The sequence below is a fragment of the Photobacterium toruni genome (genome assembly GCF_024529955.1).
In the GTDB taxonomy this organism is placed as follows: Bacteria; Pseudomonadota; Gammaproteobacteria; order Enterobacterales; family Vibrionaceae; genus Photobacterium; species Photobacterium toruni.
Genome location: NZ_AP024854.1, coordinates 2941247 through 2998917, shown reverse-complemented (window position 1 = coordinate 2998917; position 57671 = coordinate 2941247). Strand labels below are relative to the sequence as shown.

Below are 57671 nucleotides of genomic sequence, written 5' to 3'. Positions count from 1 at the left end.
ACATTTTGCACGATTATTAATTCAAAATGCCGCCATAATGCTACTTGATGAGCCAACGGCCAGCCTTGATATTGGCCATGAATCACTATTACTTAATATTCTTCGGCATCATTGCCAGCAAGGAAAAAGTGCACTGATTGCTATCCATAATCTTAATACTGCGATTACATTTTGCGATCGCTTATTACTGCTTGAACACGGTCAACAAATTGCCTTTGATACTCCTCAAAAAGTGTTAACCCCCCATCAAATTACTCAACTTTATCATCACAATGTTCATGTTATTCAACACCCAGATAATCAAAAAATCATTATTTTGCCCCATCGACACAAGATCATTGAATGAACCCGATCAGTATTATGATCGGAATAATTAAAGATCATAAGCCTGTGCAAACAATAAGGGGATCATGTGGGTAAGATCATCATGGAAGATGAATGTTCTATTATTACCAATAATCATAAAGATCATATTACCCACTCTAAATATTCATTTTTTAGTAAAAATACCCACATTTTGTCCCTCTTTAATCCCCATCACTCGCTAGTGGATAAAAAAATCCCCTTTCAGTGAATAAAAACGCTCAGTTATGCCATAAAGGCTATCTTTATAGGGTTTGATCTCAGTACAATCTCATACAGGTATTCAGCGTTTCATCTCGATGATCCCATCAAACACTAATTTGAGGCTAATTATGTCAACTATTACCCTGATCACTGGTAGCACACTTGGTAGTGCTGAATATGTCGCCGATCATTTAGCGGATTTATTAACAGCACAAGGCCATCAAGCAAATATCACCAATCAACCTCAATTAGCACAACTAAACCAAGACACGATTTGGCTTATCATTTGTTCAACCCATGGTGCGGGAGATTATCCTGATAACTTTGTCGCCTTTGCTAATGCGCTTACCAGCCAAAAACCCACTCTTAATCATCTAAAATTTGCCGTTATCGGACTTGGAGACAGTAACTACGATACCTTCTGTGCCGCAGGCAAAAAAATTCAAGCACAATTACTCACCTTAGGTGCGACTCAACTTGGTGAACGGCTTGATATTGATGTTTCTATCACTCCAGTCCCTGAAGAGAGTGCTGAAATATGGTTTGAAGAGTGGCAACCGTTAATTAATGATTAAAAAACGGTCAATAGTTACTCAATGTGTAATCTTATTTAATGCTTTTATCTGTGGATAACTATAGATCTAAACGGTGATCAACCCATAGTTATCCATTTAATAACTTATAGCCCCCTAAGCCCCTGTGTATAAGTAGGCATTTTGATCCCAGCCTATCCTCTGGAAGATCCAAGCTACTCCACAACAAATGATCGTCCTTAAACGCATGATCATAAGGATCATTTAGCGGTTATCCACACGATCAGTGGATCCTAATAGTAGATCTAATAGAAGATCTCTTTAAAAAGATCTTATATATATTTAAACCATGTAAATCGGTGATCAAATGATCTTGATGAAAGATTCTCTCTTGCCTAGAAACAGGATAGAATGTTCGCCCTTTGCTCTAGTTAACACACTGGCTATTTAAATACCTGAGGAAGTTCCATGTTTTACCAGGAAAAATTTGATGTCATCGTTGTGGGTGGTGGTCATGCCGGTACAGAAGCGGCATTGGCAGCTGCCCGAATGGGACAGAAAACCTTACTATTGACCCATAATATCGATACGTTGGGCCAAATGTCGTGCAACCCAGCTATCGGCGGGATCGGGAAAGGACACCTGGTTAAAGAAGTTGATGCCCTTGGTGGCTTGATGGCACATGCTATCGATAAAGGCGGAATTCAATTCCGTACTCTCAACTCTTCCAAAGGCCCTGCAGTACGAGCAACACGTGCCCAAGCAGACCGTGCACTTTACAAAGCAGCAGTACGTAATGTATTGGAAAATCAACCTAATTTAATGATTTTCCAACAAGCTGTGACTGATTTAATTGTTGAGAACAATCGCGTAACAGGTGCTGTAACTGAAATGGGTTTAAAATTCCACGCGAAAGCTGTGGTATTAACCGTAGGTACATTCCTTGGCGGTAAAATTCATATTGGTTTAGAAAACTACAGCGGTGGTCGTACAGGTGATCCGGCATCAAATGCATTAGCTGCTCGTTTACGTGAATTACCATTACGCGTTGATCGCTTAAAGACCGGTACTCCGCCACGTATTGATGCGCGCAGTGTCGATTTTAGCGTGCTTGAAACTCAGCATGGTGATAATCCAACCCCAACATTTTCTTTTATGGGGAAACAATCGGATCATCCACGCCAAATTCCATGTTTTATCACTTACACTAACGAGCGTACGCATGAGGTTATTCGTAATAACCTTGATCGTAGCCCAATGTATGCTGGTGTGATTGAAGGTATTGGTCCTCGCTACTGTCCTTCTATTGAAGATAAAGTGATGCGTTTTGCCGATAAAAATAGTCACCAAATTTTCATTGAGCCTGAAGGCTTAACCACTAATGAACTGTATCCAAATGGTATTTCAACAAGCTTACCGTTTGATGTTCAAATGCAAATTGTGCGCTCAATGAAAGGTTTTGAGAATGCAACAATCATGCGTCCTGGTTATGCGATTGAATATGATTTCTTTGACCCGCGCGATCTTAAACAAACCTTTGAAAATAAATATATTGATGGATTGTTCTTTGCGGGCCAAATTAATGGCACGACCGGTTATGAAGAAGCAGCAGCACAAGGTCTAATGGCGGGTATGAACGCCGCTCTTCAAACGCAAGATAAAGAAGGTTGGTGCCCACGTCGCGATCAAGCTTACATGGGGGTATTGATTGACGATTTATCAACAATCGGTACCAAAGAACCTTACCGTATGTTTACTTCACGCGCAGAATATCGTTTGTTGTTACGTGAAGATAATGCGGATTTACGTCTAACACCAATGGGACGTGAATTAGGTCTTGTTGATGATGAACGTTGGGCGCGTTTCAATCAAAAACTAGAAAACATGGAACAAGAACGTCAGCGTTTAAAAGATATTTGGGTTAATCCAAATTCAGATCATATTGAGAATTTAAATAAGATCCTCAAGTCACCGATCGTACGTGAAGCGAATGGTGAAGATCTTCTTCGTCGTCCAGAAGTCACTTACGAACAATTAACGACAATTGAAACCTTTGCACCTGCACACGAAGACATTGAAGCGCGTGAGCAAGTTGAAATTCAGATTAAATACCAAGGTTATATTGATCGCCAACGTGATGAAGTTGAAAAGTCATTACGCCATGAGACCACTAAACTACCGTTTGATCTTGATTACAGTTTGGTGAAAGGTTTATCAAATGAAGTGGTGATTAAGCTTAATGATGCTAAACCTGAATCTGTCGGTATGGCATCTCGTATTTCAGGTATTACGCCTGCAGCAATTTCATTGCTATTGGTTTATTTGAAAAAACACGGTTTGCTTAAAAAAGGCGAATAAGGGCTAAATAATGAAACAACGTTTAATACAACTTATCGCTCAAACTGACCTACAGGTCACAGAACAACAACTCGATCAATTGATTGGTTATGTGCAACTGCTGGATAAGTGGAATAAAGCGTATAATTTAACGTCTGTGCGTGATCCAAATGAAATGCTAGTAAAACACATTATGGACAGTATTGTGGTGAGCCAATATTTAGACGGTGAGCGTTACATTGATGTTGGTACGGGTCCTGGTTTACCGGGTATTCCATTAGCAATAATGTGCCCAAATAAATCATTTACGTTACTTGATAGCTTAGGTAAACGAATTCGATTTATTCGCCAAGTGATCCATGAGCTAAAAATTACTAATGTCACCGCAGTCCAAAGTCGAGTTGAAGAATTTGATCCTGGCGAAGGTTTTGATGCGGTATTAAGTCGTGCTTTTGCTTCAATGTCAGACATGGTTAATTGGTGTCATCATTTACCTAAACCAGGTGGTCAATTTTTTGCACTTAAAGGTCAATATCACCAAGAGGAAGCCTCTGAGCTACCTGAGTGGTGTACTGTCGTTGAAGTTAAATCTTTGCAAGTACCTGAGCTCGATGGCGAACGTCATTTAGTTGTTTTAACGGCAAAAGATTAATTGTTGAGGTTTTTTTGTGGGAAGAATCATAGCTGTTGCAAATCAGAAGGGTGGTGTTGGTAAAACAACATCATGTGTTAATCTGGCTGCTTCATTGGCTGCGACGCAGCGTAAAGTATTAGTGATCGATCTTGATCCTCAAGGTAATGCTACCATGGCCAGTGGAGTCGACAAATATCAAGTCGAATCTTCAGCTTATGATCTTTTAGTTGACGAAACTCCATTTAATCAAGTTGTTATCAATGAAACCACCGGCGGCTATCACCTGATAGCTGCTAATGGTGATGTTACTGCCGCTGAAATTAAATTGATGGAAGTGTTTGCGCGTGAAACTCGATTGCGTAATGCGCTAGCCCCCGTGCGTGATAATTATGATTATATTTTTATCGATTGCCCGCCATCTTTAAACTTATTAACTATCAATGCGATGACAGCTGCCGACTCGGTACTAGTGCCGATGCAGTGTGAATACTTTGCTCTTGAAGGCTTAACCGCATTGATGGATACCATCAGTAAATTAACCGCAGTGGTTAATAGTGAGCTGAAAATTGAAGGTTTATTGCGGACGATGTTTGATCCCCGTAACCGACTGTCAAATGAAGTATCACAACAGCTTAAAAAACATTTCGGTGATAAAGTTTACCGAACTGTTATTCCACGTAATGTCCGTCTTGCTGAAGCACCAAGTCATGGTCGTCCAGCAATGTATTATGACAAATATTCCAGTGGTGCTAAGGCGTATTTAGCGCTCGCCGGCGAAATGATTCGTCGTGATGAATTAGCATTACAAGCCACTTCGGTTGAAGCGTAAGGTTTTCCATGAATTTCAATAAACGAGGCTTAGGCAAAGGCCTTGATGCCCTATTAGCCACCAGCAATGTTGCTCAAGCTAAAAAACAACAAAATGATGATAATGCATCACAACAAGCAGCAATGGATGGCGAATTACGCCAACTTGCTGTTACTGCTCTTCGATCTGGCCAATATCAGCCACGTAAAGCCATGGCGGCAGATGCGCTGACAGAATTAGCAGACTCAATTCGTGCTCAAGGTGTGATTCAGCCGATTGTTGTACGTCGCATTGATAGCCAAAATTATGAAATTATTGCTGGCGAACGTCGTTGGCAAGCAGCTCGTCAAGCTGGGTTACAGGTTGTTCCTTGTATTATTAAGAATGTTAATGATCGCGCGACAGTTGCGATTGCATTAATTGAAAATATTCAACGTGAAGATCTTAATGCAATTGAAGAAGCGCGGGCGTTAGAGCGTTTACAACATGAGTTTACATTAACCCATCAGCAAGTTGCAGATGCGGTAGGTAAATCTCGCGCTGCTGTTTCTAATTTATTACGTTTAAATCAATTGTCAGATGCAGTTAAACAATTGGTTGAAGAAAAACAGTTAGAAATGGGTCATGCAAGGGCTTTATTGGCCTTAGATGACCAACAACAGTTAGCTGCAGCACAAATTATTATCAATAAGTTGTTAACTGTACGTGAGGCTGAAAAGCTAGTTAAAACACTATTAAATCCAACTGAAACGCCAGCTAAGTTAGCACCACAACCACAGACTGTCGCATTACAGTTAAGTTTGAGTGAGCGTTTTGGTACCAAAGTAGCCGTTAACCAAAATAAAAATGGTAAAGGTAAAATTGTTATTAATTTTGAACAACAAGATAAATTAGTGCAAATTCTTGCATTGTTAGGTCACGAATTGTGATCTAGTCGAGTAATTTTCAATGTAAAAATTACTCGTAAGTTGTTAGGTTACTTTGTTGTAAAATATAAATATTCTTTTTGCTGCAATAAGATTGCATTCAATCTATTCAGTCGTATAATTTTCGCTGTATTTCCCTGCACTCATGTGTCGTGGAATGGACTCGAGGAACGAATACATGGTATCGGCGCTAGTGAAACCGGGACGCCAATTGGCAAAACGGTTGCTGTTACTACAATCTGGCGTCGTAGTAGCTACGGCATTAATGGCAGTCTTCGCTGTCAATGTTGACTGGGGAATCTCTGCACTTATCGGTGGCGGCATTTTTATCATTGCCAATACCGTATTTGCTATGTGTGCGTTTATGTATAGTGGTGCCAGGAAGGCACGATTAGTCATGGCGTCATTTTATGGCGGAGAAGTGCTCAAAATCCTCATCACAGTCATCCTTTTTGCCGCCGCTTACCTGTATAAAGGGGTGGAACTTGTTCCCCTCCAACTAACCTATTTGCTGGTCCTTGGTATTAATATTTTTGGACCGGTTTTATTCATTAACAACAACAAATAGGATCAGTTATGGCTGCGCCAGGTGAAGCGCTAACGCCGTCAAGTTACATCACTCACCACTTAACCAATTTATCGACAGATAAACTTGGCTTAGTGGGTGAAGGAAGTTTTTGGACGGTAAATATCGACAGCCTTATTTTTTCTGTCCTGACCGGATTATTCTTTTTATGGGTATTTCGTAAGGTAGCAAAACAGGCGTCATCAGGAGTTCCAAGTAAGTTACAATGTTTTGTGGAAATGGTGGTTGAATTCGTTGATACCAACGTGAAAGATACTTTCCATGGCCGCAATCCACTTGTTGCTCCGTTAGCACTAACTATTTTCTGTTGGATTTTACTGATGAACATCATGGACCTTGTGCCGATTGATTTTCTTCCGTATGCCGCACAAAGTATTGGGATCCCTTATTTAAAAGTGGTTCCAAGTGCTGACGTTAACATCACTATGGCAATGGCGTTAGGCGTATTCGCATTGATGATTTATTACAGCATCAAAGTGAAAGGTCTGCTCGGCTTTGCAAAAGAACTGGCTCTTCACCCGTTCAATCACCCAATTATGATTCCGTTTAACCTACTGCTTGAAGTGGTATCGCTGATTGCGAAGCCAATTTCATTAGGTATGCGTTTATTCGGTAACATGTTTGCTGGTGAGGTGGTGTTTATTCTTATCGCGGCGTTGATGCCGTGGTGGGCTCAATGGCTAGGCTCGGTACCGTGGGCTATTTTCCACATTCTGGTCATTACAATTCAAGCATTCGTATTTATGATGTTGACTATTGTGTATCTGTCTCAGGCACATGAAGACAATCATTAACGATTATTTGTAAATTTTAGATTTTTTATTGGCACTTTAGCCGACAACTATAAACTGGAGATAGTGATGGAAACTTTACTAAGCTTTTCTGCAATTGCCGTAGGTATCATTGTAGGTCTTGCTTCCCTTGGTACAGCGATCGGCTTCGCAATTCTTGGTGGTAAATTCCTTGAAGGCGCTGCACGTCAACCTGAAATGGCGCCAATGCTGCAAGTTAAGATGTTCATCATCGCAGGTCTATTGGACGCTGTTCCAATGATCGGTATCGTAATCGCGCTGCTATTCACATTCGCAAACCCATTTGTTGGCCAACTAGCTGGCTAATAAACCGCTGTGATCAGCCTTTTTTAAGAAGGCTGACTCCAGAGTAAATGGACCCTAGCAACCCTTTTTAAGGAGATGCGTTGTGAATATGAATGCAACTTTGCTGGGTCAGGCTATCGCTTTCTTCTTCTTTGTCGTGTTTTGCATGAAATATGTATGGCCGCCAATTATGGAAGCGATCGAAGAACGTCAGAAGAAAATTGCTGACGGTTTGGCAGCTGCAGATCGCGCTGCTAAAGACCTGAACCTTGCACAAGCTAATGCTTCTGATCAATTGAAAGAAGCGAAACGCGCCGCGAGTGAGCTGATTGAACAGGCAAATAAGCGTAAAGCTCAAATTGTCGATGACGCGAAAATTGAAGCCCAAGCTGAACGTGAGAAAATTCTTGCTCAAGGTATGGCTGAAATTGAAGCTGAACGTAATCGTGCTCGTGATGAGTTAAGAAAACAAGTTGCAACTCTAGCTGTGATTGGCGCTGAGAAGATCATTGGTCGCTCCATCGATATGGAAGCGCAAACTGATATTCTTAACGAACTCACTGCAGAACTGTAATTAAAGGGGCAAGCACATGTCGGATATGACTACTATCGCACGCCCCTACGCTAAAGCAGCATTTGACTTTGCGGTCGAGAAAGGCGAATTAGCACAGTGGGCAGAAATGCTAACTTTTGCTGGCGCTGTGGCAACTAATGACACTATGCAAGATATTCTTGATAGTGGTTATGCCGCTGACAAGCTCGCTGAAATTTTTGTTTCAGTGTGCGGTGAGCAACTCGACGAATTCGGCCATAACTTAATTAAAGTGATGGCTGTAAATGGACGCCTCAATGCGCTACCTGATGTCTGTGGTGAATTCATGCTAATGAAACATGAGCATGAAAAAACTATCGAAGCTATGGTGATCTCTGCCATCGCTCTTGATGAAAGCCAGTTAGATGCGATCAGCGCCAAACTTGAGCAGCGTTTAGCACGTAAAGTGATGTTGACCTGCAGTGTAGACGAGACCCTGATTGCTGGGGTTGTAATTAGAGCTGGAGACCTTGTTATCGATAACTCTGTACGGGGAAAATTGAACCGTCTGAGCGATACTTTGCTGTCTTGATTTGGGGAATTGGAGCATGCAACTTAATTCCACGGAAATTAGCGCACTGATCAAACAACGTATTGAAAACTTCAACGTTGTAAGTGAAGCGCGTAACGAAGGTACTATCGTTTCTGTAAGCGATGGTATTATTCGAATCCATGGCCTTGCTGACGTAATGCAAGGTGAAATGATTGAACTACCAGGCGGCCTGTTCGCTTTAGCACTTAACCTTGAGCGTGACTCTGTAGGTGCGGTAGTTATGGGCCCTTATGCTTCGCTACAAGAAGGCATGAAGGTAACGGGTACTGGTCGTATTCTTGAAGTACCTGTTGGCCCGGCACTGCTTGGGCGTGTTGTTAACACCCTAGGCCAGCCTATCGATGGTAAAGGTTCAATTGAAACAGAGACATTCTCTCCTGTTGAAGTAATTGCACCGGGCGTAATCGATCGTAAATCTGTTGATCAACCAGTACAAACTGGTTACAAAGCAGTCGATGCGATGATTCCTATCGGTCGTGGTCAGCGTGAGCTGATTATCGGTGACCGTCAAACGGGTAAAACCGCGATGGCTATCGATGCCATCATTAACCAGAAAGATTCTGGTATCTACTCTGTGTATGTGGCTATTGGCCAGAAAGCTTCAACGATTGCGAACGTGGTTCGTAAACTTGAAGAGCACGGCGCATTGGATAACACCATTGTTGTAGTGGCATCTGCTTCTGAAGCGGCTGCACTACAATACCTTGCACCTTACTCTGGTTGTGCAATGGGTGAATACTTCCGTGACCGTGGCGAAGATGCACTGATCGTATACGATGACTTGTCTAAACAAGCCGTTGCTTATCGTCAAATCTCACTATTGCTAAAACGCCCACCAGGTCGTGAAGCATTCCCTGGTGATGTTTTCTACCTTCACTCTCGTCTTCTTGAGCGTGCATCACGTGTTAGTGCGCACTACGTTGAGAAATTTACGAACGGTGAAGTGACAGGTAAAACCGGTTCTTTAACTGCGCTACCTATCATTGAAACGCAAGCTGGTGACGTATCGGCATTCGTACCGACTAACGTTATCTCTATCACCGATGGTCAAATCTTCCTACAAACAGAACTGTTTAACGCCGGTATTCGTCCAGCGGTTGATCCAGGTATTTCTGTATCGCGTGTAGGTGGTGCTGCCCAAACTAAAGTTATCAAGAAGCTTTCTGGTGGTATTCGTACTGCCCTAGCACAGTACCGTGAACTAGCAGCATTTGCTCAGTTCTCGTCAGACCTTGATGATGCAACTAAGAAGCAACTTGATCACGGCCAAAAAGTGACTGAGTTGATGAAGCAAAAGCAATACTCGCCAATGTCTGTATTTGAGCAAGCTATTGTTATTTTTGCTGCTGAAAAAGGTTACTTAGGCGATGTTGAACTTGCTAAGTTAGCTGATTTTGAAGCTGCGTTGCTTTCATTTGCCAAAGGTCAATTTGCTGAGTTAGTAGCTCAAATTGATAAAACGGGTGCTTACAACGATGAGATTGAAGCGCAGTTCTCGAAACTGCTGCAAGATTTCAAAGCGACCCAAACTTGGTAATTGGTTGGTGATCGCTTAGCGATCACCTTCTAACGGAGAGTGACGATGGCCAGCGCGAAAGAGATTCGTAATAAGATCGGCAGTGTTCAAAATACACAGAAGATCACCAAAGCGATGGAAATGGTGGCAGCTTCTAAAATGCGTAAAACGCAAGAAGCGATGGAGTCATCACGTCCATACGCACAAACTATGCGCAAAGTGATCGGTCACCTCGCCCTTGGTAGCCTTGAGTATAAACATCCTTATCTCGAAGAGCGTGAAGCCAAGCGCGTCGGTTACATCATTGTTTCTACTGATCGTGGTCTGTGTGGTGGTTTAAATATTAACTTATTTAAAAAAGCCATTAACGATGTGCAGACGTGGTCTGAAAAAGGTGCCGATGTTGATTTAGCCCTTATTGGTGCGAAAGCAACAGCCTTTTTTAACAACTACGGCGGTAACGTAACGGCTCAGGTTTCTGGCCTTGGTGATTCACCAACGGTTGATGAACTGATCGGTACAGTTGGCGTGATGTTAAAGAAATATGATGAAGGTCAATTAGATCGTTTGTATCTGGTCTACAACAAGTTTGTAAATACCATGGTGCAAGAACCGGTGATTGATCAATTGTTGCCTTTGCCTAAGTCAGAAGACGAAGAGATGCAGCGCAACCATTCTTGGGATTATATTTATGAGCCCGAGCCTAAACCATTACTTGATGCTTTATTGATTCGCTATGTTGAATCACAAGTGTATCAAGGGGTGGTTGAAAATCTTGCTAGTGAGCAAGCGGCACGAATGGTAGCGATGAAAGCTGCAACAGATAACGCAGGTGATCTTATCGATGACTTGCAACTTGTGTACAACAAAGCTCGTCAAGCGGCGATCACACAAGAATTATCAGAAATCGTTTCTGGTGCATCTGCTGTTTAAGGCAAAGAATTAATAAGTTTAGAGGATTAACGATGGCTACAGGTAAGATCGTCCAGATCATTGGTGCAGTAGTCGACGTAGAGTTTCCACAGAACTCTGTACCCAAAGTATATGATGCCCTTCATGTTGATGCGAAAGAAAAAGGTACGTTAGTACTGGAAGTTCAGCAGCAACTTGGTGGCGGTATTGTGCGTGGTATCGCAATGGGTACTTCTGATGGCTTACGTCGTGGTTTGTCTGTTGAAAATACAGGCCGCCCTATTGAAGTACCAGTGGGTACAGCGACTCTAGGACGTATCATGAACGTTCTAGGTCAACCCATTGATGAGTGTGGTGAAATCGGTGAGCAAGAGCGTTACGCTATTCACCGTCCAGCACCAAGCTACGAAGAACAATCCAATGCAACCGAACTGTTAGAAACTGGCGTTAAGGTTATCGACCTTATTTGTCCGTTTGCTAAGGGTGGTAAAATCGGTCTATTTGGTGGTGCGGGTGTAGGTAAGACCGTTAACATGATGGAGCTTATCAACAACATCGCCCTTCAACACTCCGGCCTATCAGTATTTGCTGGTGTGGGTGAGCGTACTCGTGAAGGTAACGATTTCTACTTTGAAATGCAGGAAGCTGGGGTTGTTAACCTTGAAAAACCTGAAGAATCAAAAGTAGCGATGGTTTACGGTCAGATGAACGAGCCACCAGGTAACCGTCTACGTGTTGCACTGACTGGTTTGACAATGGCTGAGCGTTTCCGTGACGAAGGTCGTGACGTACTGTTATTTATCGATAACATCTACCGTTACACCCTTGCGGGAACCGAGGTATCAGCACTATTGGGTCGTATGCCTTCTGCGGTAGGTTACCAGCCAACACTTGCTGAAGAGATGGGTGTGCTACAAGAACGTATCACATCAACTAAGTCAGGTTCTATTACATCAGTGCAGGCGGTATACGTACCTGCCGATGACTTGACTGACCCATCACCGGCAACAACCTTTGCTCACCTTGATGCAACAGTTGTTCTATCACGTCAAATCGCATCGCTAGGTCTATACCCTGCGATCGACCCATTGGATTCAACATCGCGTATGCTTGATCCATTGGTAGTAGGTCAAGAGCATTACGACGTTGCGCGTGGTGTTCAAAGTTTACTACAGCGGTATAAAGAGCTGAAAGATATCATCGCAATCCTTGGTATGGATGAGCTATCTGAAGAAGATAAGCAAGCTGTATCACGCGCGCGTAAGATCGAACGTTTCTTAACTCAGCCTTATCACGTAGCAGAAGTATTTACTGGTTCTCCTGGTATTTACGTATCACTTAAAGATACGTTACGTAGCTTTAAAGGTATTTTAGCTGGTGAATACGACGATATCCCTGAGCAGGCATTTATGTACTGTGGCGCGATTGAAGACGTATTAGAAAACGCCAAAAAACTGTAAGCTAATTAGGAGGCGATATGGCAGCGATAACCTTTCACCTGGATGTAGTCAGTGCTGAGAAACGTTTGTTTTCTGGCCGTGCTGAAAGTATTCAAGTAACAGGTAGCGAAGGTGAGCTTGGTATTCATGCCGGCCACACGCCGTTGTTGAGTGCGATTACTCCTGGTATGGTGCATATTATTAAGCAAGGCGGCCAAGAAGAGGTTATTTATCTTTCTGGCGGTATGCTTGAAGTACAACCAGGTATCGTAACTGTACTTGCTGACACTGCTATTCGTGGTATTGATTTAGATACGGCGAAAGCTGAAGAAGCAAAGCGCCAAGCTGAAGAGAGAATTCATAATCAGCATGGTGATATCGATTTTGCCCAAGCAGCCAGTGATCTAGCAAAAGCAATTGCTCAGCTACGCGTTATTGAATTGACCAAACGTACACGTTAGTCATTTTATTAGCGCATTATAAAAAGCGACCTCAGGGTCGCTTTTTTTATAAATATAATAAATTGACCTTATTTATTATGCATTTTTTAGTCATGTTTTTTTGATTAAAAGCCCTATTTACCTTAAACTTGCGTCTATCTACAGGTACAATAAAAAGATATAAATTTTATATGCATTGATAGGAATATTTCTCATGAGCTTTAGTGCTGTGATTCTTGCCGCGGGAAAAGGCACCCGTATGTACTCTAACTTACCTAAGGTTCTTCATACTCTTGCCGGTAAGCCGATGGTTAAACATGTTATCGATACCTGTAATGACATTGGCGCAAACAGTATTAACCTTGTTTATGGTCATGGTGGCGATACCATGCAGCAAGTGTTAGCCAAGGAAAATGTTAATTGGGTACTACAGGCTCAACAACTAGGTACTGGTCACGCAGTTAATCAAGCAGTACCAAACCTTGCTGATGATGAGAAAGCATTGATCCTATACGGTGATGTACCGTTAATTAGTGCACAAACGTTAGAGAATCTACTTGATGCTCAGCCTAGTGGTGGTATTGCATTGCTGACCGTGGTGCTGGATAACCCAACCGGTTATGGCCGTATTATGCGTCGTAATGGACCCGTAGTGGCGATCGTTGAAGAAAAAGATGCCACGGAAGAGCAAAAGCTGATTAAAGAAATTAATACTGGTGTAATGGTCGCTAATGGCGGTGATCTTAAGCGGTGGTTAGCATCGCTTAAGAATGAGAATGCGCAAGGTGAATATTACCTCACTGATATTATTGAGATTGCTCATAATGAAGGTCGTGCCGTTGAAGCGGTACACCCGGCATTAGCGATTGAAGTTGAAGGGGTCAATAACCGCGTGCAGCTGGCACGTTTAGAGCGAGCATTTCAAGCTATGCAGGCGGAGCGTTTACTTGAACAAGGTGTAATGCTACGTGATCCGGCGCGATTTGATTTACGCGGTTCGCTACAGTGCGGCACTGATGTTGAAATTGATGTGAACGTTATTATTGAAGGCAGTGTTAGCATTGGTGATAACGTTATTATCGGTGCTGGTTGTGTACTTAAAAACTGTGAGATTGATGATAACAGTATTATTAGCCCTTACAGTGTGATTGAAGGTGCTATTGTCGGTGAAACTTGTACGGTAGGTCCATTTGCCCGTCTGCGTCCTGGCACGGAATTAATGACTGGTGCTCATGTGGGTAATTTCGTTGAAATGAAGCAAGCACGGTTAGGTTTAGGTTCAAAAGCTGGTCATCTTAGCTATTTAGGCGATGCTGAAATTGGTGCTAATGTCAATATTGGTGCAGGTACGATCACCTGTAACTACGATGGTGCCAATAAGTTTAAAACTGAAATTGGTGATGATGTGTTTGTTGGTTCTGATACTCAGTTGATTGCTCCTGTTAAAGTAGCAAGCGGTGCAACTATTGGTGCTGGCTCAACCATTAACCGTAATATCGGTGAAGGTGAACTCGTGATCACTCGAACACCTGCTCGTACGATTAAAGGTTGGAAACGACCAACTAAAAAATAGCTTATTCTGTAACTGAAAATATGTCAGTTTAACGCTTTAAAAATGATTAAGCAGAGCCTAAGCTCTGCTTTTTTTATGGCTAATTTTTAGGCGTCATCCAACATTTTAGCACCAATAACATAATGTATTTATGGCATTATTTTGCAATGAAAATTATTTAAAGAGTCTTGCAGGATCCTTTTTAGTGGCGTTATACTAGTTTCAATTCGAAACTTATTGTGTTGTTTAACCTTCATGTCGAAACGTAATACTCAGCAACGTCGTCACGCTATTGCCGTTATGGTCAGTGAATTAGGCGAAGTTAGCGTTGATGTTTTAGCCCATCATTTTTCCACGTCAGAAGTTACTATTCGTAAAGATCTTGCGGCATTAGAGATCACCGGCTCCCTATTGCGCCGTTATGGTGGTGCGATTGCGATGCCAACTGAAATCGTCACAACAGAGCAAGCTGAACAAGTTTCAGTGTGTAAGTTAGCAATCGCACAAGCCGCTGCTAATCAAATTCGCGATCATCATCGAATTATTATTGATAGCGGTAGTACGACCGCGGCATTAATTCCGTTGTTGAGTAGCAAGCAAGGCTTAATTGTAATGACCAATGCCCTGCAAGTTGCTAATGCCCTTAATGAACTTGAAAACGAACCAACTTTATTGATGACGGGTGGTACGTGGGATCCTCATTCTGAATCATTTCAAGGTCAAGTCGCGGAATCTGTCTTACGTTCATATGATTTTGATCAGTTATTTATTGGTGCTGATGGCATTGATGTTGCGCGCGGTACCACAACCTTTAATGAGCTTATAGGGTTGAGCCGAGTGATGGCTGAGGTATCACGTGAAGTTGTCGTGATGGTTGAATCGAATAAGATTGGTCGCAAAATTCCGAACCTTGAATTGGCGTGGCAAGGTATCAGTACTTTGATCACTGATGATGGTTTAAGTGATAGCGATAAAGTCAGTATTGAACAACATGGGGTACGAGTGATTCGTGCCACCGTAAAAGCATAATCTCAAAATAACCAAACCAGCAGTAAAGGAATTATTATGTGTGGGATAGTGGGTGCAGTAGCACAACGTGATGTGGCTGAAATTCTTATTGAAGGTTTACGTCGTTTAGAATACCGCGGTTATGATTCTGCGGGAATTGCGATTGTGGATACAAATAATGAGCTTCAGCGTGTACGTCGATTAGGTAAAGTCCAAGAGTTAGCAGATGCCGTTGATAGTCAACCGTTAAGTGGCGGTACTGGTATTGCGCATACTCGTTGGGCGACCCATGGCGAACCTTCTGAAGCTAACGCTCACCCACATATTTCAGGGCAACATATTGCTTTAGTTCATAATGGTATTATTGAAAACCATCAAGCATTACGTGAATTATTGCTTGAGCGTGGCTATGTGTTTAGTTCGCAAACAGATACTGAAGTGATCGCTCATTTGGTGGATTGGGAATTACGCTCAGCAACGACACTGTTAGAAGCCGTTCAAAAAACTGTATTGCAGTTGCAAGGTGCATACGGCACTGTCGTTATGGATAGTCGTGATCCTGAGCGCGTGATCGTTGCGCGTTCTGGTAGCCCATTAGTGATTGGTCTTGGGGTTGGAGAGAATTTTATTGCCTCAGATCAATTGGCACTATTAAACGTCACTCGCCGTTTTATGTTTTTAGAAGAAGGTGATGTTGCTGAAGTAACCCGTCGTACTATTTCAGTTTTTGATGGCGATGGCCAAGCTGTTGAACGGGTTGTGAGTGAATCAACAGTAGAGCATGATGCTGCTGACAAAGGTCAATATCGGCACTATATGCAAAAAGAGATCTTTGAGCAGCCTAGTGCATTGATCAATACCATGGAAGGACGAATCAGCAATGATCATGTGATCATTGAAAGTATTGGTAGTGATGCAACAACGATCTTTGATCAAGTTAAACATATTCAGATCATTGCTTGTGGCACATCTTATAATGCTGGCATGGTGGCGCGGTATTGGTTTGAATCAATAGCGGGTGTTAGTTGTGATGTTGAGATTGCCTCAGAGTTTCGTTACCGCAAATTTGTTACTCAACCAAATAGTTTATTGATCACTCTGTCTCAATCAGGTGAAACAGCAGATACTCTTGCCGCATTGCGCTTAGCTAAACAAAAAGGCTACATGGCAGCAATGACGATTTGTAATGTTGCTGGTTCGTCATTGGTTCGTGAATCTGATTTAGCCTTTATGACCCGTGCTGGTGCTGAAATTGGAGTTGCATCAACCAAAGCATTTACCACTCAGTTAGTGGCATTATTGATGTTAGTGACAGCCGTTGGTAAACAACAAGGCAGCATTGATCGCATTCAAGAACAACAAATTGTTACTGCATTGCAGCAATTGCCGACCCAAATTGAAAAAGCATTAGCATTTGATAAACCGATTGAGGCGTTAGCTGAAGATTTTGCTGATAAACAACATGCATTATTTTTAGGTCGTGGTGAGTTTTATCCAATTGCTGTTGAAGCATCACTGAAACTAAAAGAAATTTCTTATATTCATGCTGAAGCTTATGCTGCAGGCGAGCTTAAACATGGCCCATTAGCATTAGTGGATGCCGAAATGCCCGTTATCGTAGTGGCACCAACGAATGATTTATTGGAAAAATTGAAGTCCAATATTGAAGAAGTTCGTGCTCGTGGTGGACTACTGTACGTCTTTGCTGATGACGAAGCTGGGTTTGAGGAATGTGAAGGTATGAAAATTATTACCATGCCAAAAGTTGATGAGATTATTGCCCCTATTTTCTATACGATTCCGATGCAATTATTATCCTATCATGTTGCTTTAATTAAAGGGACTGATGTCGATCAGCCTCGTAATCTAGCTAAAGCCGTAACTGTTGAATAATCGATGTGAGTGATCATTGATGTAATTACAAAGGTGCTATTGATAGCACCTTTTTTATTGGTGTAATGAATGAGTAACGTCTAGTTATTTTGGCATAAGTGACGTTTATTTTGCGAAATGGGAATAACGCTTTAAAAAATCACGAACTGCAATTCAAAATAAAAAAGAAACTGCTGATAAGTGGCTAATTGTCTGATTTATGCCTATCTAAACGCCAGAAAACTTGGCGTATCATCTGCAAGGATTGTCATTAATTTTAATAGTAATGATAGTTTTTAGGAGTAAATGATGGTTGAACATAAACAGCAGATGGCACTACGGATCAAAGAAGCACGAGAATGGAAAGGTTTAACTCAAGTCTATATGGCACAGCAATTGAAAGTGGCTCGCCAAACTTATTTAGATTTAGAAACGGGAAAAACAGAACCTAAGGTTCGCCTTTTAATGGAAATATCCACGCTAACAGAAAGACCATTAACATGGTTTATTTATGGCGATTTAGGTGTGGATATTATTGAGAGTGAATATAAACAAGAGATCGATAAATTAATTCAGTGTTTTAGTTGTCTGCCCCATTCTGCACGCCAAATTATTTTGCAACAAAGCATTCAATTAGCACAATTTATGACGGAATATACTCGTACAATCACCCATAGACATTGAGATATAAGAATAAAATAAAAAGCAGCCCTAAAGCTGCTTGATTAATTGAGGTTATTTAGGTGTTATTGAGCGAGAAAGAACTTATATGCTGCACTGTCTGTCTCATCATGCCAATGATAGCCCAATTTACGTAGATGACTGGTAAATGAGAGTAGGTCATGATCGGCTAGTTCAAAGCCACATAAGACGCGACCATAATCAGCACCATGATTACGATAATTAAATAAGCTGATATTCCATTGGCTACCTAACGTTGATAAAAATTTCGTCAGAGCACCAGGATATTCCGGAAACTCAAAGCTATATAAGCGTTCTTGTAATGGTTTCGATGGTCGCCCACCAATCATATAGCGCACATGAACTTTGGCCATCTCATCTTCAGATAAATCCATTACCGGATAACCACCTTGACGTAGATCGGTAATAATTTGGTCTAATTCTGATTGGCCTTGTAATAACCGTACCCCGACAAACACGTTTGCTAATTTATTATCGTTATAACGGTAGTTAAATTCTGTGACTGCTCGCCCTCCAATTAGATGACAAAAATCGAGAAAAGCACCTGGGCGTTCAGGGATCGTAACGGCCAATAATCCTTCTCGTTTCTCACCTAACTCGCACCGCTCTGAGACATAGCGTAACCCATGAAAATTGAGGTTAGCACCAGATAAAATAGCCGCTAAATGACGTTGCTGTAATTGGTGCTGTTCTGCATATTTTTTTAAACCAGCCAGTGATAATGCTCCTGAAGGCTCGGCAATCGCACGAGTATCTTCAAAGATATCTTTCACTGCAGCACAAATTTCATCACTGCTGACAGTGATCACATCATCAAGATATTGTTCGCATAAGCGAAAAGTTTCATTGCCAATCTGTTTAACCGCGACGCCATCGGCAAACATGCCGACTTGATCAAGAGTAACGGGGTGGCCGGCATCAATTGCTGCTTTTAAACAAGCTGAATCTTCGGCCTCAACACCAATAACTTTAATCTCAGGAAGCAGTTGTTTGAGTAAGACTGATACTCCCGCAGCTAAACCGCCACCGCCAACAGGAACAAAAACATAGTCTAAATGACCATTTTGTTGGACTAATTCAATCCCAATCGTACCTTGTCCTGCGATAATTGCCGGATGATCAAACGGAGGAATAAACGTATAGCTATGTTGTTGCGCCAGCATTTCAGCATGGATTTTGGCTTCATCAAAATTATTACCGTGAAGGATCACGTTACCACCAAAACCACGCACAGCATCAACTTTAATCGCTGGTGTCGTACGGGGCATAACAATCGTGGCATTGACCCCTAATTTTTGGCTTGATAAAGCTAACCCTTGCGCATGATTACCCGCAGAAGCTGCAATTACACCGGCTTGGCGTTGAGACTCGGTTAATTGAGTCATCATGTTGTAAGCACCGCGTAGTTTAAAAGAATGCACGGGTTGACGATCTTCTCGCTTGAGTTGAACATGGTTACCGATACGTTCACTAAGGCGAGTCATGCTTTGTAACGGTGTGATTTGCGCAACCTCATACACAGGAGCGCGTAAGATATTACGCAGATAATCAGCGCCACTCAGTAAATATTGATCGTTTACAGGGTTCACTTCGGCCATCAGATTATCCTTCTAACTTTGATGTATCGCGTACAGCACCTTTATCGGCACTGGTCGCAAGTAGCGCATAAGCTTTAAGTGCTAATGATACCTGTCGTATGCGATCAATTGGTTTCCAACCTCGTTGTTCGGTCTCAGCGCGGCGAGTGGCGAGCGTGGCATCATCAACCAGTAAGGTGATACTGCGGTTGGGAATATCAATTGTGATCATATCGCCATTATTGATTAAGCCAATCGTGCCACCACTGGCCGCCTCGGGTGATACATGCCCAATCGATAATCCAGATGTACCACCAGAGAAGCGACCATCAGTGATCAAGGCGCACTCTTTACCCAGCCCCATTGATTTTAAGTAGGTGGTTGGATACAACATTTCTTGCATACCCGGTCCCCCTTTGGGTCCTTCATAACGAATAACGACCACATCACCAGCTTTGACTGCGCCACCTAAAATACCCTCAACAGCGGTATCTTGGCTTTCAAACACCACCGCAGGTCCAGTAAAGGTTAAACAGCTTTCATCAACCCCTGCGGTTTTAACGATACAGCCATTCAAAGCCATATTGCCCGATAGCACTGCTAATCCGCCTTCATCACTAAACGCAAATTCTCGACTACGAATACAGCCATGTTGACGATCATCATCAAGGGTGTTCCAGCGGCAATGTTGGGAAAAAGCTTTGGTGGTACGAATACCCGCAGGACCGGCGCGGAAGAAGTCTTTTACAGCTGTTGATTGGGTTTGCATAATATCGTAATGACGTAAGCTTTCAGCAAAGGTCTCACTCAAAATATTATGGCATTGATTGTGGAATAAACCGGCGCGATCAAGTTCACCTAAAATGCCATAAACGCCACCAGCGCGATGCACATCTTCCATATGGTACTTAGGGGTTGAAGGGGCTACTTTACATAACTGCGGTACGCGGCGTGACATTTGGTCAATATCTGCCATGGTGAAATCAACCCCACCTTCTTGTGCTGCTGCTAATAAGTGCAATACGGTATTGCTTGATCCCCCCATCGCAATATCCAGCGCCATCGCATTTTCAAACGCGAGTTTATTGGCAATATTACGTGGTAATGCGTTGCTATCATTTTGTTCATAGTAACGTTTAGTTAATGCGACGATACGTTTACCCGCATTAATGAAGAGTTGCTCGCGATCAGCATGAGTGGCGAGCATAGAACCATTACCCGGCTGACTTAATCCAAGCGCTTCGGTTAAACAATTCATTGAGTTGGCGGTAAACATTCCAGAGCAAGATCCACAGGTTGGGCAGGCTGAACGTTCAATTTGCTCACTTTGCTTATCAGAAATTGCAGGATCTGCACCTTGAATCATGGCATCAACCAAATCGAGTTTGATTACTTGATCTGACAGTGTGGTTTTTCCAGCTTCCATTGGACCACCAGAAACAAAAATTACTGGAATGTTTAATCGCAACGATGCCATTAACATTCCTGGAGTGATTTTGTCACAGTTAGAAATACACACCATTGCATCAGCACAATGAGCATTAACCATGTATTCAACCGAATCGGCAATAAGTTCGCGTGAGGGCAGTGAATACAGCATTCCGCCGTGACCCATGGCAATGCCATCATCAACCGCAATAGTATTAAATTCTTTGGCAATACCGCCCGCTTGTTCTATTTGTTCGGCAACTAATTGCCCCAGATCTTTTAGGTGGACGTGACCGGGAACAAATTGAGTAAACGAGTTCACTACTGCAATAATCGGTTTACCAAAATCCTCATCTTTAACGCCAGTTGCACGCCATAAGGCACGTGCGCCTGCCATGTTTCGGCCGTGAGTGGTGGTTGCGGAACGGTAGTTAGGCATAACAATAAAATCCTTTTTCATTCAGCCATTATGGAAATAGCTGACGTCATTAATGAAGTTAATTTACGACGGGTTATTTGGTGGAGTATACGTAGTCTAACCACCCCCACTTATCGTCGGTTTCGCCGTTAAAGAGTCCAAAGTAATCCGTTTGTAGTTGCTGAGTGATTGGACCGCGCTTACCTGCACCAATAGTGATTTGATCAACACTGCGTACAGGAACGATTTCAGCGGCGGTGCCAGTCATGAAAATCTCATCAGCAAGATAAAGCGCTTCGCGGGCAATATTTTCTTCGCGTACTTCATAGCCACGTTCTTTGGCGAGCACCATAATCGTGTCACGGGTAATACCCGGTAAAATTGCACTGGTTGTTGGTGGTGTTGAAAGTACGCCATTACGAACGATAAAAATATTTTCACCAGCCCCTTCAGAAAGGTAACCATCGACACTTAACGCAATTCCTTCAGCGTAACCATGGCGACGAGCTTCACTGCCAACCAATAGTGATGATAAGTAGTTACCACCGGCTTTAGCTGCGGTTGGTATGGTATTTGGTGCTGCGCGGTTCCAGCTTGAAATCATCGCATCAACCCCATTTTCTAATGCTTCTTCACCAAGGTATGAGCCCCATGGAAAGGCGGCAACAATCAGATCCATGATGGTATTAACGGGTGGACAAACACCTAAACCAACGTTACCCACATAACCTAATGGACGAATATAGGCGGAATCAAGGTTGTTGACACGAATGGTTTCACGGCAGATTTCCATTAGCTCATCGCAGCTATAAGGGATCGGGAAACGATAAATTTTGGCTGAATTGAGTAATCGTTGCATGTGCTCGGGGTGGCGAAAAACTGCCGGACCGTTGGGCGTGTTGTAACAACGAATACCTTCAAAAACAGAGGTGCCATAGTGCATAGCATGGGTAAGAACGTGAACATTGGCTTGCTCCCAAGGTACGATATTACCGTTAAACCAAATATAATCAGCTGTGTTTGCCATGATGAGTTCCCTTCTTAAATTGTATCCAAATTGTCGATTTGCGAGGTGGTAACGGTAGTTACATCCCAGAGTTTTTCTATTTGATTGATCAGAATGCTAATTGGACGATCACTATCAACAATGATGGCTATCGTAGCGATATTGCTATGGTGATTTTGAGTGGCATCTACTTTTTTGATCACAAATCCACGGTGGCGAATAACCCGTAAAATACGCTCAAGTAATACCGGTTTATCGTTGGCTTTAATGTCGAGTAAATATCTTTCCATGATCAGGTGTTCTCCAACATATCTTGATTAGCGGCTCCTGGTGGCACTAATGGCCACACGTTTTGCTCTTCATCAATCAATACGTGCAGTAAATAAGCTGTTTTACTGGCTAGCATTTCAGCGAGTGCTGGTGCTACTTCTTCTTTGCGGGTGATGGTTTTGCCAGGAATATCAAATGCGCGTGCCAGCATCACAAAATCTGGATTATCATCCAAAATAGTCTCGCTATGGCGACCATCAAAAAACAGTGATTGCCATTGACGCACCATGCCTAAACGTTGGTTATTAATCAGTACTATTTTTACTGGAATCTGACGCCGTTTAAGGGTGCCTAGTTCTTGGATATTCATCATAAACGAGCCATCGCCCGAGATTAATATCGATTGAGAATCAGGACGCGCAACACTGGCTCCCATGGCGGCAGGTAAACCAAAGCCCATGGTGCCAAGCCCTGCTGAAGTGATGTAGTTTTGTGGCTCACGCGGTTGAATATGCTGCGCTGCCCACATTTGATGCTGGCCAACATCGGTTGATACTATGCTGCTATCAGGCATCATGTCAGACAGTTGTTTTAGCAATAATGGTGCATAAATTAATTCACCTGGGTGGTCATAGCGCCATTTGCCAATTTTGCGTAAATGTTCACTGTGGGTTAACCAACGACTGATATCTTGTCCAAGTTCAAGCTGTGGCAAAATAACATTGATGTCACCCCGTAAAGGTGCGTTAGCATGGCGGAGTTTGTTAAATTCTGCGGCATCAATATCAATGTGGATCACTTTGGCATGGGGCGCAAAAGTATCAAGTTTGCCGGTAACACGATCATCAAAGCGAGCACCAACAACAATTAATAAATCAGCTTCCTGAACGATAAGATTAGCGGCTTTAGTACCATGCATTCCTAGCATTCCAAGGTAATGTGGATCATGGCGGGCGACTGAACCTAAACCTTTAAGGGTGCTGACGGAAGGCATAGGGTTTAATGTCAGAAATTGACGTAAGGTTGTGGTTGCTTGTGCAATTTGTACTCCTCCCCCAACATATAAAACAGGTCGCTGACATTGAGCCAATAACTGTTGCGCGGTATTAATTGCAGTTGCTGAAGCTATAGGTAATGGGGGTGACGTTGCGGTAGTAAGTGTGGTTGTTGGCACTTTAGCTAACTGGACATCTTTAGCAATATCAACAATGACAGGGCCTGGACGGCCACTTTGAGCAACCACAAAGGCTTCGGCTAATGTTGATGCAAGCTCGTTAATATCGGTGACTAAATAACTGTGCTTGGTGCACGACAATGACATACCAATCACATCCATCTCTTGAAAAGCGTCAGTACCTATGTGTGAGCTTGCCACTTGGCCTGTGATCGCAACCAATGGTACCGAATCCATTAAGGCATCGGCTAATCCGGTCACTAAATTGGTAGCACCGGGTCCCGAGGTTGCCATACAGACCGCAACACTTTGAGTTGCTCGTGCCATGCCGATGGCTGCCATGGCTGCCCCTTGTTCATGACGACATAAAATATGCTCAACCCCGCCATCATAAAGCGCATCATAGATAGGCATGATTGCACCACCTGGATAGCCAAAGATGGTTGTTATTCCCTGCTGTTGCAGCGCTTGTACGACTAACTCTGCCCCTGTCATCGCTGCTCCCTATTGTGTTGTTAAAATGAAAATTGATCCTGATTTTGTCTTTAAAATTGACTGATTTAAAAAAGCCCCCGAACTTTACAGTGCGGGGGCTTTATTGTGTCTTGGTCGTATTAATACACGCCTACACATCCCCTGCGCGGTGAAATAATCACCACGACGACGTTAATAATGAGTGTTAGGAATGTTGCTATAGTGCGCATAATTGTCCAACTTTTATTGTTTAGTTGTTGCTATATGTAAGTGGTAACACAGATCTTCGTCACATGACAAGCAAAAAATTTGGTTTTATGGGTAAATTAGCAGCATTAATGGAGCTTTGGTGTAACGCCTTTAATCAATTTCATTAACCAAATGGTGTAAGTTGCCAGTCAATGGAGTCATCAATGACACTTGCTATTGTTCATAGTCGAGCTTGTGTGGGCGTGGAAGCCCCACCGGTAACAGTTGAGGTACATTTAAGTAATGGGATGCCAAGTTTCACGCTTGTTGGTTTGCCTGAAACAACAGTAAAAGAGGCTAAAGATCGTGTTCGAAGTGCAATTATCAATGCTCAATTTGAATTTCCATCGCGACGAATCACGGTCAATTTAGCCCCTGCTGATCTACCTAAAGAAGGAGGACGGTTTGATTTGCCTATCGCTCTGGGTATTTTAGCGGCTTCTGGGCAGATTCCGTCTGATCGACTAGCACAGCATGAGTTTATAGGCGAACTGGCATTGTCAGGAGATTTACGCCCCGTTAAAGGTGCATTACCCGCAGCATTGGCGGCATTAAATGCTAAGCGGTGTTTGATTGTGCCTGATAAAAATGGTGATCAAGTTGCGCTCGTGGCAGAAAAACAGCATAAATCAGCACCCAGTTTATTAGCAGTATGCGGGTTTTTATGTGGTCAACAACAGTTGCAATTACACCGTCAGCCGCGATCTAAAGCGCCATCGACAATAATTAATGAGCAGCGTGATATGCAAGATATTATTGGTCAACAACAAGGTAAGCGGGCTTTAGAAATTGCAGCGGCAGGCAGTCATAATTTATTATTATTAGGTCCGCCGGGTACTGGAAAAACCATGTTAGCCTCTCGATTACGGGATCTGTTGCCACCAATGACCCATCAAGAAGCGATTGAAACAGCGGCGGTTGCTTCTTTGACTCAACAATCATTACATCATGGAAATTGGCTTAATCGTCCCTTTCGAACACCACATCACTCCAGCTCTATGGCTGCTTTAGTAGGGGGTGGCTCGGTGCCGAAACCGGGTGAAATTTCACTCGCACACAATGGACTGTTATTTTTAGATGAAATGCCTGAATTTGAACGCAAAGTGTTAGATTCTTTGCGTGAGCCGTTAGAATCAGGGCAAATTGTCATTTCACGCGCTACTGCAAAAACGACTTTTCCAGCTCGTTTTCAATTAATCGGTGCATTAAACCCAAGTCCAACAGGTTATTACGAAGGCAATCAATCACGAACGAATCCCCAAGCTATTTTACGTTATTTAAGCCGTTTATCAGGACCTTTGTTAGACCGCTTTGATATGTCTTTAGAGATCCCTGCGTTACCTCGTGGAACACTAACCACGGGAGGTGATCGTGGTGAGCCAAGCTCAATAATTAAAGCGCGCGTCGATCAAGCACGTGAACGGATGTTAGCTCGTTGTGGCAAAGTGAATGCATTACTTTCTACTAGAGAATTAGATAAACACTGTGAATTATCGTTTAAAGATGCTGAATTTTTAGAGAATGCCTTACACCAACTAGGCTTGTCAGTGCGTGCCTATCACCGAATTATAAAGGTCGCGCGTACGATTGCTGATTTAGCTGAGCAGGATCAGATTCAGCGCCCACATTTAGCTGAAGCATTAGGGTATCGAGCGATGGATCGGTTATTGAAGCAACTGAATTGTCAGGTGATATAAATAAAAAAGAGGCTACCTAAAGCCTCTTTTTTGATGGTTATCATTGATGATTAAATGATGCTATTTCTTGAGTAAGAAGTTAACTAATTCAAAATATTCATCTGCTGATTTAATTTTTCCTGTTTTTACAAGGTACTTATTATTGACGATAACAGCAGGTACACCAGTTAAGCCTGCATCTTCAAAAGATTTATCAAAACGAGTTACCATGGAATTCACGGCGAAACTATTAAATGCGCCATCAAATTCCGCCGCAGGTACACCTTCATCTATGAAAATTTGACGTACTTCAGCTTCGTTTCGTGGTGGCTGATTAAGAGTGTGAATACGGTTAAACAGTACAGGAACCATTTTATCAGTAACATTTAATACGACTGCAGTTGCAAATGCCTTGCTCATCACTTTACCCATAGGGCCCCCCATAAATGACACGTGCATTTTCTGGAGTTTAACGTTATCTGGCAGTTTGGTTTTCAATTCACGCATCATCGGTTCAAATTGAAAACAGTGTGGGCAGTAAAGTGAAAAGTATTCAGTCACTATTGGTGTTGTTGATTGAGGTTGATCTAATACCTTATAGTAATCGCCTTCCGTAAATTTGGCTGCATGAACAGAAAAAGACAATAAAGCTGCACTGACTAGCGCAAGTAAGTTCTTCATCATTTGGGGTTCCTGATTATCCGTGTCGTTAGTTAGATATTAGCTGAGTATAGTGATTAATAGTGTTGTTTTATAGTCAATTACCATTGGGGCATAAGTTGCAATGGTGACTCATTAAGGGTAAATATTTGCTCTTTAAAGGCTAATACTTGACCTTCCCAATATTTTGCGTCGCCAAACCATGGAAAGGCTCGTGGAAATGCTGGATCTTGCCAGCGTTTTGCTAACCATGCCATATAGTGCACCATTCTTAATGCGCGTAAAGGTTCAATTAATTTAAGTTGGCGTGGGTCAAAATCGGCAAACTCATTATAGGCTTCAAGCAACGTATCAAGTTGGGCTAGTTGATCGTGTCGCTCGCCATTGAGCATCATCCATAAATCTTGGATTGCGGGGCCATTACGGGCATCATCTAGGTCGACAAACATTGGCCCATCTCGCCATAAAATATTTCCCGGATGGCAATCACCATGAAGGCGTAAAGCAGGCCAATCAGTGGACCAATGCGCCTCAATTTCAGCAATTAGGCGATCAAGATCGGCGAAAAATGTTTGCTTAAGATAGTCTGGAATAAAGTCGCTATTAGCCAAGACTTGGCGTGGTTGGTAAACATACTCTTCTAAACCTAATGTTGGGCGATGAACAAAAGGTTGGCGTTGACCAACTTGATGAATACGCCCTAAAAAGCGGCCAACCCACTCTAATTGATCAAAGTTATCAACTTCAAACTGTCGTCCACCGACACTTGGAAACAGTGCAAATCGATAACCATTATAATGATGTAATGTATTGCCATTAATGGCTATCGGTGCCGCAACCGGAATATCTTGTTGTTCAAGCTCCAACGTGAATTGATGTTCTTCGTCAATTTGCTGATCACTCCAACGAGCAGGACGATAGAATTTTGTTACATAACGCTGACCATCTTCAGCTTTAAATTGATAGACGCGATTTTCATAACTATTGAGTGCCAATAAACCGGACTCAGCATGTACTTCGATACTATCAAGTGCATCGAGTAGTACATCGGGGCTGAGATCTGCAAAACTAAAACTTTGATTTTCCATGACTGAATCCTGAATCTAGCTTGGAAGAGTGACTTAGCTTAACCGCGAATGAAATTAAAACAAATCAAACATTATGGCGATTATTTGTGAATCTGATTTTTGCACACAAAAAAAGCCAGTTACTAATAACTGGCTCTAAAAATAAGGTAATACGATTATTTAGTGATTATTCAATAATGCCGCGAGCACGTAAGATCGCCGTTTTAAAATCGGTTTCGCAATCTTTAGCAAGGCCGGGGATCATGGCATCTTTATCACTATTACGCATTTTTAAATGATAAATTAATACATCATCAGTTAATGATTCTAGTGGACCTTGGTATTGAGCTTCTGCTGCTAATTTTAGTAAGAATTCAACTAAGTTCAGATCAGGATCTTTTTTCCACTCTGGGTGTAGTAATTCAATCAGTTCATTAACGCGATGGGTTTTCATTGTTAACTCCGTAGCTTAGGCTGAATCAATCGTTATACGATTGTATTATCATTATGTTAGTACCGATAAATTATAACAAACCCTGCTAGGTTACAATGAATGTCTTATGCCAAAATAAAGCCAATAAAAAAGCAGCCTTGGCTGCTTAATATCAAAATTAACGGTGTTGCTGTTGGCTGAGGATCAGTTCAGGCGATATTTGTTGCTGATCTAATTGTGCATCTGCACAGGTTAAATGTATTTCAGTCGTTGGTGTTTTTTTTGCACTGACCTTAAACTGTGGTGCGTGGGAGCTAGCACGTAAACGTGATGGACTACGAGGGGTACTTGCATACCTGACGGGGGATGCTGGGCGCATATATCACCTATTGTCAGGCTCATCCATGGCCAAAAAATTAAAAATATATCTGAAGGGAAAATCCCTGCTGGGTAGAACCCATCCACCAGAATAGTGATTGGTTATTAATCAAATCGCGCAAAGGATAGCAACCGAATTATTAAAAGTCGAGCATAAAATAAGCAATAAAATGCTAATATTTAATTATTACATTGTTTCTATAGTAACTATTGCAATAATTGACCCCTTGATGCACCGTGTTCGAAATAAAGACTGTAGCAATGATAGGTATTACACCATTTTAGCGTTAGTTAGTAGTACAACAGAAGCCTTGGGAGAGGATCTATGGATCAGCAGCAGCAACGTATTGTTGCCAATCGTAACTTATCTTACCGATTAGCAGAGTCTATTGGTCGTCGAATATTAATTGGCGATCCGGCCCCTGGCTGTATTTTACCGGGTGAAGTTGAGTTAGGTGAAATGTATGGCGTAAGTCGTACTGCCGTACGTGAAGCCATAAAAATGTTGGCGGCTAAAGGCATGGTATTGCCTCGTCCTCGTATTGGTACTCGAATAATGCCAAAGAAAAATTGGAATTATCTTGATCAAGATTTATTGGCTTGGTTAGATTTTGATGCTGATTCTCAGCTGATTATTGAGTATCAAAAAGTACGCCTGACGCTAGAACCTGAAGCAGCCGCTTTAGCCGCGGTGCATGCGACGATTGAAGATCGACTTGAGTTCGAACAATTGATGTTGCAAATGTACGAGATGAAAGACAGTTTTGATCAGGAACGTTGGATTGAAATTGATACTCGGTTTCATCAATTAGTGTATTTTTCTTCTGGTAACCATTTTATTAGTCCCTTTGGAAATTTATTTAAAGCTGTATTTGAAAATTATTTTCGAGTAGTGACTCGTGAGGAAGTGATGAAGCTTGATGTCCATCAGCGGATTGTTGATGGTATTTTACAGCATGATTCGAATGCAGCTCGTCAAGCAACGTTAGAATTATTGCAATAATCTGTGAATATTATAATGGAGCCATATATGGCTCCTTTTTTTTATCTAAAGTAAAACTAAAATGACGAACAAAAGGTTGCTTAGTTTAAGCTTACAAGTGTAAGCTGAAAAAATAGCAGTTATTGAATTAAGTATCTTTTGGGGTGAATGAGCCATGAGTAATATGATCAAACAAGAGTTAGGTTATTCAACTGCGGAAGAAGTCGCAAATAGTATTAGTCACGGCCTTGGGTTGCTATTTTCAGTGTTTGGTTTGTATTTATTGCTAGATAAAGCCTTTGCATTGCAAGCAGATACCTTAAGTATTATCAGTTATATTGTTTATGGCGTGAGTATGATTCTATTGTACCTTGCCTCTACTTTGTACCATGCGATTCCTAGTACCACGGCTAAAAAGCCATTAAAAATCTTTGACCACTGTGCTATTTATTTATTAATTGCTGGCACCTATACCCCCTTTTTATTAATTGCTTTGCGCACCCCATTAGCGCTGGGATTGATGGCGATATTATGGGTATTAGCACTGCTGGGTATTGCGGCTAAAATTATTTTTATCCATCGTTTTAAAAAATTATCGCTATGGATGTATCTAGCGATGGGATGGGCATCTGTGATTGTCATTTACCAGTTAGCGATATCATTAGCGCCTGGTGGATTAGTCCTATTGGCATTAGGTGGCGTGATTTATTCACTTGGGGTGGTGTTTTACGTTAATAAACGTATTCCATATAACCATGCTATTTGGCATCTGTTTGTTTTAGGTGGGTCAATTTGTCATTTCTGTGCGATTTATTTTTATATCAAGCCACAGTGATCTACTAAAAAAGAGGCATAAAAAAAGAGAGCGTATATGCTCTCTTTTTGTTTTTTTAGCTGTTGTAAAAATGTTTTTAATCACGCCAAAAAGCGGGAGCAAAAACCACTAATACTGTTAAGATTTCTAAGCGCCCCATTAACATCCCTAAACTTAAAGTCCATTTTGATAAATCAGGTAAGCTAGCAAAATTACCAGTTGGACCAATAATGGATCCCATACCAGGACCGACGTTAGCCACTGCCGTTACTGCACCGGTAATACTGGTGATAGGATCTAAACCTTGTAACGCTAACACTGACGCAATCACAATGATGGTCATGATAAAGGTAAACACTAATGCTACCACTGAGCGGACGATGTCATCAGTTACAGGACGGCCGTTATAGCGTTGAATGAACAATGCTGATGGGTGAATAGATTGCATGATATGTTTACGTAATAACGCAAAGGCTATTTGAAAGCGGAAGATTTTAATACCGCCACTGGTTGATCCAGAACAAGCACCTACTAGTAATGTGAATGCAAAAATAATGGTCGGTAATGGTCCCCACGCGGTAAAGTCACCAAGACCAAAGCCCGTAGTCGTTACCACTGAAATGATATTAAAAAATGATAACCGCATTGCATCAAGGACGGAATAACCTTTATTAAAGATCAGACAAGCCGCAACAATTAAACTCGCCACGACCACAAACAAGGTGTATCCCTTTACTTGTGCATCACCAAATAAGGTGCGAGGGTGACGTTTTTTGAGTGCTTGAACAAACAGTAAGAATGGCAGTCCACCAGCAAACATAAAGAAGGTTGCTACCCATTGCGCACTGTGTGAAAAGTGATTCATTGAGCCATCAGAGGTGGAATAACCGCCAGTTGAAAGGGTTGTAAAAGCGTGATTGATCGCATCAAAGGTATTCATACCAGCGAACATAAAGGCAATGATACAGAGTACCGTTAATATCAAATAGACGTTGATGATATTTTTGGCGACACTTTTGGTGCGAGGCGAGCTCTTATCTGACCAATCTGACGATTCTGTTTGGAATAAGCGCATTCCACCGACATTAAGCATCGGTAAAATTGCCACTCCCATAACAATAAATCCGACGCCACCTAACCATTGCAAGGTGGAGCGCCACAGTAAAATACTTGGTGCCATTTGATCGAGACCACTTAATACTGTTGAGCCAGTAGTGGTGATACCTGACATGGTTTCAAAATACGCATCAGTAAAACTGATGTGATTTATAAACACAAATGGCAGTGCTGCAAAGGCACTGGCTACGGTCCATACCAGAGTCGTGATCAGGAACATATCCCGAACACTGAGTTTAAACTCATCTGTTTTGCCGTAAGACAGTAATAAAAATGCTACTGAGTGAGTGATAACCACTGCCGCAGCAAAATCCATGAAACCTTCGGTGCCAGTAAAAAAGGCAACTAAAGTCGGTACATACATAAACAAGGCTATTTTAGATAGCACAAGTCCGAGTACAAATAATATTGGACGTAAATTAACCATAAGTAGCTACAAAAAGAAGGGACTCGGTTGGAAAAGACGTTCAACGTCAGGAATATATTTCTTATCAACTAAGAACATAACGACGTGATCATTTTGCTCAATCATGGTGCGATCGTGCGCAATAAGTACTTCTTCTCCTCGAACAACAGCACCAATAGTGGTACCTGGAGGAAGTTTAATTTCACTAATAGTACGACCAACGACTTTTGAGGTGCTGGCATCACCATGAGCAATAGCCTCAATGGCTTCAGCAGCACCACGACGTAATGATGATACGTTAACGATATCAGCTTTACGGACATGGGTTAACAATGCTGAAATAGTCGCTTGTTGAGGTGAAATTGCAATATCAATGGTGCCACCTTGAACTAAATCGACATACGCACCCCGTTGGATCAATACCATTACTTTCTTTGCGCCTAAACGCTTAGCCAGCATTGCTGACATGATATTAGCTTCATCATCATTAGTAACTGCAATAAATACATCAATTTGTTCGATGTGCTCTTCACTGAGTAGTTCTTGATCTGAGGCATCACCACAAAAGACAATAGTATCTTGCAGCATTTCCGATAAATTTTCAGCCCGTTGCTGATTATGTTCGATGAGTTTAACACTGTAGTGTTGTTCTAAGCGTCGTGCTAAACCTGCACCGACATTACCACCGCCAACAATCATTAACCGTTTATAAGGTTTTTCTAATCGCTGCAATTCACTCATTACTGAGCGAATATGATTACTAGCAGCGACAAAAAATACTTCATCATCGGCTTCTATAATCGTGGTGCCTTGTGGACGAATAGGCTGACCTTGACGAAATATAGCAGCAACGCGAGTATCAATGTGCGGCATGTGTTCGCGGAGTGCCGATAATGCATTACCCACAAGAGGACCGCCGTAATAGGCTTTTACTGCCACTAAGCCAACTTTTTCTTCGGCAAAGCTAACCACTTGTAATGCACCGGGGTACTCGATTAACCGTTCAATGTAATCGGTAACCAATTCTTCGGGGGCAATTAAGTGATCAACTGGCACAGCATCAGATTGAAATAGTTGTTCTTTTTCGCGTAAATATTCAGGGGAACGAATACGAGCGACACGGTTAGGTGTATTAAATAATGAGAATGCGATTTGGCATGCGATCATGTTAGTTTCGTCAGAGTTGGTGACGGCAACTAACATATCAGCGTCTTGTGCGCCTGCATCTCGTAACGTTTGCGGGTGGCTTGCAAAGCCTTGTACAACTCGTAGGTCGTATTTATCTTGCAGCTCACGAAGACGTTCTGGGTTTTTATCAACGATGGTTATATCGTTATTCTCGCCAACAAGATTTTCAGCAAGCGTGCCGCCAACTTGTCCAGCACCGAGAATGATGATTTTCATAGCCTATGCCTGATGAGTAATGCCAACTAACAGTCACTGTGTCATAAATCGACAGTAAGTGGCGCATAAAAGAGACTAAAAAGCGGAACTTGATCTCAAGTTCCGCTTTCGTTAGTAATTTATCTTAGTTTGCTTTGGTTAATACCGCATAGTAAAAACCATCCATAGCTTCTTCGCCAGGTAAAATCTGACGTCCAGGGGATGCTGGATCGCTATCAATTAACGTTGCATCAGCAGTACGGCTTAAAAATGCTTTTACTTGATCACAGTTTTCTTGAGGTGTGATTGAGCAAGTTGCATAAACCAAAGTACCGCCGGGTTTTAATTGTAGCCACATCGCATCAAAAATCTCAGCTTGTAGTAGTGCTAATGCTGCAATATCTTCGCCACGACGTAACCATTTAATATCCGGATGACGACGAATAACCCCTGTTGCTGAACAAGGCGCATCTAATAAAATACGGTCAAATTTTTCGCCATGCCACCATTGCTCTGGGTAACGCGCATCAGCACATAATACTTGTGCCGTCAGGTTTAAACGCGCTAGGTTTTCATGAACACGTTTAAGACGATTCTCATCACAGTCAATTGCAACCACTTGTGCAGACGGTACGCGCTCCATGATGTGAACCGTTTTACCACCAGGGGCTGCACAACAATCAAGAATTAATTCACCAGCTTGTGGTTTTACATAATCAACAGCAAGTTGCGCTGCCGCATCTTGTACTGACACCCAGCCATCACTAAAGCCGGGTAATTTAGTGACATCACAGGGTGATATTAAGCGTAAAGCATCTGCTGCTTGTGGGTGTAATTCAGTGGCAATACCTTCAGCATCCAATAATGCGCGATAAGTGTCACGATCATGGTGGTGGCTGTTTACTCGTAGCCACATTGGTGCTTTGGTGTTATTGGCTTCGCAGATAGCAGCGTAGTTATCAGGATAACTGGCTTTAAGTAATTTTAATAACCAACTTGGATGACCATATTTACCTGCATCATGGCTTACGGCTTGCTCATCAAGGGCTTCTTTTTGGCGTTGGTAGCTGCGTAAAATGGCATTAATTAACCCACGTAGCTGGGGCTTTTTAAGGGTTTTTGTGGCATCGACTGTTTCGGCAACCGCAGCATGAGCAGGAATACGCATATACCCTAGTTGATATAAGCCAACTAAAATGAGGTGATGGAAAACCCGTTGTTTGCCGGTTAATGGTTTTTCCATTAATGCTTGAGTGATTGACTCTAATCGAGGTAGCCAGCGTAATACGCCGTAGCAGATTTCCTGCAATAAAGCGTGATCACGTTCTCTGATATTCTGTTGTGCTAACGGTAGCGCAGCAGACAATGACTGCCCTTGATCGACGACCTGATAAATTACTTTGGCCGCTGCGGCTCTTACATTCATAGCTGTTTCCTGAACGCCGTTGATGCTGGCGATACGTGGTTAATCTGAAAAAGAAAAGCCAGTGACTTAACCCTGGCCTTGGTATTTAAAGTTGGTTACCGACTTGAAACCATTCTCGACGCGAATTTAATAAATCTGCGGCTGACATGGCTTTTTTACCTGGTGGTTGTAGAGATAACAGACGCAAAGCGCCATTAGCTGTAGCGACTACAATACCGTGTTTATCAGCCGCTAAAATCGTACCCGGTAATTGGCCTTGGTTATCGCTCTCAACACTGGCTTGCCATACTTTGATCGTTTGCTCAGCGACAGTGAAGTGGCTCATCGGCCATGGATTGAAAGCACGTACACAGCGTTCAATGGCGACCGCATCCATGGTCCAATCAATTTGTGCCTCTTCTTTGCTTAATTTCTTGGCGTAGTTCGCTTGAGTATCATCTTGTTTGGTTGCAACAGCCGTGCCGTCTGCAATTGTTGTTAAACACTCAATTAATGCACTTGGGCCAAGATCCGCTAACTTTTCATACATGGTAGCACTGGTATCGGTAGCGGTAATGGGTAGCGTCGCGACCTGTAGCATGTCGCCGGTATCAAGACCGATATCCATTTGCATGATAGTGACACCTGTTTCGCTGTCACCTGCCCAAATTGAACGTTGAATCGGTGCAGCACCGCGCCAGCGTGGCAAAATAGAGCCGTGAACATTAATACAACCCAGTGGTGGTGTATCAAGTACTTCTTGAGGTAGTAATAAACCGTAAGCGACAACAACCATGATATCAGCTTCAATAGCAGCCAATTGTTGTTGAGCTTCAGGGTTACGCAATGAGGCTGGTTGGAATACGGGAATATCGTGTTCTAAGGCGATATTTTTAACTGGGCTTGCGGTGAGTTTTTTGCCGCGACCCGCTGGGCGATCGGGTTGGGTATAAACCGCTACAACCTGATGGTGTGAAGACAATAACGCCGCCAAATGACGGGCGGCGAAGTCAGGCGTACCTGCAAAAATAATGCGTAATGGTTTACTCAAGATAACCTCGAATGGTGAGTGTTGTTAGATAGAACGTTTCAATTTTTCTAATTTGCTTTTAATACGTTGACGCTTAAGTGGCGACAAGTAATCCACAAACAGTTTACCAGCAAGGTGATCTAATTCATGTTGGATACAGATAGCAAGTAGGTCATCTGCATCAAAAGTGATCTTATTACCGTCGCGATCTAATGCTGTGACCGTAATGGTTGCTGCGCGGGGTACAAACCCTCGTGCAGTGGGTACTGACAGACAGCCTTCTTCAATACCATCATCGCCATGCGCTGCGGTTATCTCAGGGTTGATCAGGACCATTGGTTGGTCACGTTGCTCTGAAATATCAATAACCACAATCTGTTGATGAATATCGACTTGGGTTGCTGCAAGGCCGATACCTTCTTCGTCATACATGGTTTCAAGCATGTCATCAATGATCTGCTGGATTTGTGGCGTGATCGCCGTAACGGGCTTGGCTACAGTACGTAGACGGTCATCGGGAAAGATTAAAACTGACAATAGCGACATAAGGGCTCGAATTCGTTAACGGTTACTAGAAAGATACAGCGTTGTTGGTCTAATTCTAGTCATTTTAGCTCTCAAAGAACAGTACCGAATGCGAGTGGTGATAGTTAACCCAAATTATAGCAGCGAAATGAAGACCTCTTTCTGTTAAAAATTTAATGTTAGCTGTTCGCAAAGTTAAAGCATTGTTGATGCAACAGTGATTATTAAATCGTGACATAAGCCGAAAAGCGTTGGGCGGTGATAGCTAAAGAGTCGACATATCAAATGGCTAATGCCAACCTCTGCCAATATGAGTGATTAGTTTATTATCGCTAGGTCGCAACTTGTGCAATCGAAGGAATGGGTCACATGAGGCAATGGGTTATTATCGTTAGTTTTATTCTTTTCATACCGTCGTTGTTTGCCGCGCCACAACCACAACTAAAAAATAGTCATCCTGAAATTTATGTGGTTAAAAAAGGCGATACCTTATGGGATATTTCTGCTGTATTTTTGAATAATCCATGGTCATGGCCACAGTTATGGCAAAAAAATAGTTATATTAAAAATCCGCATTTAATTTATCCAGGAGATCAATTACACCTTATTTGGGTGAACGGCAAACCGCAGTTAAGTCTTAAAAAGCAGCTTAAATTATCACCAAAAATGCATGTGGTGCGCCAGCCTATAACTTCGTTGCCCGGCTATTTAATGGTAGCGTATGTCGCTCAAGATAAATTGATCAGTGCTAAAGCGATAACAACCCAACCACAAATTCTTGGTAGCAGTGAAGAGCGCGGTTATCTGTCTGTTGGGGATATATTGTGGGCTGATCAGTCATTGGTTCCAACTAGCCAGTGGCGCGTATACCGTTTAGAGCAAAAATTTGATCGTGATGATAATCAAGATGAAGTAACTGGCTCTGCAATTAAAGCTACAATTTCCACGTTGAAAGAGATTGCTGATGTTAGCGTTATTGCGAGTGATGGTGTTACTAGTCAACTTAAAGTCGATAATTTTCAACAGGAAATTATTCCAAATGATATTTTATTACCTTTATTAGGCAGTGAAAATCAAGCTGATTTATCATTTTCACCCACGACTCCCCCTGCGACGTTATCTGCAACCGTATTAGGCCAAATTAGTGGTTACAGTTATATTTCGAATTATGATGTAGTGGTATTAGATCGTGGTCATCTTGACGGCATGGTTGCTGGGCAGGTGTTTGAGTTATTTAAACCTGGTGCACAAGTTCAAGGTAAAAAAGGCCAATATCATTATCAAACCAGTACCTTATTAACTGATAGTACTCAGCTAGGAACTGTCGCCGTGGCGCAAGCGATGGTATTACGTCCTTATGAATATTTTAGCTTAGCTGTGGTGCTTAATAATCAGCGACCGTTTAAACCCGGAGTGATCGCTCAAGCTCCTTATCTGTAGTTGTTATGACTGAAACTGAACTTATTGCATGGTTACAACTTGCGGCTGTCCCCTCATTGGGTGGCAGCCGTATTCAACGCCTACTAACGCATATCACACCGCCACAGCTTACTGCGATGACAACTGAACAGCTGCAGCAATGTGGGTTGACGGCAAAACAAATACAGGCTTTTTTGCACCCTAATCAATCTCGATTGCAACATACTCTGCAATGGCAGCAAGTCTCGCAACAGCATATTTTGACCCTCGCTTCACCGTATTATCCGCATTTATTAAAGCAGATCGCGTCACCGCCACCGATATTATTTGTGCGGGGTGATATAGCCTGTTTGGGGGCTCCACAAATTGCCGTGATCGGTAGCCGTTCTGCATCGATTGATGGCCGAGAATCAGCCTTTCATTTTTCAAAAGCATTAGCGGCTAATAATTACGTGGTGACCAGTGGCTTGGCTCTGGGGATTGACGGTCAGGCACATCAAGGTGCGTTGCAAGCTGGAGGGTTAACCATTGCGGTGTTAGGTTCTGGGCTTGATCAGATTTATCCAGCACGACATCGGTCATTGGCTGCCAGTATTGCAGAACAAGGTGCATTAGTATCAGAATTTTGGCCGCAAGAGCAACCTCGTCCGCAAAATTTTCCGCGTCGAAATCGTGTCATTAGTGGTTTATCTGCCGGTGTATTAGTGATTGAGGCGGCTCAAAAAAGTGGTTCTCTAATTACTGCTCGTTATGCTTTAGAACAAGGACGAGAAGTTTTTGCACTGCCAGGTTCTATTCATAATCCTGCCAGTCGTGGTTGTAATGCGCTGATTAAATCAGGTGCTAAACTGGTAGAAAGTCCTGCTGATATTTATGAAGAGGTAGGAAGCCTGACAGAATGTGCAATAAACCATCAAATAGGCGTGCCTTTAGCAACGAAGGAAAATGAAGAATTGCCATTTCCTGCGCTGTTGGCTAACGTAGGCACCGAAGCAACACCCGTAGATGTCGTTGCTGAACGCTGTAAACAACCCATCCACCAAATTTTACCGCAATTATTAGAATTAGAACTGTCTGGTTGGGTGACTGCAGTGCCCGGTGGTTATATCAGAACGAGGAGGGGCTAGTTATGATGGATATCCTTATGTATCTATTTGAAACCTATATTCAAAGTGAAGCTGAATTGTTAGTCGATCAAGACGAACTCTCTGAAGAGCTTTTACGAGCAGGTTTTCATAAAGATGATATTTATAAGTCATTAGAGTGGCTTGAAAAACTGGCAGCTTTACAAGAAACAGAACACACACCATATGTTAACCATAGCGCAATAACATCAATGCGCATCTATACCAACAATGAAATGTTGCGGATGGACACAGCTTGTCGTGGTTTTTTGCTTTATCTTGAGCAAATTGACGTTCTCAATGCTGATACTCGAGAAATGGTGATTGATCGCGTAATGGAACTCGATACTCAAGAATTTATATTAGATGATCTAAAGTGGATTATTTTAATGGTGTTATTTAATGCTCCCGGTAATGAAGCCGCTTATGATCAGGTCGAAGAATTATTATATGGCGCTGAAGATGGGGGGTTACATTAATAATGACGACTGATCGTACGCCACTATTTTCAGCCCATGAACAAGCGTTACAACAGCAATCATGCCCGCAATGCGGGGCTGATTTAGTGATGCGTTTTGGTAAGCATGGTCCATTTCTAGGTTGTGAACATTATCCTAAGTGCGATTATATTCAACCGCTTAAGCAAAATGATGGTCATATTGTTAAACAACTAGATATGCCCTGTCCTGAATGTGCGCAACCATTAGTATTACGCCAAGGTCGTTATGGAATGTTTATCGGGTGCTCTGCATACCCGGACTGTCATTACCTCGCATCACCAGAAAAAAAACCACAACAAACTGATATTGATTGTCCTGAGTGTCATCAAGGGCACTTAGTTGAGCGTAAGTCACGCTATGGCAAATTGTTTTATGCGTGTGATAAATACCCACAATGCCGCTTTGCTGTTAACAATAAGCCGATTGTTGGCGTTTGTCAGTTGTGTGGTTTTGGATTATTGATAGAAAAGAAATTAGCGAGCGGTATTAAATTACAATGTGCTGATCGCCAGTGTAATGCTTATCAGAATGCTGAAAAGTAGTGGTTACATTAAACAATATCCAATAAGCCTGCATGACGATGCAGGCTTATTTATCATTGCTATTTAGCGAGGTAAGGTCGGAAAATCTTGTGCTGGTAATAACTGTCCTAACAACATTAATTGATATTGCAGTTGTTCGGGCGTCGCTGCGCAAATATTGATATGCCCCATTTTACGTCCCGCTTGTTTTTCTTTGCCGTACCAATGCACATGACAATGTTCTAACGCCAATACTGTTTGAGGCACGCTATCTTGTCCTAAAATATTGAGCATTGCGCTTGAACGAATAAGCTCAGTACCACCTAATGGTAAGTTGCATACTGCACGAAGATGGTTCTCAAATTGGCATGTCTCTGCGCCTTGTTGAGTCCAATGACCTGAATTATGAACGCGAGGTGCAATTTCATTGACCAATAGTTCACCATTAACCTCAAAAAACTCTAAAGCTAACACACCAATATAATTGAGTTGTTCAGCAACTGCGGCAAACATTAGCTGTGCTTGTCGTTGCTGTGTGGGGTCGCCAACAATGACGGTAGAAAGGCTGAGTACGCCATTAGTGTGTACATTTTCACTGAGGGCATAGGTTTTAACCTCACCGATAGCATTACGAACACCAATTAGAGACACTTCGCGATCAAAATCTATCCATTTTTCAGCCACAATCGCTTGATTATCACTTGCCGCAATACACAGCGCCATTTCGCGCCATACTGATTCAATTTGATCGTGAGTTTTTAAGCGCCATTGACCTTTGCCATCATAACCACCTAAAGCACTTTTTAGCACCATAGGTAGGCCTAGGGTCGTGATCGCGGTATCGAGATCTGCACGAGTATTAATAATGTAATAGGGCGCATTGGCAACATTGGCATGATCTAATAACACTTTTTCGATACGACGATCGCCACCGGCCTTTATTGCATCTGAATGAGGCTTAAATTTACCGCTCGCAACGCAGAGCGATAAAATATCGGTAGGTATATGTTCAAATTCAGCGGTGATCACATCGGCAGCAGCAATGGCTTCAATCAGCGAGAGTGATTGGTGTTGTTGAGTCAGTGGGTGTACAACATTACTATTAACAACATCATAGGCGATGACGTTAATATTCAATGGTGCACCAGCTAATGCCATCATTCGTGCTAGTTGCCCCGCACCCAGAACTAAGACTTGATTCATTATGCATCCTCTGCAGGATTAGGATTATCAAGTACGGTATCTGTTTGTTGTTGGCGGAATGCTTCTACTGCCGCTAAAACTTCAGGGTTATGCGTTGCAATGATTTGAGCGGCTAATAAACCAGCATTGGCGGCACCTGCTTCACCAATTGCGAGCGTACCAACGGCAATTCCTTTTGGCATTTGCACTATTGATAATAGTGAGTCCATACCTTTTAAAGCGCGAGATTGCACGGGTACACCGAGTACTGGCAAACTGGTAAATGCAGCAGTCATGCCAGGTAAATGCGCCGCCCCGCCCGCACCTGCAATAATGACACTAATACCACGACTACGTGCTGTTTCAGCATAATCAGCCAACAGATGAGGAGTACGGTGGGCTGAAACCACTTTAGTTTCATAAGCAACATTAAAACGCGTTAACATTTCTGCGGCATGTTGCATGGTTGGCCAATCAGATTTAGATCCCATGATAATTCCAACTTTCATTCCAATCTCCTATAGGTAATGAACAACTAAAGTGCAAGTTGCGTCATTATACGGTGATTTAGTGCAAAGGGAAACGTTTGCGTTGGTAAAGTTACGCTATGATTAACCTTCAATGGTGTTGTTAGGCGTGTGTCGGTATGATGATTACCATAACTAAAAATAAAATATCAGCAGAATAAAAAGTAGAGGAATTTGTGACAAATATTACACAAGTGGTTACAGCCCTAAAGCAAGGTCAAGTCATTGCTTATCCAACAGAAGCTGTATTTGGCGTTGGTTGTGATCCTGATAATCAACAGGCAGTTAATAAACTACTGGCATTAAAACAACGTCCAGTAGAGAAAGGTTTGATCTTAATTGCCGCTGATTATGAGCAGTTATTGCCATATATCGACGATAGCCAATTAACCGAGCATCAGAAGCAAGCGGTGTTAGCTTCATGGCCGGGGCCTGTTACTTGGGTTATGCCAACCAAAGCTAATGTGCCTGCTTTTTTAACGGGTCAATTTTCTACCATTGCCGTTCGTGTTACTGCCCATCCATTAGTTCAACAACTTTGTCGTCAGTTTGGTAAGCCGATAACCTCAACCAGTGCTAATTTAACTGGGCTAGAACCGGGTCGTACCGTAGCTGATGTAGAACAACAACTGGGGAATAAATTGGCTGCGATATTAAATGGTGAGACGGGAGGACGTAATAATCCTTCTGAAATTCGTGATGCCCAAACAGGTAATATTTTCCGTCAGGGGTAATGAATGATTGATCGTAACCAGATAGCTCTCAATAAGACTGCCGTAAAAACTTTTTTGCTTCATCTTCAAGATACTATTTGTCAGGCTTTGGCACAACAAGATGACGGTGCTGAGTTTGAGCAAGATCAATGGCAACGTGAGCAAGGTGGCGGTGGTCGTAGCCGAGTATTGCGTAATGGTACAGTGTTTGAGCAAGCAGGAGTTAACTTTTCTCATGTGTATGGTGATGAGATGCCGGCTTCTGCAACAGCTCACCGTCCAGAGCTTGCGGGACGACGTTTTGAGGCGATGGGGGTGTCGTTAGTGATCCACCCTAATAACCCTTATGTACCGACATCTCATGCTAATGTACGGTTTTTTATCGCAGAAAAAGACGGTGAAGCGCCTGTGTGGTGGTTCGGTGGTGGATTTGATTTAACCCCTTTTTATCCATTTGATGATGATTGCCGCCATTGGCACGATACAGCAAAAGCGATCTGTGCACCGTTTGGTGATGATATTTATACACAGCATAAAGCATGGTGTGATAAGTACTTTTTTCTTCCTCATCGTGATGAAACTCGAGGTATTGGTGGGTTGTTTTTTGATGATCTTAACCAATGGGGCTTTGATAAATGCTTTGCTTACACTCAAGCGGTCGGTAATGGTTTTATTGATGCCTATATACCGATAGTGGCTCAGCGACATCAATTACCCTATGGCGAGCGCGAACGTGAATTTCAGCTGTATCGTCGTGGACGCTATGTTGAATTTAACTTAGTTTATGATCGCGGCACGTTATTTGGCTTGCAAAGCGGGGGGCGTACTGAATCTATTTTAATGTCGATGCCACCTTTAGCGCGCTGGGAATATTGTTATCAACCACAACCAGATTCTGCAGAAGCACGTTTGAGTCGTGATTATCTCTATCCTCGTGAATGGTAAATCACAGCAGCAATGTTTGGCAGTTGTTTCATCCAGTGGTAGGGTCGATATATCGGCCCTTTTATTTGAGTAATGGACTATGGATAAATATATCGTGGTGGGTAATCCCATCAACCACAGCAAATCCCCTTTCATTCATACCCTTTTTGCGCGCCAAACTTGCCAGAATATGGAATACCTTAGCCAATTAGTAGCCCTTGATGGTTTCGTTGCGGCAATGGACACTTTTTTTAGCGGTGGTGGTAAAGGTTGCAATATTACGGTGCCATTTAAAGAGCAAGCCTTTGAGTATGCAACTCAACTGACGCAACGAGCTCAATTAGCGGGGGCAGTAAATACGCTAAAATGCCTCGATGATGGTGGTATATTAGGTGATAACACCGATGGCGAAGGCTTGGTGCAAGATTTATTGCAGCAACATGTCTCCCTTAAAAATAAGCGTATTTTATTAATTGGTGCAGGTGGTGCTGCACGAGGAGTGATTCTGCCTTTATTAGCTCAGCAACCACAAACACTCATTATAAGTAATCGCACATTAACCAAAGCGCAACAACTTGCCGCTTTATTTGCAGAATATGGTGATATTAAAGCTCTCGCTTTTGATGCTTTGGGTGAACAGTGTTTTGATGTAATTATTAATTCAACATCAGCGAGTTTGAGTGGTAATGTTCCCGCGGTGCCAGCATCAGTTATTGGTCAGCATACTTGCTGTTATGACATGGTTTACGGTTCCAGTATCACCCCATTTAATCAATGGGCTCAACAACACAATGCCAGCAAAACTATTGATGGTCTTGGAATGCTAGTCGGACAAGCAGCAGAGAGTTTTATGCTATGGCGGGGATTACGTCCAGGAGCTAAACAAGTACAACGTGAATTAAGACGACTTTTACAAGAGTAAAAATTAGATGAACCAAAATATATTATTCGCTGATATTCAAACTTGGCACTCAGATCAGCAAGCGATTCACTTTGTAGCGCAACAAGGTGGCGCTTTGATCAATTGTTGGTTGTCATTATCATGGTTACAACAACAAAGTGGGCAAACATTATCGACACCAGAAACTATTATTGCTACTTTTATTGAATATCGATTTGATATTGAAGATATCGCTGAAGCAATGATTGATAATGAAGACTTCAATGATAGTGGTGATATTGTTATTAAAGAATAGTATCGTCATGATCAGGTGACATTATCCGTTAAGATATTCATCTTTTAAGCGTACATAATTAGTTGCTGATTGAGTTAAAGATATTAATTCTTGTTCTGTTAAAGGACGGATTTGTTTAGCGGGGCTTCCTATATAGAGGAAGCCAGAACAAAGCCGTTTCTTTGGTGGTACCAAACTCCCGGCTCCAATAATGACATCATGTTCAATAATAGCCCCATCTAAAATAATGGTTCCCATACCAACTAAAACACGATCTTCAATTTGGCAACCATGCAACATCGCTTTATGACCAACGGTAACATCATTACCGATAATAAGTGGATAACCTTCTGGGTTTGTTGTGCTAGTTCGACTAACGTGGAGAATGGAACCGTCTTGAATATTACTGCGTTGACCTATTTCAATATAATTGACATCCCCCCTGGCAACAACCAATGGCCATAAACTGCTATTTGCGCCGATAAAAATCTTACCAATAACGATAGCTGTAGTATCTATTATAGACATTATTTGCTAACTGCGGCGTATGATTTTGATAATGGCGAAGAGTAAATGTCATAACAATGCCTAAATAGTCGAAATAATAGTTTTACAATAGCGAATATTTCGTGTGATTAACAATCAAAAAAGTAGTGGTTGATCGTTATTTGGACGTTCGGGCAAATATGACAAATTTATTGCAATTTAGCCCTTGCTAATGTGATCGAACTCTCTATACTACGACCTCACTGACACGGAGCAAGCCATTGGCTAGCAACGAAATCAGGATGTTCTTTAACAATTTGACCATGCAATCTGTGTGGGCACTCACTGAAGAGTTAAGTCGAAAGATTTATCAATAAACTGAGTGACCAATACAAAATAGCCCAATCTATTTATAGAGAAGATTATTTTGGCACAGTTATTTAATTATCATTCTTTGAATGATAAAAAGCTTTAAAATTACATTCTTTATTTATAAAGAATTGGTATTTAAAGTCAGTATTTATTGAGCCGTCTCGAAAGAGACAACAAAACTTTAATTGAAGAGTTTGATCATGGCTCAGATTGAACGCTGGCGGCAGGCCTAACACATGCAAGTCGAGCGGTAACAGAAAAGAAGCTTGCTTCTTTTGCTGACGAGCGGCGGACGGGTGAGTAATGCCTGGGAATATGCCCTGATGTGGGGGATAACTATTGGAAACGATAGCTAATACCGCATAATCTCTTCGGAGCAAAGAGGGGGACCTTTGGGCCTCTCGCGTCAGGATTAGCCCAGGTGGGATTAGCTAGTTGGTGGGGTAATGGCTCACCAAGGCGACGATCCCTAGCTGGTCTGAGAGGATGATCAGCCACACTGGAACTGAGACACGGTCCAGACTCCTACGGGAGGCAGCAGTGGGGAATATTGCACAATGGGGGAAACCCTGATGCAGCCATGCCGCGTGTATGAAGAAGGCCTTCGGGTTGTAAAGTACTTTCAGTTGTGAGGAAGGCAGTTAAGTTAATAGCTTAGTTGTTTGACGTTAGCAACAGAAGAAGCACCGGCTAACTCCGTGCCAGCAGCCGCGGTAATACGGAGGGTGCGAGCGTTAATCGGAATTACTGGGCGTAAAGCGCATGCAGGCGGTCTGTTAAGCAAGATGTGAAAGCCCGGGGCTCAACCTCGGAACAGCATTTTGAACTGGCAGACTAGAGTCTTGTAGAGGGGGGTAGAATTTCAGGTGTAGCGGTGAAATGCGTAGAGATCTGAAGGAATACCGGTGGCGAAGGCGGCCCCCTGGACAAAGACTGACGCTCAGATGCGAAAGCGTGGGGAGCAAACAGGATTAGATACCCTGGTAGTCCACGCCGTAAACGATGTCTACTTGAAGGTTGTGGCCTTGAGCCGTGGCTTTCGGAGCTAACGCGTTAAGTAGACCGCCTGGGGAGTACGGTCGCAAGATTAAAACTCAAATGAATTGACGGGGGCCCGCACAAGCGGTGGAGCATGTGGTTTAATTCGATGCAACGCGAAGAACCTTACCTACTCTTGACATCCAGAGAATTCGCTAGAGATAGCTTAGTGCCTTCGGGAACTCTGAGACAGGTGCTGCATGGCTGTCGTCAGCTCGTGTTGTGAAATGTTGGGTTAAGTCCCGCAACGAGCGCAACCCTTATCCTTGTTTGCCAGCACGTAATGGTGGGAACTCCAGGGAGACTGCCGGTGATAAACCGGAGGAAGGTGGGGACGACGTCAAGTCATCATGGCCCTTACGAGTAGGGCTACACACGTGCTACAATGGCGTATACAGAGGGCTGCAAACTAGCGATAGTGAGCGAATCCCACAAAGTACGTCGTAGTCCGGATTGGAGTCTGCAACTCGACTCCATGAAGTCGGAATCGCTAGTAATCGTGAATCAGAATGTCACGGTGAATACGTTCCCGGGCCTTGTACACACCGCCCGTCACACCATGGGAGTGGGCTGCACCAGAAGTAGATAGCTTAACCTTCGGGAGGGCGTTTACCACGGTGTGGTTCATGACTGGGGTGAAGTCGTAACAAGGTAGCCCTAGGGGAACCTGGGGCTGGATCACCTCCTTACCTAAAGACTTATCTGTTTTATGCAGTGTCCACACAAATTGCTTGGTCGAACTAAAAGAACAGTACGAAAGTGCTAATGAATGCTATCGCATTGATTAACGCTTTTTTGCGTTATGCTCTTTAACAATCTGGAAAGCTGACTAGTAAATTTAATCGAAAGATTAATTTTAAAAAATGTTTTTATTTTCGAATAAAAACGAGTTCTCAAAACAACACACATTCAAGTGTCTTGTATCGAGTCCGGCGAAAAACCAATGTTTAATATTTTCTTGATCGGATTATTAAACACAAACCTTGGTTGTTTGAACATGCAAGACCTCTTGGGGTTGTATGGTTAAGTGACTAAGCGTACACGGTGGATGCCTTGGCAGTCAGAGGCGATGAAGGACGTATTAACTTGCGATAAGCCCAGATTAGGCAGTAAAAGCCACTTGAGTCTGGGATTTCCGAATGGGGAAACCCACTAGCATAAGCTAGTATCATTAACTGAATACATAGGTTAATGAAGCGAACCGGGGGAACTGAAACATCTAAGTACCCCGAGGAAGAGAAATCAACCGAGATTCCGGTAGTAGCGGCGAGCGAAACCGGATTAGCCCTTAAGTTAGTTCAGCGTTAGGTGAAGGTTCTGGAAAGTACCGCGATACAGGGTGATAGCCCCGTAACCAACAACGCTTTATTAGTGAAATCGAGTAGGACGGGACACGTGATATCCTGTTTGAACATGGGGGGACCATCCTCCAAGGCTAAATACTCCTGACTGACCGATAGTGAACCAGTACCGTGAGGGAAAGGCGAAAAGAACCCCTGTGAGGGGAGTGAAATAGAACCTGAAACCGTGTACGTACAAGCAGTAGGAGCCCACTTGTTGGGTGACTGCGTACCTTTTGTATAATGGGTCAGCGACTTAATTTTAGTAGCAAGGTTAACCGTTTAGGGGAGCCGTAGGGAAACCGAGTCTTAACTGGGCGAATTAGTTGCTAGGATTAGACCCGAAACCGAGTGATCTAGCCATGGGCAGGTTGAAGGTGAGGTAACACTTACTGGAGGACCGAACCGACTAATGTTGAAAAATTAGCGGATGACTTGTGGCTAGGGGTGAAAGGCCAATCAAACTCGGAGATAGCTGGTTCTCCCCGAAAGCTATTTAGGTAGCGCCTCGGACGAATACTACTGGGGGTAGAGCACTGTTAAGGCTAGGGGGTCATCCCGACTTACCAACCCTTTGCAAACTCCGAATACCAGTAAGTAATATCCGGGAGACACACGGCGGGTGCTAACGTCCGTCGTGAAGAGGGAAACAACCCAGACCGCCAGCTAAGGTCCCAAAGTTATAGCTAAGTGGGAAACGATGTGGGAAGGCTCAGACAGCCAGGATGTTGGCTTAGAAGCAGCCATCATTTAAAGAAAGCGTAATAGCTCACTGGTCGAGTCGGCCTGCGCGGAAGATTTAACGGGGCTAAGCTATACACCGAAGCTGCGGCAATGTGAACTTGTTCACATTGGGTAGGGGAGCGTTCTGTAAGCCGTTGAAGGTGCATTGTAAAGTGTGCTGGAGGTATCAGAAGTGCGAATGCTGACATGAGTAACGATAAAGGGAGTGAAAAACTCCCTCGCCGGAAGATCAAGGGTTCCTGTCCAACGTTAATCGGGGCAGGGTAAGTCGACCCCTAAGGCGAGGCCGAAAGGCGTAGTCGATGGGAAACGGGTTAATATTCCCGTACTTCTTATAATTGCGATGGAGGGACGGAGAAGGCTAGGTGAGCCTGGCGACGGTTGTCCAGGTCCAAGTATGTAGGCTGATGGTTTAGGCAAATCCGGACCATCTTAAGGCTGAGATACGATGTCGAGCTACTACGGTAGTGAAGTCATTGATGCCATGCTTCCGGGAAAAGCTTCTAAGCTTCAGATTATAAGAAATCGTACCCCAAACCGACACAGGTGATCAGGTAGAGAATACCAAGGCGCTTGAGAGAACTCGGGTGAAGGAACTAGGCAAAATGGTACCGTAACTTCGGGAGAAGGTACGCTCCTAGCGGTGATGAGACTTGCTCTCTAAGCTGCCGGGAGTCGCAGATACCAGGTGGCTGCAACTGTTTATTAAAAACACAGCACTGTGCAAAATCGAAAGATGACGTATACGGTGTGACGCCTGCCCGGTGCCGGAAGGTTAATTGATGGGGTTAGACTTCGGTCGAAGCTCTTGATCGAAGCCCCGGTAAACGGCGGCCGTAACTATAACGGTCCTAAGGTAGCGAAATTCCTTGTCGGGTAAGTTCCGACCTGCACGAATGGCGTAATGATGGCCACGCTGTCTCCACCCGAGACTCAGTGAAATTGAAATCGCAGTGAAGATGCTGTGTACCCGCGGCTAGACGGAAAGACCCCGTGAACCTTTACTATAGCTTGGCACTGAACATTGACCCTACATGTGTAGGATAGGTGGGAGACGTTGAAGCAACCGCGCCAGTGGTTGTGGAGTCAATCTTGAAATACCACCCTTGTATGCTTGATGTTCTAACGTCGACCCCTTATCGGGGTTACGGACAGTGCCTGGTGGGTAGTTTGACTGGGGCGGTCTCCTCCCAAAGAGTAACGGAGGAGCACGAAGGTGGGCTAATCACGGTCGGACATCGTGAGGTTAGTGCAATGGCATAAGCCCGCTTGACTGCGAGAATGACAATTCGAGCAGGTGCGAAAGCAGGTCATAGTGATCCGGTGGTTCTGAATGGAAGGGCCATCGCTCAACGGATAAAAGGTACTCCGGGGATAACAGGCTGATACCGCCCAAGAGTTCATATCGACGGCGGTGTTTGGCACCTCGATGTCGGCTCATCACATCCTGGGGCTGAAGTCGGTCCCAAGGGTATGGCTGTTCGCCATTTAAAGTGGTACGCGAGCTGGGTTTAGAACGTCGTGAGACAGTTCGGTCCCTATCTGCCGTGGGCGTTGGATGATTGAGAGGGGCTGCTCCTAGTACGAGAGGACCGGAGTGGACGAACCGCTGGTGTTCGGGTTGTATCGCCAGATGCATTGCCCGGTAGCTAAGTTCGGAATCGATAACCGCTGAAAGCATCTAAGCGGGAAGCGAGCCTCAAGATGAGTCATCCCTAGACCTTTAAGGTCTCTAAAGGGTTGTTGAAGACTACAACGTTGATAGGTCAGGTGTGTAAGTGCTGCGAGGCATTGAGCTAACTGATACTAATTGCCCGTGAGGCTTAACCATACAACACCCAAGGGGTTTTTCTTCTCAAAAGAGAAGAGACGGACTCTACAAACGCTTGAATGCGTGTTGAGAACAACTAGTTAGATTTTCCCAGATTGCTATTTATTGCCATAAGGCAATAAATAAAACAGAATTTGCTTGGCGACCATAGCGTTATGGACCCACCTGATCCCATGCCGAACTCAGTAGTGAAACGTAATAGCGCCGATGGTAGTGTGGGGTCTCCCCATGTGAGAGTAGGACATCGCCAGGCTTCAAATTATGAGAGCCCGTTCAATGAACGGGCTTTTATTTCGCTTCCACTGATTGAAAGGTGAGCGACGTCAATAGAAAGTTTTTACTTTTTAATCAACTGATAAAAAAGAATAAAATTTTGTCTTGACTGAATATCAGAAAAGCGTATTATACGCCACCTGACTTGCTGAAGCGTAACGCGCTAAGGCATTGATAGTCAACGTTCTTTAACAATTTGACCATGCAATCTGTGTGGGCACTCACTGAAGAGTTAAGTCGAAAGATTTATCAATAAACTGAGTGACCAATACAAAATAGCCCAATCTATTTATAGAGAAGATTATTTTGGCACAGTTATTTAATTATCATTCTTTGAATGATAAAAAGCTTTAATTTACTACGGTATTTAAAGTCAGTATTTATTGAGCCGTCTCGAAAGAGACAACAAAACTTTAATTGAAGAGTTTGATCATGGCTCAGATTGAACGCTGGCGGCAGGCCTAACACATGCAAGTCGAGCGGTAACAGATTGATAGCTTGCTATCAATGCTGACGAGCGGCGGACGGGTGAGTAATGCCTGGGAATATACCCTGATGTGGGGGATAACTATTGGAAACGATAGCTAATACCGCATAATCTCTTCGGAGCAAAGAGGGGGACCTTCGGGCCTCTCGCGTCAGGATTAGCCCAGGTGGGATTAGCTAGTTGGTGGGGTAATGGCTCACCAAGGCGACGATCCCTAGCTGGTCTGAGAGGATGATCAGCCACACTGGAACTGAGACACGGTCCAGACTCCTACGGGAGGCAGCAGTGGGGAATATTGCACAATGGGGGAAACCCTGATGCAGCCATGCCGCGTGTATGAAGAAGGCCTTCGGGTTGTAAAGTACTTTCAGTTGTGAGGAAGGCAGTTAAGTTAATAGCTTAGCTGTTTGACGTTAGCAACAGAAGAAGCACCGGCTAACTCCGTGCCAGCAGCCGCGGTAATACGGAGGGTGCGAGCGTTAATCGGAATTACTGGGCGTAAAGCGCATGCAGGCGGTCTGTTAAGCAAGATGTGAAAGCCCGGGGCTCAACCTCGGAACAGCATTTTGAACTGGCAGACTAGAGTCTTGTAGAGGGGGGTAGAATTTCAGGTGTAGCGGTGAAATGCGTAGAGATCTGAAGGAATACCGGTGGCGAAGGCGGCCCCCTGGACAAAGACTGACGCTCAGATGCGAAAGCGTGGGGAGCAAACAGGATTAGATACCCTGGTAGTCCACGCCGTAAACGATGTCTACTTGAAGGTTGTGGCCTTGAGCCGTGGCTTTCGGAGCTAACGCGTTAAGTAGACCGCCTGGGGAGTACGGTCGCAAGATTAAAACTCAAATGAATTGACGGGGGCCCGCACAAGCGGTGGAGCATGTGGTTTAATTCGATGCAACGCGAAGAACCTTACCTACTCTTGACATCCAGAGAATTCGCTAGAGATAGCTTAGTGCCTTCGGGAACTCTGAGACAGGTGCTGCATGGCTGTCGTCAGCTCGTGTTGTGAAATGTTGGGTTAAGTCCCGCAACGAGCGCAACCCTTATCCTTGTTTGCCAGCACGTAATGGTGGGAACTCCAGGGAGACTGCCGGTGATAAACCGGAGGAAGGTGGGGACGACGTCAAGTCATCATGGCCCTTACGAGTAGGGCTACACACGTGCTACAATGGCGTATACAGAGGGCTGCAAACTAGCGATAGTGAGCGAATCCCACAAAGTACGTCGTAGTCCGGATTGGAGTCTGCAACTCGACTCCATGAAGTCGGAATCGCTAGTAATCGTGAATCAGAATGTCACGGTGAATACGTTCCCGGGCCTTGTACACACCGCCCGTCACACCATGGGAGTGGGCTGCACCAGAAGTAGATAGCTTAACCTTCGGGAGGGCGTTTACCACGGTGTGGTTCATGACTGGGGTGAAGTCGTAACAAGGTAGCCCTAGGGGAACCTGGGGCTGGATCACCTCCTTACCTAAAGACTTATCTGTTTTATGCAGTGTCCACACAAATTGCTTGGTCGAACTAAAAGAACAGTACGAAAGTGCTAATGAATGCTATCGCATTGATTAACGCTTTTTTGCGTTATGCTCTTTAACAATCTGGAAAGCTGACTAGTAAATTTAATCGAAAGATTAATTTTAAAAAATGTTTTTATTTTCGAATAAAAACGAGTTCTCAAAACAACACACATTCAAGTGTCTTGTATCGAGTCCGGCGAAAAACCAATGTTTAATATTTTCTTGATCGGATTATTAAACACAAACCTTGGTTGTTTGAACATACAAGACCTCTTGGGGTTGTATGGTTAAGTGACTAAGCGTACACGGTGGATGCCTTGGCAGTCAGAGGCGATGAAGGACGTATTAACTTGCGATAAGCCCAGATTAGGCAGTAAAAGCCACTTGAGTCTGGGATTTCCGAATGGGGAAACCCACTAGCATAAGCTAGTATCATTAACTGAATACATAGGTTAATGAAGCGAACCGGGGGAACTGAAACATCTAAGTACCCCGAGGAAGAGAAATCAACCGAGATTCCGGTAGTAGCGGCGAGCGAAACCGGATTAGCCCTTAAGTTAGTTCAGCGTTAGGTGAAGGTTCTGGAAAGTACCGCGATACAGGGTGATAGCCCCGTAACCAACAACGCTTTATTAGTGAAATCGAGTAGGACGGGACACGTGATATCCTGTTTGAACATGGGGGGACCATCCTCCAAGGCTAAATACTCCTGACTGACCGATAGTGAACCAGTACCGTGAGGGAAAGGCGAAAAGAACCCCTGTGAGGGGAGTGAAATAGAACCTGAAACCGTGTACGTACAAGCAGTAGGAGCCCACTTGTTGGGTGACTGCGTACCTTTTGTATAATGGGTCAGCGACTTAATTTTAGTAGCAAGGTTAACCGTTTAGGGGAGCCGTAGGGAAACCGAGTCTTAACTGGGCGAATTAGTTGCTAGGATTAGACCCGAAACCGAGTGATCTAGCCATGGGCAGGTTGAAGGTGAGGTAACACTTACTGGAGGACCGAACCGACTAATGTTGAAAAATTAGCGGATGACTTGTGGCTAGGGGTGAAAGGCCAATCAAACTCGGAGATAGCTGGTTCTCCCCGAAAGCTATTTAGGTAGCGCCTCGGACGAATACTACTGGGGGTAGAGCACTGTTAAGGCTAGGGGGTCATCCCGACTTACCAACCCTTTGCAAACTCCGAATACCAGTAAGTAATATCCGGGAGACACACGGCGGGTGCTAACGTCCGTCGTGAAGAGGGAAACAACCCAGACCGCCAGCTAAGGTCCCAAAGTTATAGCTAAGTGGGAAACGATGTGGGAAGGCTCAGACAGCCAGGATGTTGGCTTAGAAGCAGCCATCATTTAAAGAAAGCGTAATAGCTCACTGGTCGAGTCGGCCTGCGCGGAAGATTTAACGGGGCTAAGCTATACACCGAAGCTGCGGCAATGTGAACTTGTTCACATTGGGTAGGGGAGCGTTCTGTAAGCCGTTGAAGGTGCATTGTAAAGTGTGCTGGAGGTATCAGAAGTGCGAATGCTGACATGAGTAACGATAAAGGGAGTGAAAAACTCCCTCGCCGGAAGATCAAGGGTTCCTGTCCAACGTTAATCGGGGCAGGGTAAGTCGACCCCTAAGGCGAGGCCGAAAGGCGTAGTCGATGGGAAACGGGTTAATATTCCCGTACTTCTTATAATTGCGATGGAGGGACGGAGAAGGCTAGGTGAGCCTGGCGACGGTTGTCCAGGTCCAAGTATGTAGGCTGATGGTTTAGGCAAATCCGGACCATCTTAAGGCTGAGATACGATGTCGAGCTACTACGGTAGTGAAGTCATTGATGCCATGCTTCCGGGAAAAGCTTCTAAGCTTCAGATTATAAGAAATCGTACCCCAAACCGACACAGGTGATCAGGTAGAGAATACCAAGGCGCTTGAGAGAACTCGGGTGAAGGAACTAGGCAAAATGGTACCGTAACTTCGGGAGAAGGTACGCTCCTAGCGGTGATGAGACTTGCTCTCTAAGCTGCCGGGAGTCGCAGATACCAGGTGGCTGCAACTGTTTATTAAAAACACAGCACTGTGCAAAATCGAAAGATGACGTATACGGTGTGACGCCTGCCCGGTGCCGGAAGGTTAATTGATGGGGTTAGACTTCGGTCGAAGCTCTTGATCGAAGCCCCGGTAAACGGCGGCCGTAACTATAACGGTCCTAAGGTAGCGAAATTCCTTGTCGGGTAAGTTCCGACCTGCACGAATGGCGTAATGATGGCCACGCTGTCTCCACCCGAGACTCAGTGAAATTGAAATCGCAGTGAAGATGCTGTGTACCCGCGGCTAGACGGAAAGACCCCGTGAACCTTTACTATAGCTTGGCACTGAACATTGACCCTACATGTGTAGGATAGGTGGGAGACGTTGAAGCAACCGCGCCAGTGGTTGTGGAGTCAATCTTGAAATACCACCCTTGTATGCTTGATGTTCTAACGTCGACCCCTTATCGGGGTTACGGACAGTGCCTGGTGGGTAGTTTGACTGGGGCGGTCTCCTCCCAAAGAGTAACGGAGGAGCACGAAGGTGGGCTAATCACGGTCGGACATCGTGAGGTTAGTGCAATGGCATAAGCCCGCTTGACTGCGAGAATGACAATTCGAGCAGGTGCGAAAGCAGGTCATAGTGATCCGGTGGTTCTGAATGGAAGGGCCATCGCTCAACGGATAAAAGGTACTCCGGGGATAACAGGCTGATACCGCCCAAGAGTTCATATCGACGGCGGTGTTTGGCACCTCGATGTCGGCTCATCACATCCTGGGGCTGAAGTCGGTCCCAAGGGTATGGCTGTTCGCCATTTAAAGTGGTACGCGAGCTGGGTTTAGAACGTCGTGAGACAGTTCGGTCCCTATCTGCCGTGGGCGTTGGATGATTGAGAGGGGCTGCTCCTAGTACGAGAGGACCGGAGTGGACGAACCGCTGGTGTTCGGGTTGTATCGCCAGATGCATTGCCCGGTAGCTAAGTTCGGAATCGATAACCGCTGAAAGCATCTAAGCGGGAAGCGAGCCTCAAGATGAGTCATCCCTAGACCTTTAAGGTCTCTAAAGGGTTGTTGAAGACTACAACGTTGATAGGTCAGGTGTGTAAGTGCTGCGAGGCATTGAGCTAACTGATACTAATTGCCCGTGAGGCTTAACCATACAACACCCAAGGGGTTTTTCTTCTCAAAAGAGAAGAGACGGACTCTACAAACGCTTGAATGCGTGTTGAGAACAACTAGTTAGATTTTCCCAGATTGCTATTTATTGCCATAAGGCAATAAATAAAACAGAATTTGCTTGGCGACCATAGCGTTATGGACCCACCTGATCCCATGCCGAACTCAGTAGTGAAACGTAATAGCGCCGATGGTAGTGTGGGGTCTCCCCATGTGAGAGTAGGACATCGCCAGGCTTCAAATTATGAGAGCCCGTTCAATGAACGGGCTTTTATTTCGCTTCCACTGATTGAAAGGTGAGCGACGTCAATAGAAAGTTTTTACTTTTTAATCAACTGATAAAAAAGAATAAAATTTTGTCTTGACTGAATATCAGAAAAGCGTATTATACGCCACCTGACTTGCTGAAGCGTAACGCGCTAAGGCATTGATAGTCAACGTTCTTTAACAATTTGACCATGCAATCTGTGTGGGCACTCACTGAAGAGTTAAGTCGAAAGATTTATCAATAAACTGAGTGACCAATACAAAATAGCCTAATCTATTTATAGAGAAGATTATTTTGGCACAGTTATTTAATTATCATTCTTTGAATGATAAAAAGCTTTAATTTACTACGGTATTTAAAGTCAGTATTTATTGAGCCGGTCGAAAGACCAACAAAACTTTAATTGAAGAGTTTGATCATGGCTCAGATTGAACGCTGGCGGCAGGCCTAACACATGCAAGTCGAGCGGTAACAGATTGATAGCTTGCTATCAATGCTGACGAGCGGCGGACGGGTGAGTAATGCCTGGGAATATACCCTGATGTGGGGGATAACTATTGGAAACGATAGCTAATACCGCATAATCTCTTCGGAGCAAAGAGGGGGACCTTCGGGCCTCTCGCGTCAGGATTAGCCCAGGTGGGATTAGCTAGTTGGTGGGGTAATGGCTCACCAAGGCGACGATCCCTAGCTGGTCTGAGAGGATGATCAGCCACACTGGAACTGAGACACGGTCCAGACTCCTACGGGAGGCAGCAGTGGGGAATATTGCACAATGGGGGAAACCCTGATGCAGCCATGCCGCGTGTATGAAGAAGGCCTTCGGGTTGTAAAGTACTTTCAGTTGTGAGGAAGGCAGTTAAGTTAATAGCTTAGCTGTTTGACGTTAGCAACAGAAGAAGCACCGGCTAACTCCGTGCCAGCAGCCGCGGTAATACGGAGGGTGCGAGCGTTAATCGGAATTACTGGGCGTAAAGCGCATGCAGGCGGTCTGTTAAGCAAGATGTGAAAGCCCGGGGCTCAACCTCGGAACAGCATTTTGAACTGGCAGACTAGAGTCTTGTAGAGGGGGGTAGAATTTCAGGTGTAGCGGTGAAATGCGTAGAGATCTGAAGGAATACCGGTGGCGAAGGCGGCCCCCTGGACAAAGACTGACGCTCAGATGCGAAAGCGTGGGGAGCAAACAGGATTAGATACCCTGGTAGTCCACGCCGTAAACGATGTCTACTTGAAGGTTGTGGCCTTGAGCCGTGGCTTTCGGAGCTAACGCGTTAAGTAGACCGCCTGGGGAGTACGGTCGCAAGATTAAAACTCAAATGAATTGACGGGGGCCCGCACAAGCGGTGGAGCATGTGGTTTAATTCGATGCAACGCGAAGAACCTTACCTACTCTTGACATCCAGAGAATTCGCTAGAGATAGCTTAGTGCCTTCGGGAACTCTGAGACAGGTGCTGCATGGCTGTCGTCAGCTCGTGTTGTGAAATGT

General features: G+C 43.7%; 46 protein-coding genes, 7 rRNA genes and 1 pseudogene (2 of these 54 running past the window's edge). 37 read left to right on the top strand and 17 right to left on the bottom strand.

Annotated elements, in window-relative coordinates:
• The 19 genes from OC457_RS14065 to OC457_RS13975 all read left to right on the top strand — a co-directional run.
• Window positions 1-346 carry the end of an ABC transporter ATP-binding protein gene (locus tag OC457_RS14065; RefSeq protein ID WP_080176191.1) on the top strand. The gene continues 425 nt to the left of window position 1, outside the view, so the window shows 346 of its 771 coding nt (coding positions 426-771); its start codon lies beyond the left edge, outside the window; its stop codon occupies window positions 344-346.
• A 349-nt stretch (window positions 347-695) separates the two neighbouring features.
• Window positions 696-1142 carry an FMN-binding protein MioC gene (gene mioC / locus OC457_RS14060; RefSeq protein ID WP_080176190.1) on the top strand — a complete coding sequence of 149 codons (447 nt, stop codon included), beginning with the start codon at window positions 696-698 and terminating at the stop codon, window positions 1140-1142.
• A 426-nt stretch (window positions 1143-1568) separates the two neighbouring features.
• A complete protein-coding gene (gene mnmG / locus OC457_RS14055) occupies window positions 1569-3458 on the top strand; it encodes a tRNA uridine-5-carboxymethylaminomethyl(34) synthesis enzyme MnmG (RefSeq protein WP_080176189.1) in 1890 nt (629 codons plus the stop codon).
• Window positions 3459-3468: 10 nt separating this feature from the next.
• On the top strand, window positions 3469-4089 hold the full coding sequence (gene rsmG / locus OC457_RS14050) for a 16S rRNA (guanine(527)-N(7))-methyltransferase RsmG (protein ID WP_080176188.1): 621 nt from the start codon (window positions 3469-3471) through the stop codon (window positions 4087-4089).
• 16 nt (window positions 4090-4105) lie between these two features.
• On the top strand, window positions 4106-4900 hold the full coding sequence (locus OC457_RS14045; RefSeq protein WP_080176187.1) for a ParA family protein: 795 nt from the start codon (window positions 4106-4108) through the stop codon (window positions 4898-4900).
• 8 nt (window positions 4901-4908) lie between these two features.
• A complete protein-coding gene (locus OC457_RS14040; RefSeq protein WP_080176186.1) occupies window positions 4909-5808 on the top strand; it encodes a ParB/RepB/Spo0J family partition protein in 900 nt (299 codons plus the stop codon).
• Between the two features lie 175 nt (window positions 5809-5983).
• Complete coding sequence (locus OC457_RS14035; RefSeq protein ID WP_080176185.1) at window positions 5984-6373, top strand: F0F1 ATP synthase subunit I; 390 nt, start codon at window positions 5984-5986, stop codon at window positions 6371-6373.
• 8 nt (window positions 6374-6381) lie between these two features.
• Window positions 6382-7185 carry a F0F1 ATP synthase subunit A gene (atpB, locus tag OC457_RS14030; RefSeq protein ID WP_080176184.1) on the top strand — a complete coding sequence of 268 codons (804 nt, stop codon included), beginning with the start codon at window positions 6382-6384 and terminating at the stop codon, window positions 7183-7185.
• 66 nt (window positions 7186-7251) lie between these two features.
• Window positions 7252-7509, top strand: coding sequence for a F0F1 ATP synthase subunit C (atpE, locus tag OC457_RS14025; RefSeq protein WP_012551447.1), 258 nt, complete (start codon window positions 7252-7254; stop codon window positions 7507-7509).
• A gap of 82 nt (window positions 7510-7591) precedes the next feature.
• On the top strand, window positions 7592-8062 hold the full coding sequence (atpF, locus tag OC457_RS14020) for a F0F1 ATP synthase subunit B (RefSeq protein ID WP_080176183.1): 471 nt from the start codon (window positions 7592-7594) through the stop codon (window positions 8060-8062).
• Between the two features lie 16 nt (window positions 8063-8078).
• Complete coding sequence (atpH, locus tag OC457_RS14015; protein WP_080176182.1) at window positions 8079-8612, top strand: F0F1 ATP synthase subunit delta; 534 nt, start codon at window positions 8079-8081, stop codon at window positions 8610-8612.
• 16 nt (window positions 8613-8628) lie between these two features.
• Complete coding sequence (atpA, locus tag OC457_RS14010; RefSeq protein ID WP_080176181.1) at window positions 8629-10170, top strand: F0F1 ATP synthase subunit alpha; 1542 nt, start codon at window positions 8629-8631, stop codon at window positions 10168-10170.
• A 45-nt stretch (window positions 10171-10215) separates the two neighbouring features.
• Window positions 10216-11082: a F0F1 ATP synthase subunit gamma gene (atpG, locus tag OC457_RS14005; protein WP_080176180.1), complete on the top strand. Its 867-nt coding sequence runs from the start codon at window positions 10216-10218 to the stop codon at window positions 11080-11082.
• A 32-nt stretch (window positions 11083-11114) separates the two neighbouring features.
• Window positions 11115-12521 (top strand): F0F1 ATP synthase subunit beta, encoded by a 1407-nt coding sequence (gene atpD / locus OC457_RS14000; RefSeq protein WP_080176179.1) that lies wholly within the window; start codon window positions 11115-11117, stop codon window positions 12519-12521.
• Between the two features lie 17 nt (window positions 12522-12538).
• Window positions 12539-12961, top strand: a complete 423-nt coding sequence (locus OC457_RS13995) for a F0F1 ATP synthase subunit epsilon (protein ID WP_080176178.1) — start codon at window positions 12539-12541, stop codon at window positions 12959-12961.
• Between the two features lie 193 nt (window positions 12962-13154).
• Window positions 13155-14513: a bifunctional UDP-N-acetylglucosamine diphosphorylase/glucosamine-1-phosphate N-acetyltransferase GlmU gene (glmU, locus tag OC457_RS13990; protein ID WP_080176177.1), complete on the top strand. Its 1359-nt coding sequence runs from the start codon at window positions 13155-13157 to the stop codon at window positions 14511-14513.
• Between the two features lie 234 nt (window positions 14514-14747).
• Entirely contained in the window at window positions 14748-15521 is a 774-nt protein-coding gene (locus tag OC457_RS13985; protein ID WP_080176176.1) for a DeoR family transcriptional regulator, read from the top strand.
• 36 nt (window positions 15522-15557) lie between these two features.
• Window positions 15558-17393, top strand: a complete 1836-nt coding sequence (gene glmS / locus OC457_RS13980; protein WP_080176175.1) for a glutamine--fructose-6-phosphate transaminase (isomerizing) — start codon at window positions 15558-15560, stop codon at window positions 17391-17393.
• Window positions 17394-17681: 288 nt separating this feature from the next.
• Window positions 17682-18056 (top strand): helix-turn-helix transcriptional regulator, encoded by a 375-nt coding sequence (locus OC457_RS13975; RefSeq protein ID WP_080176174.1) that lies wholly within the window; start codon window positions 17682-17684, stop codon window positions 18054-18056.
• A 62-nt stretch (window positions 18057-18118) separates the two neighbouring features.
• Here the strand turns inward: OC457_RS13975 and ilvA are convergent, their stop codons facing one another.
• From ilvA to ilvG, 5 genes are all read right to left on the bottom strand, one after another.
• Window positions 18119-19672, bottom strand: a complete 1554-nt coding sequence (gene ilvA, locus OC457_RS13970; protein WP_080176173.1) for a threonine ammonia-lyase, biosynthetic — start codon at window positions 19670-19672, stop codon at window positions 18119-18121.
• A gap of 4 nt (window positions 19673-19676) precedes the next feature.
• The gene (ilvD, locus tag OC457_RS13965; RefSeq protein WP_080176172.1) at window positions 19677-21518 is read right to left on the bottom strand and encodes a dihydroxy-acid dehydratase; all 1842 of its coding nucleotides are present in this window, start codon (window positions 21516-21518) and stop codon (window positions 19677-19679) included.
• Window positions 21519-21591: 73 nt separating this feature from the next.
• Entirely contained in the window at window positions 21592-22524 is a 933-nt protein-coding gene (ilvE, locus tag OC457_RS13960; protein WP_080176171.1) for a branched-chain-amino-acid transaminase, read from the bottom strand.
• 14 nt (window positions 22525-22538) lie between these two features.
• Window positions 22539-22793, bottom strand: coding sequence for an acetolactate synthase 2 small subunit (gene ilvM / locus OC457_RS13955; RefSeq protein WP_045029730.1), 255 nt, complete (start codon window positions 22791-22793; stop codon window positions 22539-22541).
• Window positions 22794-22795: 2 nt separating this feature from the next.
• Window positions 22796-24442 (bottom strand): acetolactate synthase 2 catalytic subunit, encoded by a 1647-nt coding sequence (ilvG, locus tag OC457_RS13950; protein WP_080176170.1) that lies wholly within the window; start codon window positions 24440-24442, stop codon window positions 22796-22798.
• A 392-nt stretch (window positions 24443-24834) separates the two neighbouring features.
• On the opposite strand from ilvG, the gene OC457_RS13945 reads away from it, so the two are divergent.
• Entirely contained in the window at window positions 24835-26367 is a 1533-nt protein-coding gene (locus OC457_RS13945; protein ID WP_080176169.1) for a YifB family Mg chelatase-like AAA ATPase, read from the top strand.
• Between the two features lie 60 nt (window positions 26368-26427).
• Here the strand turns inward: OC457_RS13945 and OC457_RS13940 are convergent, their stop codons facing one another.
• The 4 genes from OC457_RS13940 to OC457_RS13925 form a co-directional block, all read right to left on the bottom strand.
• A complete protein-coding gene (locus OC457_RS13940) occupies window positions 26428-27030 on the bottom strand; it encodes a thiol:disulfide interchange protein DsbA/DsbL (protein WP_080176168.1) in 603 nt (200 codons plus the stop codon).
• Window positions 27031-27107: 77 nt separating this feature from the next.
• Complete coding sequence (locus tag OC457_RS13935) at window positions 27108-28094, bottom strand: serine/threonine protein kinase (RefSeq protein ID WP_080176167.1); 987 nt, start codon at window positions 28092-28094, stop codon at window positions 27108-27110.
• Between the two features lie 166 nt (window positions 28095-28260).
• Window positions 28261-28527: a YihD family protein gene (locus OC457_RS13930; protein WP_080176166.1), complete on the bottom strand. Its 267-nt coding sequence runs from the start codon at window positions 28525-28527 to the stop codon at window positions 28261-28263.
• A 157-nt stretch (window positions 28528-28684) separates the two neighbouring features.
• Entirely contained in the window at window positions 28685-28885 is a 201-nt protein-coding gene (locus OC457_RS13925) for a hypothetical protein (RefSeq protein WP_080176165.1), read from the bottom strand.
• Window positions 28886-29209: 324 nt separating this feature from the next.
• On the opposite strand from OC457_RS13925, the gene OC457_RS13920 reads away from it, so the two are divergent.
• Both OC457_RS13920 and trhA read left to right on the top strand, forming a co-directional pair.
• A complete protein-coding gene (locus OC457_RS13920; protein ID WP_080176164.1) occupies window positions 29210-29887 on the top strand; it encodes a FadR/GntR family transcriptional regulator in 678 nt (225 codons plus the stop codon).
• A 154-nt stretch (window positions 29888-30041) separates the two neighbouring features.
• Window positions 30042-30701, top strand: a complete 660-nt coding sequence (gene trhA, locus OC457_RS13915; RefSeq protein ID WP_080176163.1) for a PAQR family membrane homeostasis protein TrhA — start codon at window positions 30042-30044, stop codon at window positions 30699-30701.
• A 76-nt stretch (window positions 30702-30777) separates the two neighbouring features.
• On the opposite strand, the gene OC457_RS13910 is transcribed toward trhA, so the two are convergent.
• The 5 genes from OC457_RS13910 to def form a co-directional block, all read right to left on the bottom strand.
• Window positions 30778-32223 (bottom strand): TrkH family potassium uptake protein, encoded by a 1446-nt coding sequence (locus OC457_RS13910; protein WP_080176162.1) that lies wholly within the window; start codon window positions 32221-32223, stop codon window positions 30778-30780.
• A gap of 6 nt (window positions 32224-32229) precedes the next feature.
• Window positions 32230-33606 carry a Trk system potassium transporter TrkA gene (trkA, locus tag OC457_RS13905; protein WP_080176161.1) on the bottom strand — a complete coding sequence of 459 codons (1377 nt, stop codon included), beginning with the start codon at window positions 33604-33606 and terminating at the stop codon, window positions 32230-32232.
• 124 nt (window positions 33607-33730) lie between these two features.
• On the bottom strand, window positions 33731-35011 hold the full coding sequence (gene rsmB, locus OC457_RS13900; protein ID WP_080176160.1) for a 16S rRNA (cytosine(967)-C(5))-methyltransferase RsmB: 1281 nt from the start codon (window positions 35009-35011) through the stop codon (window positions 33731-33733).
• A gap of 85 nt (window positions 35012-35096) precedes the next feature.
• On the bottom strand, window positions 35097-36041 hold the full coding sequence (gene fmt, locus OC457_RS13895; protein WP_080176159.1) for a methionyl-tRNA formyltransferase: 945 nt from the start codon (window positions 36039-36041) through the stop codon (window positions 35097-35099).
• Window positions 36042-36065: 24 nt separating this feature from the next.
• A complete protein-coding gene (gene def / locus OC457_RS13890; RefSeq protein ID WP_080176158.1) occupies window positions 36066-36566 on the bottom strand; it encodes a peptide deformylase in 501 nt (166 codons plus the stop codon).
• A 348-nt stretch (window positions 36567-36914) separates the two neighbouring features.
• Here def and OC457_RS13885 point away from each other — a divergent pair, with 348 nt between their 5' ends.
• Genes OC457_RS13885 through OC457_RS13870 form a run of 4 tightly spaced genes read left to right on the top strand, consistent with a single transcriptional unit; the run spans window position 36915 to window position 40130 of the window.
• Entirely contained in the window at window positions 36915-37985 is a 1071-nt protein-coding gene (locus OC457_RS13885) for a LysM peptidoglycan-binding domain-containing protein (RefSeq protein ID WP_080176157.1), read from the top strand.
• Between the two features lie 5 nt (window positions 37986-37990).
• Window positions 37991-39091 (top strand): DNA-processing protein DprA, encoded by a 1101-nt coding sequence (gene dprA, locus OC457_RS13880; RefSeq protein WP_080176156.1) that lies wholly within the window; start codon window positions 37991-37993, stop codon window positions 39089-39091.
• A 2-nt stretch (window positions 39092-39093) separates the two neighbouring features.
• Entirely contained in the window at window positions 39094-39567 is a 474-nt protein-coding gene (locus tag OC457_RS13875; protein WP_080176155.1) for a DUF494 family protein, read from the top strand.
• Between the two features lie 2 nt (window positions 39568-39569).
• Window positions 39570-40130: a DNA topoisomerase family protein gene (locus OC457_RS13870; protein ID WP_080176154.1), complete on the top strand. Its 561-nt coding sequence runs from the start codon at window positions 39570-39572 to the stop codon at window positions 40128-40130.
• A 63-nt stretch (window positions 40131-40193) separates the two neighbouring features.
• On the opposite strand, the gene OC457_RS13865 is transcribed toward OC457_RS13870, so the two are convergent.
• Together OC457_RS13865 and purE are read right to left on the bottom strand one after the other, a co-directional pair.
• Window positions 40194-41312 carry a 5-(carboxyamino)imidazole ribonucleotide synthase gene (locus tag OC457_RS13865; protein ID WP_080176153.1) on the bottom strand — a complete coding sequence of 373 codons (1119 nt, stop codon included), beginning with the start codon at window positions 41310-41312 and terminating at the stop codon, window positions 40194-40196.
• Entirely contained in the window at window positions 41312-41800 is a 489-nt protein-coding gene (gene purE / locus OC457_RS13860; protein ID WP_080176152.1) for a 5-(carboxyamino)imidazole ribonucleotide mutase, read from the bottom strand. Before purE ends, OC457_RS13865 begins: the two co-directional genes overlap by 1 nt.
• Window positions 41801-41994: 194 nt before the next feature.
• On the opposite strand from purE, the gene tsaC reads away from it, so the two are divergent.
• From tsaC to OC457_RS13840, 4 genes are all read left to right on the top strand, one after another.
• Window positions 41995-42552: an L-threonylcarbamoyladenylate synthase type 1 TsaC gene (gene tsaC, locus OC457_RS13855; RefSeq protein ID WP_080176151.1), complete on the top strand. Its 558-nt coding sequence runs from the start codon at window positions 41995-41997 to the stop codon at window positions 42550-42552.
• A gap of 3 nt (window positions 42553-42555) precedes the next feature.
• Window positions 42556-43476, top strand: a complete 921-nt coding sequence (gene hemF / locus OC457_RS13850) for an oxygen-dependent coproporphyrinogen oxidase (protein WP_080176150.1) — start codon at window positions 42556-42558, stop codon at window positions 43474-43476.
• A 79-nt stretch (window positions 43477-43555) separates the two neighbouring features.
• Entirely contained in the window at window positions 43556-44377 is an 822-nt protein-coding gene (gene aroE / locus OC457_RS13845; RefSeq protein WP_080176149.1) for a shikimate dehydrogenase, read from the top strand.
• Window positions 44378-44384: 7 nt separating this feature from the next.
• Complete coding sequence (locus OC457_RS13840) at window positions 44385-44651, top strand: DUF1488 family protein (RefSeq protein ID WP_080176148.1); 267 nt, start codon at window positions 44385-44387, stop codon at window positions 44649-44651.
• Window positions 44652-44672: 21 nt separating this feature from the next.
• On the opposite strand, the pseudogene OC457_RS13835 reads toward OC457_RS13840, so the two are convergent.
• Window positions 44673-45210: pseudogene (locus tag OC457_RS13835) on the bottom strand (gamma carbonic anhydrase family protein).
• 460 nt (window positions 45211-45670) lie between these two features.
• Between OC457_RS13835 and OC457_RS13830 the strand changes: the two are divergent.
• From OC457_RS13830 to OC457_RS13800, 7 genes are all read left to right on the top strand, one after another.
• Window positions 45671-47215: ribosomal RNA gene (locus tag OC457_RS13830) — 16S ribosomal RNA — on the top strand.
• Window positions 47216-47547: 332 nt separating this feature from the next.
• Window positions 47548-50441: ribosomal RNA gene (locus tag OC457_RS13825) — 23S ribosomal RNA — on the top strand.
• 137 nt (window positions 50442-50578) lie between these two features.
• A 5S ribosomal RNA gene (gene rrf / locus OC457_RS13820) occupies window positions 50579-50694 on the top strand.
• A gap of 434 nt (window positions 50695-51128) precedes the next feature.
• Window positions 51129-52673, top strand: a 16S ribosomal RNA gene (locus OC457_RS13815).
• 332 nt (window positions 52674-53005) lie between these two features.
• Window positions 53006-55899, top strand: a 23S ribosomal RNA gene (locus OC457_RS13810).
• Between the two features lie 137 nt (window positions 55900-56036).
• Window positions 56037-56152: ribosomal RNA gene (rrf, locus tag OC457_RS13805) — 5S ribosomal RNA — on the top strand.
• Window positions 56153-56584: 432 nt separating this feature from the next.
• Window positions 56585-57671, top strand: a 16S ribosomal RNA gene (locus OC457_RS13800); it runs 458 nt beyond the window's last position.
• Together the 16S, 23S and 5S rRNA genes form the textbook arrangement of a ribosomal RNA operon.

Excerpts from the sequence above, each read along its gene's own strand:
- mioC (WP_080176190.1), top strand. The coding sequence starts at position 696 with ATGTCAACTATTACCCTGATCACTGGTAGCACACTTGGTAGTGCTGAA.
- mnmG (WP_080176189.1), top strand. The coding sequence starts at position 1,569 with ATGTTTTACCAGGAAAAATTTGATGTCATCGTTGTGGGTGGTGGTCAT.
- rsmG (WP_080176188.1), top strand. The coding sequence starts at position 3,469 with ATGAAACAACGTTTAATACAACTTATCGCTCAAACTGACCTACAGGTC.
- OC457_RS14040 (WP_080176186.1), top strand. The coding sequence starts at position 4,909 with ATGAATTTCAATAAACGAGGCTTAGGCAAAGGCCTTGATGCCCTATTA.
- OC457_RS14035 (WP_080176185.1), top strand. The coding sequence starts at position 5,984 with ATGGTATCGGCGCTAGTGAAACCGGGACGCCAATTGGCAAAACGGTTG.
- atpB (WP_080176184.1), top strand. The coding sequence starts at position 6,382 with ATGGCTGCGCCAGGTGAAGCGCTAACGCCGTCAAGTTACATCACTCAC.
- atpE (WP_012551447.1), top strand. The coding sequence starts at position 7,252 with ATGGAAACTTTACTAAGCTTTTCTGCAATTGCCGTAGGTATCATTGTA.
- atpH (WP_080176182.1), top strand. The coding sequence starts at position 8,079 with ATGTCGGATATGACTACTATCGCACGCCCCTACGCTAAAGCAGCATTT.
- atpA (WP_080176181.1), top strand. The coding sequence starts at position 8,629 with ATGCAACTTAATTCCACGGAAATTAGCGCACTGATCAAACAACGTATT.
- atpG (WP_080176180.1), top strand. The coding sequence starts at position 10,216 with ATGGCCAGCGCGAAAGAGATTCGTAATAAGATCGGCAGTGTTCAAAAT.
- atpD (WP_080176179.1), top strand. The coding sequence starts at position 11,115 with ATGGCTACAGGTAAGATCGTCCAGATCATTGGTGCAGTAGTCGACGTA.
- OC457_RS13995 (WP_080176178.1), top strand. The coding sequence starts at position 12,539 with ATGGCAGCGATAACCTTTCACCTGGATGTAGTCAGTGCTGAGAAACGT.
- glmU (WP_080176177.1), top strand. The coding sequence starts at position 13,155 with ATGAGCTTTAGTGCTGTGATTCTTGCCGCGGGAAAAGGCACCCGTATG.
- OC457_RS13985 (WP_080176176.1), top strand. The coding sequence starts at position 14,748 with ATGTCGAAACGTAATACTCAGCAACGTCGTCACGCTATTGCCGTTATG.
- glmS (WP_080176175.1), top strand. The coding sequence starts at position 15,558 with ATGTGTGGGATAGTGGGTGCAGTAGCACAACGTGATGTGGCTGAAATT.
- OC457_RS13975 (WP_080176174.1), top strand. The coding sequence starts at position 17,682 with ATGGTTGAACATAAACAGCAGATGGCACTACGGATCAAAGAAGCACGA.
- ilvA (WP_080176173.1), bottom strand. The coding sequence starts at position 19,672 with ATGGCCGAAGTGAACCCTGTAAACGATCAATATTTACTGAGTGGCGCT.
- ilvD (WP_080176172.1), bottom strand. The coding sequence starts at position 21,518 with ATGCCTAACTACCGTTCCGCAACCACCACTCACGGCCGAAACATGGCA.
- ilvE (WP_080176171.1), bottom strand. The coding sequence starts at position 22,524 with ATGGCAAACACAGCTGATTATATTTGGTTTAACGGTAATATCGTACCT.
- ilvM (WP_045029730.1), bottom strand. The coding sequence starts at position 22,793 with ATGGAAAGATATTTACTCGACATTAAAGCCAACGATAAACCGGTATTA.
- ilvG (WP_080176170.1), bottom strand. The coding sequence starts at position 24,442 with ATGACAGGGGCAGAGTTAGTCGTACAAGCGCTGCAACAGCAGGGAATA.
- OC457_RS13945 (WP_080176169.1), top strand. The coding sequence starts at position 24,835 with ATGACACTTGCTATTGTTCATAGTCGAGCTTGTGTGGGCGTGGAAGCC.
- OC457_RS13940 (WP_080176168.1), bottom strand. The coding sequence starts at position 27,030 with ATGATGAAGAACTTACTTGCGCTAGTCAGTGCAGCTTTATTGTCTTTT.
- OC457_RS13935 (WP_080176167.1), bottom strand. The coding sequence starts at position 28,094 with ATGGAAAATCAAAGTTTTAGTTTTGCAGATCTCAGCCCCGATGTACTA.
- OC457_RS13930 (WP_080176166.1), bottom strand. The coding sequence starts at position 28,527 with ATGAAAACCCATCGCGTTAATGAACTGATTGAATTACTACACCCAGAG.
- OC457_RS13925 (WP_080176165.1), bottom strand. The coding sequence starts at position 28,885 with ATGCGCCCAGCATCCCCCGTCAGGTATGCAAGTACCCCTCGTAGTCCA.
- OC457_RS13920 (WP_080176164.1), top strand. The coding sequence starts at position 29,210 with ATGGATCAGCAGCAGCAACGTATTGTTGCCAATCGTAACTTATCTTAC.
- trhA (WP_080176163.1), top strand. The coding sequence starts at position 30,042 with ATGAGTAATATGATCAAACAAGAGTTAGGTTATTCAACTGCGGAAGAA.
- OC457_RS13910 (WP_080176162.1), bottom strand. The coding sequence starts at position 32,223 with ATGGTTAATTTACGTCCAATATTATTTGTACTCGGACTTGTGCTATCT.
- trkA (WP_080176161.1), bottom strand. The coding sequence starts at position 33,606 with ATGAAAATCATCATTCTCGGTGCTGGACAAGTTGGCGGCACGCTTGCT.
- rsmB (WP_080176160.1), bottom strand. The coding sequence starts at position 35,011 with ATGAATGTAAGAGCCGCAGCGGCCAAAGTAATTTATCAGGTCGTCGAT.
- def (WP_080176158.1), bottom strand. The coding sequence starts at position 36,566 with ATGTCGCTATTGTCAGTTTTAATCTTTCCCGATGACCGTCTACGTACT.
- OC457_RS13885 (WP_080176157.1), top strand. The coding sequence starts at position 36,915 with ATGAGGCAATGGGTTATTATCGTTAGTTTTATTCTTTTCATACCGTCG.
- dprA (WP_080176156.1), top strand. The coding sequence starts at position 37,991 with ATGACTGAAACTGAACTTATTGCATGGTTACAACTTGCGGCTGTCCCC.
- OC457_RS13875 (WP_080176155.1), top strand. The coding sequence starts at position 39,094 with ATGATGGATATCCTTATGTATCTATTTGAAACCTATATTCAAAGTGAA.
- OC457_RS13870 (WP_080176154.1), top strand. The coding sequence starts at position 39,570 with ATGACGACTGATCGTACGCCACTATTTTCAGCCCATGAACAAGCGTTA.
- OC457_RS13865 (WP_080176153.1), bottom strand. The coding sequence starts at position 41,312 with ATGAATCAAGTCTTAGTTCTGGGTGCGGGGCAACTAGCACGAATGATG.
- purE (WP_080176152.1), bottom strand. The coding sequence starts at position 41,800 with ATGAAAGTTGGAATTATCATGGGATCTAAATCTGATTGGCCAACCATG.
- hemF (WP_080176150.1), top strand. The coding sequence starts at position 42,556 with ATGATTGATCGTAACCAGATAGCTCTCAATAAGACTGCCGTAAAAACT.
- aroE (WP_080176149.1), top strand. The coding sequence starts at position 43,556 with ATGGATAAATATATCGTGGTGGGTAATCCCATCAACCACAGCAAATCC.
- OC457_RS13840 (WP_080176148.1), top strand. The coding sequence starts at position 44,385 with ATGAACCAAAATATATTATTCGCTGATATTCAAACTTGGCACTCAGAT.